At 47.9% G+C, this 44,925-nt stretch carries 44 protein-coding genes, 2 tRNA genes and 1 pseudogene; 23 read left to right on the top strand and 24 right to left on the bottom strand.

The window, feature by feature from the left end; all coding sequences use genetic code 11:
- Positions 1-88: 88 nt before the first annotated feature.
- Positions 89-164: transfer RNA gene (locus Q0V82_RS09645), tRNA-Gly, on the bottom strand.
- Positions 165-393: 229 nt separating this feature from the next.
- Between Q0V82_RS09645 and nadA the strand changes: the two genes are divergently transcribed.
- Positions 394-1,308: a quinolinate synthase NadA gene (nadA, locus tag Q0V82_RS09640; protein ID WP_297575179.1), complete on the top strand. Its 915-nt coding sequence runs from the start codon at positions 394-396 to the stop codon at positions 1,306-1,308.
- Between the two features lie 529 nt (positions 1,309-1,837).
- Here nadA and Q0V82_RS09635 read toward each other — a convergent pair.
- The 13 genes from Q0V82_RS09635 to Q0V82_RS09575 form a co-directional block, all read right to left on the bottom strand.
- Complete coding sequence (locus Q0V82_RS09635; RefSeq protein ID WP_297575176.1) at positions 1,838-2,359, bottom strand: type II secretion system protein; 522 nt, start codon at positions 2,357-2,359, stop codon at positions 1,838-1,840.
- Entirely contained in the window at positions 2,334-2,708 is a 375-nt protein-coding gene (locus Q0V82_RS09630; protein WP_297575173.1) for a type II secretion system protein, read from the bottom strand. Before Q0V82_RS09630 ends, Q0V82_RS09635 begins: the two co-directional genes overlap by 26 nt.
- Positions 2,698-3,171, bottom strand: a complete 474-nt coding sequence (locus Q0V82_RS09625; RefSeq protein ID WP_297575171.1) for a type II secretion system protein — start codon at positions 3,169-3,171, stop codon at positions 2,698-2,700. Before Q0V82_RS09625 ends, Q0V82_RS09630 begins: the two co-directional genes overlap by 11 nt.
- Positions 3,171-5,168, bottom strand: coding sequence for a secretin N-terminal domain-containing protein (locus Q0V82_RS09620; RefSeq protein ID WP_297575170.1), 1,998 nt, complete (start codon positions 5,166-5,168; stop codon positions 3,171-3,173). Before Q0V82_RS09620 ends, Q0V82_RS09625 begins: the two co-directional genes overlap by 1 nt.
- A gap of 11 nt (positions 5,169-5,179) precedes the next feature.
- Positions 5,180-5,713 carry a hypothetical protein gene (locus Q0V82_RS09615; RefSeq protein WP_297575168.1) on the bottom strand — a complete coding sequence of 178 codons (534 nt, stop codon included), beginning with the start codon at positions 5,711-5,713 and terminating at the stop codon, positions 5,180-5,182.
- Complete coding sequence (locus Q0V82_RS09610) at positions 5,713-6,237, bottom strand: hypothetical protein (protein WP_297575165.1); 525 nt, start codon at positions 6,235-6,237, stop codon at positions 5,713-5,715. The genes Q0V82_RS09615 and Q0V82_RS09610 overlap by 1 nt, the downstream gene beginning before the upstream one ends.
- Positions 6,237-6,836: a hypothetical protein gene (locus Q0V82_RS09605; protein WP_297575164.1), complete on the bottom strand. Its 600-nt coding sequence runs from the start codon at positions 6,834-6,836 to the stop codon at positions 6,237-6,239. Before Q0V82_RS09605 ends, Q0V82_RS09610 begins: the two co-directional genes overlap by 1 nt.
- A complete protein-coding gene (locus Q0V82_RS09600) occupies positions 6,833-7,633 on the bottom strand; it encodes a hypothetical protein (protein ID WP_297575162.1) in 801 nt (266 codons plus the stop codon). Before Q0V82_RS09600 ends, Q0V82_RS09605 begins: the two co-directional genes overlap by 4 nt.
- Complete coding sequence (locus Q0V82_RS09595; RefSeq protein WP_297575159.1) at positions 7,614-9,266, bottom strand: GspE/PulE family protein; 1,653 nt, start codon at positions 9,264-9,266, stop codon at positions 7,614-7,616. Before Q0V82_RS09595 ends, Q0V82_RS09600 begins: the two co-directional genes overlap by 20 nt.
- Complete coding sequence (locus Q0V82_RS09590) at positions 9,263-10,441, bottom strand: type II secretion system F family protein (protein WP_297575158.1); 1,179 nt, start codon at positions 10,439-10,441, stop codon at positions 9,263-9,265. The genes Q0V82_RS09595 and Q0V82_RS09590 overlap by 4 nt, the downstream gene beginning before the upstream one ends.
- A 3-nt stretch (positions 10,442-10,444) precedes the next feature.
- On the bottom strand, positions 10,445-10,873 hold the full coding sequence (gspG, locus tag Q0V82_RS09585; RefSeq protein ID WP_297575157.1) for a type II secretion system major pseudopilin GspG: 429 nt from the start codon (positions 10,871-10,873) through the stop codon (positions 10,445-10,447).
- Between the two features lie 263 nt (positions 10,874-11,136).
- The gene (locus tag Q0V82_RS09580; RefSeq protein ID WP_297575155.1) at positions 11,137-13,080 is read right to left on the bottom strand and encodes a glycosyl hydrolase family 18 protein; all 1,944 of its coding nucleotides are present in this window, start codon (positions 13,078-13,080) and stop codon (positions 11,137-11,139) included.
- Between the two features lie 581 nt (positions 13,081-13,661).
- Positions 13,662-14,255 (bottom strand): superoxide dismutase, encoded by a 594-nt coding sequence (locus Q0V82_RS09575; RefSeq protein ID WP_297575153.1) that lies wholly within the window; start codon positions 14,253-14,255, stop codon positions 13,662-13,664.
- A gap of 169 nt (positions 14,256-14,424) precedes the next feature.
- Between Q0V82_RS09575 and Q0V82_RS09570 the strand changes: the two genes are divergently transcribed.
- Entirely contained in the window at positions 14,425-15,345 is a 921-nt protein-coding gene (locus Q0V82_RS09570; protein ID WP_297575151.1) for a CobD/CbiB family protein, read from the top strand.
- Between the two features lie 3 nt (positions 15,346-15,348).
- Entirely contained in the window at positions 15,349-15,996 is a 648-nt protein-coding gene (locus Q0V82_RS09565; protein WP_297575149.1) for a fumarylacetoacetate hydrolase family protein, read from the top strand.
- 153 nt (positions 15,997-16,149) lie between these two features.
- Here the strand turns inward: Q0V82_RS09565 and tsaD are convergent, their stop codons facing one another.
- A complete protein-coding gene (tsaD, locus tag Q0V82_RS09560) occupies positions 16,150-17,166 on the bottom strand; it encodes a tRNA (adenosine(37)-N6)-threonylcarbamoyltransferase complex transferase subunit TsaD (RefSeq protein WP_297575147.1) in 1,017 nt (338 codons plus the stop codon).
- Positions 17,167-17,342: 176 nt separating this feature from the next.
- Here tsaD and rpsU point away from each other — a divergent pair, with 176 nt between their 5' ends.
- The 12 genes from rpsU to Q0V82_RS09500 all read left to right on the top strand — a co-directional run bounded on the left by rpsU (position 17,343) and on the right by Q0V82_RS09500 (position 31,032).
- Positions 17,343-17,555 (top strand): 30S ribosomal protein S21, encoded by a 213-nt coding sequence (gene rpsU, locus Q0V82_RS09555; RefSeq protein ID WP_157670867.1) that lies wholly within the window; start codon positions 17,343-17,345, stop codon positions 17,553-17,555.
- Between the two features lie 204 nt (positions 17,556-17,759).
- Complete coding sequence (locus tag Q0V82_RS09550; RefSeq protein ID WP_297575140.1) at positions 17,760-18,200, top strand: GatB/YqeY domain-containing protein; 441 nt, start codon at positions 17,760-17,762, stop codon at positions 18,198-18,200.
- Between the two features lie 48 nt (positions 18,201-18,248).
- Positions 18,249-20,159: a DNA primase gene (dnaG, locus tag Q0V82_RS09545; RefSeq protein WP_297575137.1), complete on the top strand. Its 1,911-nt coding sequence runs from the start codon at positions 18,249-18,251 to the stop codon at positions 20,157-20,159.
- A gap of 102 nt (positions 20,160-20,261) precedes the next feature.
- Positions 20,262-22,202 carry an RNA polymerase sigma factor RpoD gene (gene rpoD / locus Q0V82_RS09540; protein WP_297575134.1) on the top strand — a complete coding sequence of 647 codons (1,941 nt, stop codon included), beginning with the start codon at positions 20,262-20,264 and terminating at the stop codon, positions 22,200-22,202.
- 15 nt (positions 22,203-22,217) lie between these two features.
- Positions 22,218-22,294, top strand: a tRNA-Ile gene (locus Q0V82_RS09535).
- A gap of 1,317 nt (positions 22,295-23,611) precedes the next feature.
- The gene (locus tag Q0V82_RS09530; RefSeq protein WP_297575131.1) at positions 23,612-24,505 is read left to right on the top strand and encodes a hypothetical protein; all 894 of its coding nucleotides are present in this window, start codon (positions 23,612-23,614) and stop codon (positions 24,503-24,505) included.
- A 123-nt stretch (positions 24,506-24,628) separates the two neighbouring features.
- Entirely contained in the window at positions 24,629-24,850 is a 222-nt protein-coding gene (locus Q0V82_RS09525; protein ID WP_297575128.1) for a hypothetical protein, read from the top strand.
- 384 nt (positions 24,851-25,234) lie between these two features.
- Positions 25,235-26,359, top strand: a complete 1,125-nt coding sequence (locus Q0V82_RS09520; protein ID WP_297575125.1) for an AAA family ATPase — start codon at positions 25,235-25,237, stop codon at positions 26,357-26,359.
- A gap of 409 nt (positions 26,360-26,768) precedes the next feature.
- Complete coding sequence (locus tag Q0V82_RS09515; protein WP_297575122.1) at positions 26,769-27,002, top strand: hypothetical protein; 234 nt, start codon at positions 26,769-26,771, stop codon at positions 27,000-27,002.
- 626 nt (positions 27,003-27,628) lie between these two features.
- Entirely contained in the window at positions 27,629-29,173 is a 1,545-nt protein-coding gene (locus tag Q0V82_RS09510; protein WP_297575118.1) for a class I SAM-dependent DNA methyltransferase, read from the top strand.
- 4 nt (positions 29,174-29,177) lie between these two features.
- Positions 29,178-30,443 (top strand): restriction endonuclease subunit S, encoded by a 1,266-nt coding sequence (locus Q0V82_RS09505; RefSeq protein WP_297575116.1) that lies wholly within the window; start codon positions 29,178-29,180, stop codon positions 30,441-30,443.
- Between the two features lie 97 nt (positions 30,444-30,540).
- Positions 30,541-31,032, top strand: coding sequence for a hypothetical protein (locus Q0V82_RS09500; RefSeq protein WP_297575113.1), 492 nt, complete (start codon positions 30,541-30,543; stop codon positions 31,030-31,032).
- Positions 31,033-31,062: 30 nt separating this feature from the next.
- Here the strand turns inward: Q0V82_RS09500 and Q0V82_RS09495 are convergent, their stop codons facing one another.
- Positions 31,063-31,203 carry a hypothetical protein gene (locus Q0V82_RS09495; protein WP_297575110.1) on the bottom strand — a complete coding sequence of 47 codons (141 nt, stop codon included), beginning with the start codon at positions 31,201-31,203 and terminating at the stop codon, positions 31,063-31,065.
- 33 nt (positions 31,204-31,236) lie between these two features.
- Between Q0V82_RS09495 and Q0V82_RS09490 the strand changes: the two genes are divergently transcribed.
- From Q0V82_RS09490 to Q0V82_RS09470, 5 genes and pseudogenes are all read left to right on the top strand, one after another.
- Positions 31,237-31,386, top strand: coding sequence for a hypothetical protein (locus Q0V82_RS09490; RefSeq protein ID WP_297575106.1), 150 nt, complete (start codon positions 31,237-31,239; stop codon positions 31,384-31,386).
- A 23-nt stretch (positions 31,387-31,409) separates the two neighbouring features.
- Complete coding sequence (locus Q0V82_RS09485; protein ID WP_297575103.1) at positions 31,410-31,787, top strand: hypothetical protein; 378 nt, start codon at positions 31,410-31,412, stop codon at positions 31,785-31,787.
- A gap of 190 nt (positions 31,788-31,977) precedes the next feature.
- On the top strand, positions 31,978-35,169 hold the full coding sequence (locus Q0V82_RS09480; RefSeq protein WP_297575100.1) for a type I restriction endonuclease subunit R: 3,192 nt from the start codon (positions 31,978-31,980) through the stop codon (positions 35,167-35,169).
- Between the two features lie 69 nt (positions 35,170-35,238).
- Complete coding sequence (locus Q0V82_RS09475; RefSeq protein ID WP_297575097.1) at positions 35,239-36,285, top strand: hypothetical protein; 1,047 nt, start codon at positions 35,239-35,241, stop codon at positions 36,283-36,285.
- 230 nt (positions 36,286-36,515) lie between these two features.
- Positions 36,516-36,764 (top strand): annotated as a pseudogene (locus Q0V82_RS09470) (hypothetical protein); the annotation flags it as partial.
- 109 nt (positions 36,765-36,873) lie between these two features.
- On the opposite strand, the gene Q0V82_RS09465 reads toward Q0V82_RS09470, so the two are convergent.
- Together Q0V82_RS09465 and Q0V82_RS09460 are read right to left on the bottom strand one after the other, a co-directional pair.
- Positions 36,874-37,344, bottom strand: a complete 471-nt coding sequence (locus tag Q0V82_RS09465; RefSeq protein ID WP_297575091.1) for a hypothetical protein — start codon at positions 37,342-37,344, stop codon at positions 36,874-36,876.
- Between the two features lie 20 nt (positions 37,345-37,364).
- Entirely contained in the window at positions 37,365-37,538 is a 174-nt protein-coding gene (locus Q0V82_RS09460; RefSeq protein ID WP_297575089.1) for a hypothetical protein, read from the bottom strand.
- 88 nt (positions 37,539-37,626) lie between these two features.
- Here Q0V82_RS09460 and Q0V82_RS09455 point away from each other — a divergent pair, with 88 nt between their 5' ends.
- Entirely contained in the window at positions 37,627-38,163 is a 537-nt protein-coding gene (locus Q0V82_RS09455) for a nucleotidyltransferase domain-containing protein (protein WP_297575086.1), read from the top strand.
- A 277-nt stretch (positions 38,164-38,440) separates the two neighbouring features.
- Here Q0V82_RS09455 and Q0V82_RS09450 read toward each other — a convergent pair whose 3' ends face one another.
- On the bottom strand, positions 38,441-38,827 hold the full coding sequence (locus Q0V82_RS09450; protein ID WP_297575083.1) for a hypothetical protein: 387 nt from the start codon (positions 38,825-38,827) through the stop codon (positions 38,441-38,443).
- A gap of 888 nt (positions 38,828-39,715) precedes the next feature.
- Here Q0V82_RS09450 and Q0V82_RS09445 point away from each other — a divergent pair.
- Positions 39,716-40,348: a recombinase family protein gene (locus tag Q0V82_RS09445; RefSeq protein WP_297575080.1), complete on the top strand. Its 633-nt coding sequence runs from the start codon at positions 39,716-39,718 to the stop codon at positions 40,346-40,348.
- Between the two features lie 50 nt (positions 40,349-40,398).
- On the opposite strand, the gene Q0V82_RS09440 is transcribed toward Q0V82_RS09445, so the two are convergent.
- The 5 genes from Q0V82_RS09440 to Q0V82_RS09420 all read right to left on the bottom strand — a co-directional run bounded on the left by Q0V82_RS09440 (position 40,399) and on the right by Q0V82_RS09420 (position 43,870).
- Positions 40,399-40,845 (bottom strand): hypothetical protein, encoded by a 447-nt coding sequence (locus tag Q0V82_RS09440; RefSeq protein ID WP_297575077.1) that lies wholly within the window; start codon positions 40,843-40,845, stop codon positions 40,399-40,401.
- Position 40,846: 1 nt separating this feature from the next.
- Positions 40,847-41,263: a hypothetical protein gene (locus Q0V82_RS09435; protein WP_297575074.1), complete on the bottom strand. Its 417-nt coding sequence runs from the start codon at positions 41,261-41,263 to the stop codon at positions 40,847-40,849.
- A gap of 10 nt (positions 41,264-41,273) precedes the next feature.
- The gene (locus Q0V82_RS09430; RefSeq protein WP_297575071.1) at positions 41,274-41,543 is read right to left on the bottom strand and encodes a hypothetical protein; all 270 of its coding nucleotides are present in this window, start codon (positions 41,541-41,543) and stop codon (positions 41,274-41,276) included.
- Between the two features lie 615 nt (positions 41,544-42,158).
- Entirely contained in the window at positions 42,159-43,442 is a 1,284-nt protein-coding gene (locus Q0V82_RS09425) for a Y-family DNA polymerase (protein ID WP_297575069.1), read from the bottom strand.
- Entirely contained in the window at positions 43,421-43,870 is a 450-nt protein-coding gene (locus Q0V82_RS09420; RefSeq protein WP_297575066.1) for a LexA family transcriptional regulator, read from the bottom strand. The genes Q0V82_RS09425 and Q0V82_RS09420 overlap by 22 nt, the downstream gene beginning before the upstream one ends.
- Before the next feature lie 54 nt (positions 43,871-43,924).
- Between Q0V82_RS09420 and Q0V82_RS09415 the strand changes: the two genes are divergently transcribed.
- Positions 43,925-44,593, top strand: coding sequence for an SOS response-associated peptidase (locus Q0V82_RS09415; RefSeq protein ID WP_297575063.1), 669 nt, complete (start codon positions 43,925-43,927; stop codon positions 44,591-44,593).
- The last annotated feature ends 332 nt before the right edge of the window (positions 44,594-44,925 follow it).

The raw sequence follows: 44,925 nt of genomic DNA, 5'->3' as shown, positions 1-44,925 counted from the left end.
TCTCGACCTATACCTTGGCAAGGTATCGCTCTACCAACTGAGCTAATCCCGCATCGATACTGCTGATGCTGTGTACTACGCCATTTTTTGGAGCGGGATAAGAGACTCGAACTCTCGACCTATACCTTGGCAAGGTATCGCTCTACCAACTGAGCTAATCCCGCATCCGTGTCTGCAGATCGATGTGATTTGCAGAGGAGGCGAATTATGGACAAGGGCGATCAAGCTGTCAAGAGGAACTGTAATATTTTTCTACCCAATTGCGAAATAATCGTGCGGGCCCCTGCATTTCTGGCAAAAAAGCGGGCGGCAGGCATGGTAAGATTGGCGTATTGATGACGATGTATTGACTGCATCGCTTTTACTTTTTGTAGCTTGCTTAAGGATAGTCCCATGCCACGCGTTGTGACGCTTGCTCATTATTATACCCAGCCTGAAATCCAGCAAATGGCGGATAAGGTTGGCGATAGTTTGGAATTGTCGTTGTTTGCTCGCGATGCCGACGCCGATATTATTGTGTTTGCCGGTGTGCGTTTTATGGCGGAAACCGCCAAGATTTTGAATCCGAATGCCAAAGTGATTTTGCCCGATGCCGGTTCTACCTGTTCTTTGGTAACGCAAACCGATGTGAGCGCGCTGAAAGCTTGGCGTGAATCGTATCCTGATCATGTGCATGTGTCGTATATCAATAGCTCGGCCGAACACAAAGCGTTGTCGGACTGGATCGTCACCAGCCGCAATGTGGATGACATCATTGCGCATTTGTATGCCGAAGGTAAAAAAGTTATTTTCTCGCCAGATCGGAATATGGGCGCGTATTTGAACTTCCAGCACGGCTACGATATGCCTTTATGGTCGGCGGTGTGTGAAGTGCATGATAAGTTTAACCAAGCGGCGCTCGATGAAGCATTTGCTGCGTGCAGCACCGCCAAATACTTGATTGCCCATCCTGAAAGCCCGTTGCCAGTGCTGCAGCAAGCTGATTACGTCGGTTCGACCTCAGGCATGTTGAACTGGATTAAAGCGTATGACCAAGAGCCCGATGGCGTGATCTTCGTCGCGACTGAAGATGGCATTTTGTACAATATGCGCTTGGCGCGACCGGATCTAACCATCGAGCAAGCGCCGATTTATGCCGGTTGCCAGTGTAATTCTTGCCCGTATATGAAAATGAATACAATTGAGGCGGTGAAACGCGCCCAAGCGGGGCAGGGCACCGAGATTGATTATCTGACTGCCAGCGATATGGAAGCAGCACGCTTACCAATTGAGCGGATGCTGGAATTCTCGCAACGCTATTACGCCTAAGGCAATGTTCAGATTACGTGTTGATGGTTTTAAGTGCCTGCGGCACGGCTGTTTACAGTCGCAGTCCGCGACGGGGACCTTATTTTCTTTGTCTCGCCAAAGAAAATAGGGGAAAAGAAAGGCGACCCGAGCGCGCCCAGCTCCGCTGTGCCCTCGATCGATCGTGAGCCAAACGATAAAACTGTTTGTCTCTCTCCTCACTCGGTGCGCTTGAACGGGTTTTTAAGCCCCAGCTCGACGAGCGCGGCACAGCATCAACACCAAATTTGAACATTGCCACGCCTAATTGGGTATTGGCCGCTAGGTCATTTAAGCTAAAGGCTAGTGGTCAATACCTATTGGTAGAGCTTTGAGATTGAATGAAGCAATACAGCGCCAGCTTGGGCTTGAAACGCCAAGGCCCAAGTCAGCGCTTGATCACGCCATAGCTCAATTCAAGTCGCAACAAGCTTGAGTTAAAGTCTTAGGGGTGTGGACTTAGAGTTAAGCCGTCGCGTTTGCGCGGTTTTTTCCCATCAACGTGACGGGTTTATTTTCGGCCGCCACCTTGATTCGGCCAGTGGGCAAAGCGCCAGTCTTGGTAAGACTTGGCGTCTTTAAAACTGGCATTTTCTTGGATAAAGTGATCGTTTTTGAGCGGTTTTTGCAATGATGGACTTTGCACGCCCATAAAGCCGCCGCCGGGGCCGCCAATCATTAGCCAATCGCCGCCCGTAATGGGGTCTTTATACGCTTTACGCAAATAGCGCCGAGGGAAGGGCACTCGCGGGTCTTGCACTAAATCTTGCAGCGTTTTGGGGTATTGCAGGCCAGCGGCGCTGTTTTGCTCGCTGTATTGCTTGATGGCGAGGCGAATTTCATTGCCGACGCGCATCAGTTCTTCTTCTTTGCTGCGCTGAATGCGGTTTTGCCACGCTTCACCGACTTGCGCCAGGTAAATCCCCATAATTAAGACCAACATCAAGGCCCAAACATAGGCAAATCCTTGCTGTGGGCGATGCGGCAGGCGGCGCGTTGTCACGCGCTTACCAAGTGTTGTACTGGGTGCCATCGTTGGCTGTGCCTTGAGCACCACTTTTTAAATCGTAAACGCCAGTACCGGTTTCGGGCGGCACAATCAGCCATGAATCACGGCGACTGGTGATCGGGTCGAGCGGCGCTTCGCGCAAATATTTGCGGCTGACCAATTCGTCTAGATTATTCGGATAGCGGCCCGTATCGGCATAAAATTTATCAATTCCATCGCGCACCGCGACCAGATTGTGCTTGAGCACGGTTTCTTGCGCGCGGTCGGTTTGCTGAAAATAGCGCGGCACGACCAGCGTCAATAGGCTAGCCATAATCGCTAGCACCACCAAAAGTTCAATCAGCGTAAAGCCTCGGCTTTGCTTACCACTCACGATATGGCACTCCACTTAGACCCGTTTGCGTCGAATTTGAGTAGATATCATACACGTCGCGGCCTTCCGCTGGCGCTTCGGGTGGACTGGCATAACTGCGTAGGCCCCAAGTTTGGGCATTGCTTTTACTTGGGCAATCGCAAAATGGGTCACGCGGTAAGCGGCGTAAAAAATAGATTTTTTTCCCCGCTGGGTCTTTTAAATCTTTAGCGCCGTCCACCAGGGTGTCTAGCGTGGGCGGAAAGCCCGATTCATCGAGTGATTTATTCACGCGGCCGGCATCGACTGCCGCTTTGTATTGATCGATGCCATTGCGAATTTGCCAGAGCGCGCGGCGCAAATCGTCTTCTCGATTGCGCGTTGCCGCCACTTGCGACAATGGCAAAGCCACGGTCGCAAGTACCGCCAGAATGGTCAACGTCACCATCAATTCAATTAGCGTAAATCCAGCAGAAAACCGCATTATCGACGACCCATACCGCCACCCCGTGGGACAGGCGTTGGCGCTGGCGGTGTGGCTTCAGTTGGTGTTGCCGGTGCGGGCTGTTGTTGCGGTTGCGGTTGAGGTTCTGGCGCCGGTGCCGGTGCTGGTGGAATATACGGCGCAGGCGAGCCGCCTTGGCTATTGATTAACACCGTCGATGCATTGCGCAGACGCAACGGGTCGGTGCTGATACTGCCTTCGGTACCGCTTTCAAAATTGGTGATATACGAGGCTGGAATCGGCAAAGATCGCACGACTCTTGGCGTAATTAACAAAATGATTTCGGTTTTGCTCTTCTCGGTTTTATTGGTACCAAAAATTCGATCCAGCACCGGTAAAGAACTCAGGAACGGTAAGCCCGAGCCAGTTTCAGCTTCTTGGCGCGACAACAGCCCCGCTAAGACTTGGGTTTCACCATCACGCGCACTCATATTGGTCTCGGCGCGACGCGTACCAATTTGGTAAACCAACAGCCCCGATTTGGTCGGAATGGTTTTAACAATATTGGAGACTTCGAGCGTGACTTTTACGCTGATTTCATTGTCAATCGTCAGTACCGGCTCAACATTGAGCGTTAAACCCACGTCTTGGTAATTGACGTTTTCGGTGCTGGTGCCATTGGACACCGTGGTGGTGACTACCGGAACGCGATCGCCAATGAGGATTTTGGCTTTTTCACGATTTTTAACCCGAATTTTCGGGTTGGCCAAAATATTGGTTTTGCCCTTGCTTTGCAAGAAATTGGCCGTCACCGTCGGCGAGCCTAGATTAACCAGCACATCGCCTTTATTCAGATTACCAATTTGAGCCAGCGTGACCGAGCCGGCAATTTTGCTGTTGTTGCTGGTCGTCTGCGTGGTGATATTGCCGACGGTATTGGTCGTGACGATAGGTGCAGCACCGATTGCATTGCCATACACCGTGGCACTGATGGAATTCGGGTATTGAATCCCCAGATCGAGCACGTCACTATTACTCACTTCAAGCACTTCAACATCCATCAAGACTTCAGACTGCGGAATATCTTGCGCTGCGATCAAGCGCTCAGCCACCGCAATGGCTTCGGGAGTATCGCGCATCACCAACATCGACAGGCGCTCGTCGATATACACGTCACGCGTTTTGATCATTTGCTTGATCATCGACAGCACTTGCTTGGGGTCGGCATTGGACAAATAGAAGGTGCGCATCACCATGTCTTTGTAATCACGATCTTTATCTGGCCGTTTGGGATAAATCAGAATCGTGTTGTCATTGAGGATTTTTTTATCCAGTTGATTGGTCGCCAAAATCAGATTAATCACGTCTTCGACGGTGGTGTCGCGGGCGTAAATCGTGGTTTTTAAATTGGGGGCGACGTCTTTATCAAAGATAAAATTAACCTTGCCAATGCGCGAAATAATATCAAACACGCTCATCATGCTTTGATCGCGAAACTGCAGCGAAATCGGGCTTTTCAGGGCTTGCGCCAAAGCGGGGCGCAGATTGACTTCCCGCGCTTTACGGCTTTCTACTTCGTTGCGCAGCACTTGCGCAGGCACATTGCGGGGATTGTCCGCCAAGATTTGCAGCACTAAATTCAGTGATTCATCCGGGCGGCTGTCTTTGATTTCCTGAGCGTATTTGAGCATTGAGTGATGACGAATACCGATCTCAATCAAACGAATCCCTTCACGAGCGCGATCGTTATTGCTATCCCAGCTTAAAATTTGCTGGTAACGCCCCATCGCCAATGCGGTATCGCCGCGTGAACGCGCTTGATCGCCTTCTACTTGTAAGCGGGCCAAATACTGCTGCAAATTAGTTTGATACGCCATTCTCAGCTTTAAATCGGCGGGGCTGCTGGCCATTTGGGCTTGCAATACTTTGAGTGCGGCTTCTGGATTACCTTCGTCTTGGATTAGATTTTCCGCTTTATAGCGCGCCATATCGGCGGCACAGCCGGCTAAAAAGGCCACCGAAATAATTGAGGACATCAGTGCTCGTTTCACAGTGCGCCTCCCATTGACAGAGTTTGTTGCTGATTGAGTGGCAAATAGGTAAACGTCAGCATAGTAGGACTCATTTTATCGAGGCGGTAACTGCCAAGTAGGCTTTCGCCCGGTTGTATTCGGCCTAAAGTATCGCATTGGCTACAGAGCACGATGGATTGCCCTTGCGCTTCAACGACGACGTATAAGCTGTTTTTTTCTAACCATGTCGCGGTCACCACAAACGGCATCGCCGGGGCCACTGGAATCGGTGTCGGGGTGGGCGCAGGCGGCTTGGTGGGCGGCGGTGGCGGTGGAACCCAGGATTGCTTAGGAAATAAATCGGCAATGCTGACGCCGGACGCCGTGGCACTGGCTTGACTGGCTGCCGTGCTTGGCATCGAGGCGCTGCGTATTTCAGTCGCCAGTGTGCGCCGCGCTGCCGGTTTGGCCGTGCTATCTAATTGAGGTTCAGTGCGCTCTTGCCAGAAGGTATAGGCAGTGATGGCTAAGGTGGCACCGAGCAGGTATTGCATTGGACGAGAGAGCATTATTGGGCCTGCGTCAAATACGACAGTTGAATTTGCAGTGCGATTTGATCGTCGGAAATTTGCTGGCGTTGCAGGTTGACCGTTTCAATGCGCACGCCGGGTATGGTTTGTAGTTCCAGCATAAAGCGGCGAATTTGCATATAGCGCGCATTGGCAGGAAATTGCAGGCTATAGCGCTGCAATTTGCCATCGGCCTCAAATTGATTTTTGTAATCGACTTGCGTGATCACAATTTGATTTTTGGCCGCCAGCGCATTCAGCGCGCGTAAAAAAAACGTAAAAGTATCGCTGCGATTGAGCTTAGGCAGGGCTTCGCTAGCGCTGCTGGCCACTGCGGATACGCGCAATTGTTGAAAGCGCTGCGTTAAAGTATTTTCTCTATCGATTAAATCGCGCTGATACGGTTTTAATTCTTGGGTATAGAGCAGCAAGGCAAAGCCTAGTAAGGCTAAGCCGGCAATACCCAATATGCCCGAGTAGCGAGGGATGAGGCGTAAATACCAAAATAATTGTGCTTTAGTCATCAATGCACTCCCGATGCGGCACTGGCTGAATGCACGCTAGGACGGCTGGCGGTGCTGCTCGTGTTACTGGGCACAGCGGGATCGGCTAGCCATAACACTTCAATCGCTGCGACGGCAGGTCGATTGGGGTCGCCGATTTTTAAGCTATTGCGCGCGAGGGTGACGTGTTTGGTGGCTGGCGCGGCTTCAAAGCGATCGACCAACAGTAAGACGTCATTGAGTGATTTGGCTTCTAAATCCATTTTGATATCACGCTCAACGGTGGCGATTTCCAACCGACTAAAAGCGATGTTTTGTTCCCAAACGCGCTCTAATAGATCAAATGCTGGGGCATTACTCAGTAATTGATCACGGCGGATTTTTTCGACCTTGGCCGAAATCGGTGAGGCATTGAGTTCGGCTTTGACTTTGCTATCGCGCTGCTTGATCCGCAGTGCGATGTTGTCTTCTTGCAATTCGAGTTGATTTTTTTGCTCTTTGGTAACGTCAATTTGCGTCATCACCCACAGTACGGCGATCACGCCAAGCACGCACAGTAATAGACCCAGCCAAGGCGTTTGGGCGGGGCGTAAATGAAAATCCAGTTGCAGTTTTTTCATTGGCTGGCATCCCCTGTAATAAATAGCGGCTGCACGGCGCCGAGCCATTCAAAGTCAAAATCAGCTGATTTAATACTACGCAGCGTGAATTCAGATGAGGTGAGATAAATATGCTTGGGTAAAAACTGCTCGCTTAACACCGCCGCTTCGCGCACCAAGGCGGCCAGCGATAAGGTGTGATTTTCTGGGCTGTCATGGTCAAGCTGTATCGGCAAAGAGATAATCCCTTGCCAAGCTTGCTGGCGATAAAAGCCAATTAAGGCATGGCCAGTTTCCAGTATGACCAAGGCATGTTCTGAGTCTTTTAATTGCCGCTGATGTTGATTGACTGCCGTCGTGAATAAAGGCTCGATTTTACCGAGTTTCATTTTGCTGGCGCGGCATAGTTCCAGCAGCGTTTGGTATAGCCCTTCATCAAAAGCGGCGGCAATGCGTGGCTCGCCATATCCGCCTGGCGCAATGCGTATCCGCCACGATTCGCTACTGACGCCATAATTTTGGGCCAGCAATAAGCGGGCATAGCTTTCCCAATCGCGCTGGTAATTTAAACCGTCTTGCCAAGGTAAACACACATAGCGCACCCACGGCGAGCCTAAAATCAGGTCGATTTGATCGTATCCCAATCGGCCACGTGGCACTTGATTGAGCAACTCTTGAAAGCGATTGACCAGTAGGTCGGACGAAGGATCGAGGCTGGCACGCTGGCGTGCCAGTACGTTGCCACTCCAATGCCGACTGGCCATTCGAATGCGCTGTTTGCTAAACCATGCACAATGCTTAATCCACAAAGGTGACACGGTTGATTTCCTGTAGTGTGGTTTCGCCGCGGGCAACGGCGTTAAGGGCAATTTGGCGCATCGAAATAAAGCCATTGCTCAGGGCAATTTGTTTGAGCTCGACCGCTGGCGCGTGTTTGGCAATCGCTTGCTTGAGTTCATCATCCAGTCGCAACACTTCGGCAATGGCTTTACGGCCTAAATAACCGGTATTGCGGCAAGCGGGGCAGCCGCTACCTTTGCGAAAAGTCCAAGTATTCACTTGTTGGCGGGTTAAACCCGATGCGGCGAGTAATTCCAGCTCGGGTTGATCATCACCCACACAGTGCGAGCAGACTTTGCGAATTAAACGCTGCGCGACCACGCCAATCAGCGCATCGACAAAGCTATTGGGTTCAACACCCATATGAATAAAACGATCAATCACTGAGAACGCATTGTTGGCATGCACCGAGGTCAGTACCAAATGGCCGGTGAGCGCCGCTTGGACGGCAATATTGGCGGTTTCGCCATCACGAATCTCGCCGACTAAAATCTTGTCGGGGTCATGGCGCAAAATGGAGCGCAAGCCACGGGCAAAAGTAAGCCCTTTTTTATCATTCACTGGAATCTGCAATACGCCGGGTAGTTGATACTCAACCGGATCTTCAATGGTGATGATTTTTTCTTCGCCATGATTGATTTCAGAGAGTGTGGCATACAGCGTGGTCGATTTACCTGAACCGGTTGGCCCAGTCACCAGTAGCAAGCCATACGGCTCATGCGAAAGCGAGCGAATGGCGGCCATGGTTTGCGCTTCATGGCCTAGCGTTTCAAGGCGTAATGCTTTGAATGTATCGCCGCCGCCTTGTTTATCCAAAATACGCAACACGGCATCTTCGCCATGAATTGACGGCATGATCGACACGCGAAAATCCACATCGCGATGATTCACCTTGGCTTTAAAGCGTCCGTCTTGTGGCACGCGATGCTCAGAAATATCCAATTCGGCCAAGACTTTAATCCGCGAAATGATCTGCTCGGCCATTTCAGCACCGGTCACGCCGCCGGCATGCAGCAAAACACCGTCAATGCGGTATTTAATGGTCATGCCTTGTGGCGTGGTTTCCATATGGATATCGGACGCTTTGGCTTTAAGGGCGTCGTACAGTGTGGAGTTAACTAGTTTGACGACGGGTTTGGCGTCTTGCGATAGCGTCGTTAAGGTGATCTCGGTAATGTCTTCTTTATTACTTTCTTGGTTTTCACCGACCGCCATTTGATCCATCGCGCGGTGCGAGGTTTCATAGGTATTAAAGTACTGCTGCAAATCATCAAACAGCGCAAACGCCACGCGAAAAGCCACGCTGATTTTTTGCTGGGCCCAGTTGCGAACGACCGGGCTAAATGGGTCCGATAAAATGAGCACGTAGCCATGCTGCGGGATTTCAGCCAACAGGCACTGATGGGCAACGGCATCGCCAAAGGCGAGTAGATCATAGCGTGGCTTGAGTGCTTTAAGTTCTAGTGAGGTAATGGCTGGCAGGCCAAGGTAGCCGCTGACTGCAAGCAGATACGCCTCATTATTTAGGCCAAGTGATTGTTGCAATAGCAGCGGCAAGGGCTGATCGCCGCGAGTGGCTCGCAAATGCTGAATCAAATCGAGCGTAATCATTGCATATTCCCGGCCAACTCAAAAATCGGCATATAAAGCAAAAAGACAATGCCCCCAATCAGTATCCCAATCAGTAACATCAAAATCGGCTCGAACAAACGCGTAAACATTTCAATCGCCCGATCGAGTTCTTCATCACAAAATTGCGCCGCGCGCTCGATCATCGTGGCCAGCTCACCGCTTTGTTCACCAACGCGTAATAGACGTTCCGATACCGGCGTCGTCAGCTGGTATTTGGCGAGCGTATTGGACAGTTGCTGGCCTGATTTGATGTCGATAATCGCTTGTGACAGCGCAAAGCGCATGCTGTTTGGCAATAATTGTGCCGCCAATTCCAATGCCGCCACCAAATTCAATCCCCCCGAAAGCAAGAGCCCCACGGTGCGATAAAAGCGGGTTAACGCAAATAAGCGCCGATATTCTTCCAGTCGCGGTAGTTTCCAAAATAGGGTCAGCAACATCGTTTGCATGGCTTGCGTGCGAAATGCCATCACCATGGCGATCACGCCGGTGATGATGAGTAAAAACATCGCTTGGCCGTGCTGATGCACCAAGTCGCCCCACCACAGCATCATTTGCGCGGCGAAGGGCAGGTTTTTCATTGAGGCGTAAATTTGGCTAAATTTGGGAATCACATAAAACAGCAAAAACAGCATAATGCTGCCGCCTATGCCAATCACCACCATCGGGTAAATCAAGGAGGCGACGACCTTTTTTTTGACGGCGCTTAAGCGCGTTTCGTAGTGATGATAGCGTTTTAAGGCATCGGCTAAATGGCCGGTTTTTTCTGCCGATGCCACGCTGGCAATGTACAGCGGTGGGAATGAATTCGGCATTTGCGCCAGTACTTTGGATAACGGTAAGCCTTGGTATAAGCCTTCGATCATGCTGGTGAGTACAGTGCGGTTTTGGTCGTGGCTGCTTTTTTCTTTCAGCGTTTCCATCGCTTCAACCAGCGTTAAACCCGCTTCGAGCAGTGCAATCAGCTCTTGGGTGAAGAGTGAAACTTGAAATTCACTCTTGCCCAAAGACAGGCTGAAGGTGCGTTCAGCCTTAAAACTCACCAGTTGCAAACCTTGCTCTAACAGCCGTGCACGCAGGTCGTCTACGTTGGCGGCATCCAGCGTCATCTGGCGCAGTTGGCCTGCGCTGAGGGCTTTAACTTGATAACGCATGGTTTACCAGTAGCTGATATCAGCGTCTTCGCCGCTACCACCCGGTTTACCATCTAAGCCATAACTTTTTAATTCGTAGTCATGACCATTTTCACCCGGAATGGTGTAAATGTAAGGCTTGTCCCAAGGATCGTTGGGGGCATCCTTCATCAGGTAAGGGCCGCTCCATTTGCTTTCGTCAGCCGGTTTTTTAGTTAAGCTATTGAGGCCCAATTCAGTGCTTGGGTAGCGGCCGGTGTCGAGGCGATATTGATCCAATGCTCCGGCGATGGATTTCATTTGGCTGGCTGCGGTTTTGGTTTTGGCTTTGCCAACTTCACCAAACAGTTTGGGGCCGACATAGCCAGCCAGCAGCGCAATAATCAGAAGTACTACGAGTAATTCTAGTAGCGTGAAGCCATTTGTTTTATGTAAGAAATATTGCGTTTTCATCTTCAATCTCGGTTTAAGTTTTATCGTACGAGATGCGGTGGATTGATTCCCTGTAGAGCAACATGCTAAAGCTTAAAGGCCACTGGAGCAAGGGTTTTTATGGCGGGTGTGCGGGCGGCGAAGGCTTGTATTTGCTTGGTTTTCCGGATTTTTTGCATCATTTCATCACTCGTTCAATTTTTGTTTGTTTGGTGTAATTATTGTGGATTTGGCGATAAAAAAACCCCACTTAAACAGTGGGGCTCAATCTTTACAACTGTATTTTATTTGTTGATATGCGTCATCGCTTCAACCAGTTCACCGTTGGCGGTATCGCCATCGGCTTCCCAGCTAAAGATACCGCCTAGGCCCATTTTATTGGCATAGTCAGCTTTAAGTTTGATATCACGAGGCGTGTCGTAAGACCAGAAAGTTGAGCCATCAAAGCGATAGGTTTGTTGCGTTACTGGATGAATGTACTCAGTACCTGGTGCGTTTTTCAGTACTTTGTAGTCTTCAATACCAGCTTCATACGTGCCTTTGGCTGCGCCAGTTGCGGTTTGATATAGACCATTGTTGACGTTTTTCACGCCAGTCCAACCACGGCCATAAAATGGCACGCCAATGTGTAGTTTCGCCGCTGGTGTACCACGGGCAATCAGATCTTTCACTGCTGCGTCAGTGTAGTACTTGCTGACTTTGCCAGTTGCAGGATCAACCGTGTGAGGGCTGGCTGGATCTTGGTACAGGTTTGATTGGAAGTCGGTTGGACCTTGTGCATCCCAGGCGCCGTGATAGTCGTACGACATGATGTTGATCCAATCGAGGTATTTGCTGTATTCGGCTGGTTCTGTTGCGGCGATTTTCTCATCACCGGCCCCAATGGCGACGGTTAACAAGTATTTCTTGCCGGTGGTTTTGCTCAACGCATCCAATTGCTTGCGGAATTCTTGCATCAACAAGGTGTTGTTGTGCTTATCGGCTGGTGAAACAATGTTGGTGCCGAACCCTTGTACACCTGGGTATTCCCAGTCGATATCAATCCCGTCAAACACGCCTTCAGCAGAATTGACGGTTTTGCCTGTGGCTGGATCAACGTAAGAACCACCGGCATTTGAGCCTGAATCGAATGGAATATTACCTTTAATCCACACATCAATACACGAGCTGACTAGAGCTTGGCGTAGTTCTGGTGTTGCCGCAGCTGCAGAGAACCATTTCGACCAACTCCAGCCACCCAATGAAATTAAAGTTTTCAAGTTCGGGTTTTTAGCTTTAAGTTTTTTCAGCTGATTTAAATTGCCTTTAAGCGGACCGGCTTTGCCTTGGCGAGGATCATCCCATTGATCCCAACCGTATTTATCGGCAACGCCATCGACTGATTCACCGGCACCAAAGCCTTTTTGGTAAACCGCCCATGCATCACCACCATCTTGGTCGCCGGCTTCAGCTTTATTAACCGTGGCATCGCAAACGTATTTGCCGCCACGGTTGTAGACATTGCCGAATGAATAGTTCAAGAACGTCAACTTGGCCGCTTGACCACTGTCTTGCATGTTTTTGAGGTAGAACTGACGGCCGTAAATTGACCATTCTGCAAAATAAGTACCGACTTGTTTTGCACCCGTTGGTGGCACAGGTGTTGCAGACGCGGTTGGTGTAGCCGTTGGCGTTGCAGTTGGTGTAGCCGTTGGCGTTGCAGTTGGTGTCGCAGTTGGTGTTGCGGTTGGTGTTGCAGTTGGTGTTGCAGTTGCAGTTGGTGTTGCGGTTGCTGTCGCAGTTGGTGTTGGTGTTGGCGTGGTCGTGCCACATGCGCCCATGTCTTGCCAAACATCATTGCTGCCTGGTGCGTTGCCTTGAGTCCACCATTTGGCTTTGTAACTACGGTTGTTGTAGCTGACTAAGTTGCCACCGGTGTAAACAGCGCTTGAATTCCACTCTGCGCTAGTGCATGCGCCTGGTGCAGTGCTTGGCGTTGCTGTTGGGGCGGTTGTTGGTGCTGTGCTCGGTGATGTGGTGGGTGCAGTACCGGTTGCTTCCCAAGGACCCCATTGTTCTGTCCCCGGTACATTGCCTTGAGTCCACCATTTTGCTTTGTACGTGTTGCCGGAGTAAGTGACAACGGCGCCACCTGAATAGGCGGTTGCGCTATTCCATGCATCAGCAGCAAAGGCGCTGATTGAGACAAAGGCAATGGCTGCTGGGATTGCGGCTAAACGGAAGTTCATTTGATATTTCCTCTCATCCATCATTTGTTTGGTAAGAATTTCAATTGCACTGTGAGGTGCATGGTCTTCAAAACAGGGTTTGCGCCGAGCACACTACGAGTAGCCCCTGTTTGTTATTGGTTTTTTGGCTCGTACACTCGGTGCATTGTGGACGCTGGATTTTGTTTTGCTTAATACCAGTCATCGCACGTAATCTTTGCTGCGAATTGCATTTGCTTTCGCGGCTGTTACGTTTCGTAGCGCTAATTTCTCAAACTACATTTGTCTTGTCAACTCAGTGAATGGATTTAAAAACAGTTTAAATTCATAGTCTTAAATGTTGAGTAAGAAAAACAAAGGTGTTTGAAATGATTGGTGCTGCATATCATGACATGCTAATTATTGCGCTGCAATGTGGTGCGGAATGGGTTAGGCGAATGCCTTTGAAATATAAGGATAAATACCAATTGAATCGATTTTGCAGTGTTTTTTTTGCTTTTTTTTTGTGCGTCGGCCTCCGGCGAAAAAAAAGACGATCGCGTGATCGTCTTTTTTTAAATCTGTATACAAAAGCTGACATATTGCTCAGCTGTTGCTGATCTTTATGCGGCTAAACGCTCTGCAACCACATTCCAGTCAACCAGTTTCCAGAAACCTTCTAGGTAGTTTGGACGGCTGTTACGGTAATCGATGTAGTAAGCGTGTTCCCAAACGTCACAGGTCAACAGTGCTGTTTCGCCAGTAGTGAGTGGGGTGCCTGCTGCGCCAGTATTCAAAATATCGAGTGAACCGTCGGCTTTTTTAACTAACCAAGTCCAGCCTGAACCAAAGTTGCCGGCTGCTGATGCATTGAAGGCTTTTTTGAATTCATCCAATGAGCCCCATTTAGCGGCAATGGCATCGGCCAATGCGCCTGCAGGTGCACGATCTTCGCCAGTTGGGTTAGGTGCAAAGCCAAACCAAAAGAAAGTGTGGTTCCAAGTTTGTGCGGCGTTATTATATAAGCCACCTGCGGGTGCCGTTTTTACAATCTCTTCAAGCGACTTGTTTTCGTTGTCGGTGCCTTTGATGAGGTTGTTGAGATTGGTAATATAAGTTTGGTGATGTTTGCCATAGTGATAAGACAAAGTTTCAGCTGACATATATGGTGCTAAAGCATCTTGTGCGTAAGGCAGTGCAGGAAGTTGATGTTCCATGTGTTTCTCCAGTTGAGGGTGGTATTGACGATATGGCACTGTGGTGTGCTTTTTCAAGAGCTGTCTTTATTGTTTCTGCTCGCAAGGGCTCTATGTTATCTTTGAAACATAAAGTATGTACGGCTATGAGCTGATTTTTTTAGCTTGGGCGCAATTTAGGATTAAGTTTATGAGTATTTTGTCTTTGATTTTAGCGTTGCTGTTAGAGCAACTTCGGCCGATTAGCAGTCGTAATCCACTGTATTTGGGTTTTATTCGCACCGCCAATGGCATGGGGCGTAATCTCAATGCGGGTGAGTATCGCAATGGGGTATATGCCTGGCTGCTCGCTGTGGTGCCGCTGGTGGCGATTACTGCGGGTGGGTATTGGTTTTTGTTGCGTTATAACGTGTTCTTGGCGATTGCTTGGGATGTATTGATTTTATATTTTACGATGGGCTTTCGCCAGTTTAGCCATGCTTTCACCAAAATCTCCAAAGCATTGCAGGCCGATGATCTGAATACTGCGCGCAGTATGCTGGGAGATTGGACAGGACAATCGACCTCAGAGCTCAATGAAGATGAAGTGGCACGTTTGACGATTGAGCAAGGAGTGATTGATTCTTATCGCTATGTGTTTGGGACGATTTTTTGGTTTGTTGCTTTGGCGTGGATTGCCGGTCCTGCTGGTGCTGTGGCTTACCGCGCGGCGTGTTTATTGCAGCAAAAATGGGGTGGACACGGAGATGTGTTTGGCCGCTTTGCCGATGGTGTGATGGATATTTTGGATTTTATTCCGATTCGTTTGGCAGCGATTTCATTTGCCGTGGTGGGCAATTTTGAAGACGCGGTTTACTGCTGGCGCTCACAGGCGCAGCAATGGATGGATCAAGATTACGGTATTTTATTGGCCTCTGCCGCTGGCGCTTTGGGGGTTCGTTTGGGCGAAGCCTTGCATCAAGATCATACGGTGAAATATCGCCCCGAATTGGGTGTTGGCGAGTCGGCTAACCCTGATTATTTAAGCAGCGCGGTGGCGCTGGTGTGGCGTGCGGCGATTTTATGGTTGGCGGTGATTTTGTTATTTAGTATTTCTCAATGGGTGGCGTAAGCAATGGCTGAGATTCAACTGGGTGCAACGGCATGGCGAGTGAATAATATTTATTGTGTGGCGCGTAATTTTGTTGCTCATGCTAAAGAAATGGGCTCGGCGATCACTGAAGAGCCGATGGTATTTATTAAACCCAATTCAGCGGTGGTGCAGCCGGGGGCGGCGCTGGTGTTGCCGTCGTGGTCCAATGATGTGCATCACGAATTAGAGTTGGTGGTGTTAATTGGCCAAGGCGGCGCGCAGATTGCGAAGGCCGATGCGCTGGCGCATATTGCGGGCTATGGTTTGGGTTTGGATTTGACCGCACGCGATGTGCAGGCGCTGGCGAAAAAAAATGGCCAGCCATGGACTTTGGCCAAAGGCTTTGATGGCGCAGCGGTGTTGACGGACTTTGTCGCTGCGGACGGGATTGATCCGACGCAGCAGCAATTTACGCTGACGATTGACGGTGAGCTACGCCAGTCGGCCGATACGCGCTTAATGGCATTTGACGTCGCTACCTTGATTGCGTGGATTTCCAGTAAGTTTACTTTGCAGCCCGGCGATTTGATTTATACCGGCACCCCAGAAGGGGTGGGGCCGATTCGTTCAGGGCAAACGCTCAATCTGGCGTGGCTCAATCAGCTTGAGCAGTCTTTTACCGTCGCGTAATTTTCTAATTGAGCTTTCAAAAATAAAAAACCCGCGAAAGCGGGTTTTTTTATGGGTATATTAATCCAATCTTTTTTAGATATGGCTTGGATGGTAATACCCCATGGTTTGCTGGGGGTTGACTTGCTTCTCGCGTTGGTGTCGATGTTGATCCTAGTCGGCACTCGCAAGGCTGGCTAAGTCCCAGCGGGGCTTGACGGCAAAAGAGCCGGCAACTTGTCGCTCCTTAAGTCGTTGTGCGCCAGCATAAGCGATCATTGCGCCATTGTCGGTACACAATTCAAGCGGCGGATAAAAAACTGTAAAGCCGCGTTTGTGGGCGGCATCATCGAATGCGGCACGCAATTGTCGATTGGCACCCACGCCGCCGGCGATCACCAGACGCTTCATGCCGGTTTGTTTGAGCGCTTTGAGTGACTTTTTAACCAGCACTTCAACAATCGCTTCTTGGAAGGCCGCGCAAATATCGGCCCGAGTTACGTCATCCAGCGGCGATTGTTGGGTGACCAAATGAAGTACTGCAGTTTTTAAGCCAGAAAAACTCATATCTAAGTTCGGCGTATGCAGCATGGGCCGTGGCAAAGTAAAGCGAGTAGCGTCGCCGGTATCAGCCAGTTTAGATAGCGCTGGGCCGCCGGGATAACCTAAACCAATCAGCTTTGCTGATTTATCAAACGCTTCACCCGCCGCATCATCAACGGTTTCGCCGAGTAATTCATAGCGACCAACACCATGAACCGCCATCAACTGCGTGTGGCCACCGGATACTAATAAAGCAATAAAAGGAAACTCAGGCGCAGGGTCGGCCAAGCAAGGCGATAATAAGTGTCCTTCTAAGTGATGGACTGCAATCGTTGGCTTACCTAGCGCAAACGCCAGTGCATTGGCCACTGATGCGCCAACCAGTAAAGCGCCAGCAAGGCCGGGCCCTGCGGTGTAGGCAATGGCATCAATGTCAGCTAGCTGTTTGCCCGCTTGCGCCAAACAGCTTTCAGTTAAAGGCAGTACGCGGCGAATATGGTCGCGTGACGCTAATTCAGGCACCACGCCACCATACTCACTATGCATGGCGATTTGGGTGTGCAGTTGGTGGGCCAACAGGCCTGCTTCGGTGTCGTACAGCGCAACGCCAGTTTCGTCGCAAGAAGATTCAATGCCTAATACCAGCATGGCGCACTCATTATTTGATGATCAATCTGCTTATATTAACGGGCAAAGATGCAACACGAAAGGGGCTGATCTCTATTCCTTTTGACAATTCAGAATTTATACCGGATAATCGCACCCTTTCCCGATCTTTGGTCTTTAACGAGGCTAGAGTTTAAAAGTTTACTAGGATTCGACTAATGCCTTCCGTACGCGTTAAAGAAAACGAACCGTTCGAAGTAGCGATGCGCCGCTTCAAGCGTTCTGTTGAAAAGACTGGCCTCCTCACCGAACTTCGTGCACGCGAATTCTACGAGAAGCCAACTGCTGAACGTAAACGCAAGCTTGCTGCCGCTGTAAAGCGTCAACACAAGCGTCTGCGTAGCCAACAATTGCCAGCAAAACTCTACTAAGAGTCTAGTTAGTTGTTGTTTGTACTTAAGGTCGCCTAGGCGGCCTTTTGTTTTTTCTGCACTTAGCGTTGTCATTGCTAAGCGGTGTGAGTTGATTTTGACGATTTCAGTCACAATTTAGCTAAAGAATCACATAGCGTGTTGGTCGCGCGGCGTGAAGACATACAACGTTTTGTTATGACTGCATCAAATTAAGGACGTGTGATGACTTTAAAAGCCAGAATTACTGCTGATATGAAAACAGCAATGAAAGAAAAGCAAACAGATCGTCTGGGTGCTATTCGTTTATTGCTTGCTGCAATTAAGCAGCGTGAAGTGGATGAACGGATTGAGCTTGATGATGCCGCGATTACCGCCATCATCGACAAAATGCTCAAGCAGCGCAAAGACAGCATCACGCAATTTGAAGCTGCTGCGCGTCAAGATTTGGCAGATAAAGAAAAATTTGAAGTGGCGGTCTTGATTGAATATATGCCGCAACAACTCAGCGCTGAAGAAATTAGCGCCATTGTTGATGCCGCGATTGCTGCGCATGGTGCAACCGCTGCTGCGATGGGTAAAATCATGGCCGAAATTAAGCCTCAACTCGCCGGCCGTGCTGATATGGCTGAAGTGAGTAAACTCGTTAAAGCGCGGATGGCGTAATTGCTAGGAGCGTGCAAGTTTATTTTTTTGAAGGTGTGCTGAGTTTAAATGGCGCTTATTCCCGATGATTTTATTCAGGATTTATTGAACCGCGTTGATATTGTCGACGTGGTCGAGCGCTATGTGCCGCTAAAAAAGGCTGGCCAAAATTACATGGCCTGCTGTCCGTTTCATAAAGAAAAATCACCTTCTTTTACGGTTAGCCAAACTAAGCAGTTTTATCACTGCTTTGGTTGCGGAGTGCATGGATCGGCATTGACTTTCATTATGGAATTGCAGGCTTTAAGTTTTCCTGAGGCGGTTCGGCAATTGGCCGAATCAGTCGGTATGCAAGTGCCGGTTGAAGATCGGCCGCAATCGGCAGAACAAAAAAAAGTACCCGGTATTTATGATGTTTTGAAAGTTGCGTTTGATTTTTATCGAGCGCAACTCAAAACCGCCCCTGCGGCGATTGAGTATTTTAAGCGGCGTGGTGTTGAGGGTAAAACGGCGGCTAAGTTTGGCTTGGGGTATGCGCCTGGCGGTGATGATTGGCAGCCACTTAAGGCGGTATACCCTGATTATGATTGGAATGTCACTTTGGCTGAGGCAGGCTTGGTGATTGATAAAGAAGAATCAAAGCGTCGCTACGATCGTTTTCGCGAGCGCGTGATGTTTCCAATTATGAATCAACGCAGTCAGATCATCGGTTTTGGTGGCCGGGTGATGGGGCAGGGCGAGCCTAAGTATTTGAATTCACCTGAGACGCCGGTATTTAGTAAGGGCCGAGAGTTGTATGGCTTGCCGCAGGCGCGCACCGCCATTCGTGATCGCAACCGAGCCTTGGTTGCCGAAGGCTATATGGATGTGGTGATGCTGCATCAGCATGGTATTGAGTACGCTGTTGCATCGCTAGGGACCGCCTGTACGCCTGAGCACATTCGTAAATTGCTTAAATTGGCCGATGAGGTGGTGTTTGGCTTTGATGGCGACAAGGCGGGCATCAAGGCTGCATGGCGAGCGCTAGAAAATAGCCTGCCCGAAGTTAAAGACGGCAAAGAGCTAAAATTTTTGTTTTTGCCCGCCGAGCATGATCCGGATTCCTACGTGCAGGAATTTGGCTCTGCTGCGTTTGAGTCGTTGATTGATGAGGCTGCATTGCCTTTGTCGCAATACTTATTAAAAGAATTGTCGGCACAGGTTGATCTGACGATGGAAGAAGGGCGGGCGCGTTTAGTACATATTGCACGTCCCCATCTTGATCAATTGATACAAGCCCCCATATTAAAGTTAATGCTCGGTAAACGGTTGGCAGAAATGTGCCAATTATCCAGTGCCGAATTTGCATCGTTGACTGTCGCTCCGTCGGTGGATGTACCGGTTTTTCCGGAAGTATCGGCAGACGCCGCGTTTGATTCTGCGCCAGTCTATGCTGCGTGGCAGAGTCAAGGTCAAGTAAAGCGGCCTTGGCAGCCTCGTTCCAATAGCGGTTTTAAGCGTGGAGCACGTGGTAAGTCTTGGCGAGCAGAAGAAGATCGACCGCGTTTAAAGCCAGCAGGCAAGCATGATCCATTGTTACGTGTTTTGCAGTTGGTTTTATTCCGTCCATCGATTTTACAAGGGCAGGATGAGTGTGAATTGGCTTGGCCTAATGAGGGATTGAGTGGTTTAGTGCGCTGTGTATTGATGCGCGCTCGATTAGATGTCGAACTTTTAGGCACTGAATTGGTCGAACGTTGTCAAGATCTACCGGGGTATGAGCGATTAATTCCGATAGTGAATGAATCACATCATTTATTTGATAAGTTTGACCAAGACGAATTGCTCATCGAAATTTCTAACTCATTGCTGGCCGCGACGCAAAAGTTTTCGCTAGGGTCTACACTGAGTCGGAAAGAAGAGCTCGATGCACTCTCGGCCAGTCGCGGTTTGACTGATGAAGAATCGCAAGAATACTTGACGCTTTTGTTGCGTCGCTAGCTAAGTGAAGGGGTCAAATGGGCTCTTCACTTCCGATGTCGGGGACAAAACCCTTCGATGTCTGGTATAATTCTCGGTTTTGCTAGACACCCAAGCAGAGTCATGGCAGCAGATCAAAAACTAAATAAAGATAATCTTGAATTAAACGGCGGCAAACAGGCTGAGGAAAAACTCGACCCTGAAGAACGCAAAGCCAAATTTAAGACGCTAATCGTCCTCGGTAAAGAGCGTGGTTATCTCACGTACGCCGAGATTAACGATCACCTCCCAGAAGACATGTTGGATGCCGAGCAAATCGAAGGCATTATCAGCATGATCTCCAATATGGGGATCCAAGTCTACGACGAAGCTCCCGATGCTGAAGATCTGTTGATGTCCGATGCGCCTGCCCGTGTGGCAGACGAAGACGCTGCAGAAGAAGCTGAAGCTGCGCTGTCATCGGTCGATGCTGATTTTGGCCGCACAACTGATCCTGTTCGTATGTATATGCGCGAAATGGGTACCGTTGAGCTCTTGACGCGTGAAGGCGAAATTGAAATCGCCAAACGCATCGAAGACGGCTTAAAGCACATGATCACCGCCATTTCGGCATGTCCAACGACGATTGCTCAAATCATTGATTTGGTCGAGCGTGGTTTGAATGATGAAATTCGGATTGATGATGTCATCGACGGCTTTATCGATCCAAACGCGGTTGAAGAAGAAGAGGCGACGCTCGATTTACCTGATCCTGATGCGGTGCTCGAAGAGAGTGAAGCTGATGACGAGGAAGAGGCGGAAGATGATGGCGGTGCCGCTGCCGCCAGTGCCAATCTAGAGCTACTCAAAACACAGGCACGTGAACATTTTGAAGTGATTAACGATCTTTATGGTCGAATGCTTGAGGCATTAATTGATCATGGCACATCATCAGCAACTTATATCTTGCTGCAGCAATCGATTGCGATTGAGTTTCAGAAGATTCGTTTTTCTGCTCGTCAGGTCGAATCGCTATGTGATGTATTGCGTGGAATGGTCGATGATATTCGCACGCATGAACGCCAAATCATGGATTTATGTACGCGCCGCGTGGGCATGCCGCGTGATTACTTCATTAAGAATTTCCCAGGTCGCGAAACTGACTTGACATGGGTGCCAGAAGAAATCGCGGCAGAAAAAAATTACTCCGGCATCATGTTCCGTTATAAACACGCGATCATGGAGCAACAGCAAAAACTCAACGAGCTGCAAGAATCGGCACGTTTGAGTATTCGTGAGTTGAAAGAAATCAGTCGTCACATGTCGACCGGTGAAGCCAAGGCCAAACGCGCTAAGCGCGAAATGATCGAAGCCAACTTGCGTTTGGTGATTTCGATCGCCAAAAAATACACCAACCGTGGTTTGCAATTCCTTGATTTAATTCAGGAAGGTAATATCGGCTTGATGAAAGCCGTGGATAAATTCGAATATCGTCGCGGTTACAAATTCTCGACGTATGCTACGTGGTGGATTCGTCAGGCGATTACTCGCTCGATTGCTGATCAAGCGCGTACGATTCGTATTCCGGTACATATGATCGAAACGATCAATAAAATGAACCGTATTCAGCGTCAAATTTTGCAAGAAACAGGTAACGAAGCAACACCTGAAGAATTAGCTGAACGCATGGAAATGCCGGAAGACAAAATTCGAAAAATCCTTAAAATCGCCAAAGAGCCGATTTCAATGGAAACACCAATCGGTGACGATGATGATTCGCACCTTGGTGATTTTATTGAAGACGCTAATAATATGGCGCCTGCTGATGCTGCTGTTTATGCCGGTCTACGTGAAGCAACCAAAGAAGTGCTTGATACGTTAACGCCACGTGAAGCCAAGGTGCTACGCATGCGTTTTGGTATTGATATGAGCACCGACCATACGCTTGAAGAAGTGGGTAAACAGTTTGATGTAACGCGTGAGCGGATTCGTCAAATTGAAGCCAAGGCTCTACGTAAGCTGCGCCATCCAACTCGTTCAGAAAGATTGAAGAGTTTTATTGAAAATAACGCCAGCGAACAGTAGAATAGCAATCCTTTCGGGCCTTTAGCTCAGTTGGTTAGAGCAGAGGACTCATAATCCTTTGGTCCACGGTTCAAGTCCGTGAAGGCCCACCAGTAAAATCAAGGACTTAGCAGAAATGCTAGGTCCTTTTTTTTGTCTAAAACTTCTTATGTAACCCATATGTAACCAGAATTTGAAAGTGTAGAGGATAAATGTTCGCAGTTTTCTAGCTACTATTGGGCTTTAGTGTGGCCTGTGGCTGTTAAATATCTAGATTACCTCAACATAGCTATGAAATTTTTGGTAGCTTGAATAAAAGTAAGCTATGGCTTGTCTGGTTCTGGGGGGATGGGGCGGTTATTTGAAATGGCTCGCTGTGTGACGCACTTATTGAGTCTGCTGAGTCGTGTTATTGCTTCTGGTTTTGTGTCGATGTTGACTGGCTACTAGAGTGGCGGGAATGTACGTGGAGTACGGCCTAAGCGCCATCATAAGGATACATCATTGTTGTGCACGTTCTGCATGGCCTTGGCGATATGCTTAGTGTGAATTATTGGGAGGGGCGCAAATGGGGGCGTTTCAAGCAGACTACATGGTTCAACATTGCGTTGAGCCGTTTTGGTTGCATCGTAGGTATTAAATGTTGACTCTATTACTGCCCGCCGACGCTATGAGTATTTTTTAACGGGTAGCTTGAATGAAATACTGTAATTTAATTTGATTGTTGTATTTATGCATAAGTAGGTCTGTCAAGCTTAGCTTAAATGTTATTGAGCTAAGTATTTGATTTGTATAGATGTAGAGTCAATAACATGCAAATTATCTGTAGCGTGCGTAGCTATTTATGTGAATGTATATAGATTGATGTTTATATTTTGTTGTGGTTGGCGATACACTGGTTTTACATTTTAGATTATCAAAATTTTATTGATAGTTTTTTTATGTGGTTTAGTTGTTAAGTACGATTAAAAGAATTGTTTAACCAAGTCAAAGCGAATTTTATGACGCAGCTTTTTCAACAGAGCAATATCCAACTCAAGAGCGTATTTAACGTTCAAGGATGTTCTGTGGCTGCCGTTTTCAAATTGCTCATTATTGCTCGGCTAGCTATTTTCTTTTTTTCTTGCGGTTCTAAAAGTGTTGTCTATTTTCTTTTCTCATTGATGAGATTAAGAAAGAGATGGGCCTCGACTAGGAAGTGAATCTCCTAGGAATGAAGCTTTCTAATGCATGAATCTTGGGAATCCTCCTGTATTTAGATTTGATGCATTAAAGGCAAAAGAGGTTGTACATGGAACTGACTTGGAAAGAAGAGGGAAAGTGGCGAATATTACATAGCATTAATGGCGTCTCAAAGAACTTCAAGGGTACTCCCTCTAACTTCATTCTTCTTTCCTGTCGGTTAAATTTTACGATAGGAGTTAGTTGTTATGGCACGTTTAAATTTACATAGTTCTGAGACTGCACAGTTAGCTAATGTTTTAAATTCTAATAACCATGTTAATGTTTCTTTGATGTTAAATATGGGTGTTGAAAATGAAATTACTCCATCGACCTTTTTAATTAACGGCCGTAGAGTTGTTCCTGTTCGAGGTATTTTCTTTTTTACAGGAAATGAGATTTATTTGGATTTTATTCCATATTTGTTTGCTGGTTGTCCTAAGGCCGGTTTAAATCCGGTCATAAAGGCATTTTCAATTCAGAAAGATACAATTATCCCTGTATCCAAGAGCGTGTGGTCTGATATTTTTTATCGCCATAAAACGCTTACTGAAAAATTTAAAAAAGAGGCACGTACATATTCCGAATGGCAAGCTGATGCGTTAATTGAATTGCCACCTGTTTATGTATGGGCTGATGAACTTGAATTAGCGTTGAGTAAAATATATGAAAGCTCAGAGTGGCAGCAATTACGAGCAGAAAAATGCCCTGAGTATGCTGGAGAGCATGCTGATGAGTCTTGTATGGAAATTAATTATGAACAATACCTTCATCCAAAGATTGCAAAAATTGTATTGGAAGGTGTTGCTCATGCAATCTCATGCTTCTCAAATGTAGTTGATGAATTTACGCCAGTGGAAAATTGCGATTTGAATGCAAGACCGTTAGGGCGTCAGATTGCACAAGAAAATGAAATAAAAAATACGTTAAATAAGCTTGCCATTGACTTGCTAGCTCTACCTCCAAATCAAGCAGGTAAAGCTGGTGTAAAAAGTGAAGTGCGAAAGGCCGTGGGGAATGCAGAAATTTGGACTGGAGAAACAGTCTTTGATAAGGCTTGGGAGCGACTCTTGCAGTCTAAAGAGATTCAATACCGTTGTTGAGATAGTTACAGTTAGAACTAGGGGGTCCCCCATGCTGGGGGTGAGGGGACCCTAGCGGGGGAGGATAGTTGGGCTAATTAAATACGTTCCGTACCGTGTAAACGGGTTGATTCGGAGTATGAAATGGCTCAAATTGTTATCCCTACGGCTCTCGCCGAAATTGCGCAAAACCGCGACCACATTAACACCGCTGAATTTGGCCATGCTGTTGACCGCGCCAATCAGACTATCCGCAAAAACTACTGCTTAACGGGGCATTGCTTCGGCATTCGTCCGGTGAAGGTCGGTGGCCGTTTGCTGTGGCCTGTGGCGGATATTGCCAAATTATTGAACGGAGGGCTCTAAAGTGTTGAGCCACCCTATTCAATATCAAACTGACAATACAGGTGCGGTAACCGATGTTGTTACACAAGCCCAGGGATGTTTCCAGGCTGATTTCTTTGAGTCTGATGCCCCTGTGGGGCGTTTTTTGGGGACGACTAATCAACGCGAACTTCGCGTAATAGACGCGCTGTTGGTCGGACCTTTGATGCGTGAAGATTTGGACTCTATTGCACGCGCGTCGAATGGGCCTGCACTAATTCAAGCCCTACGTGAGAAGGGATTGGAGTTACCTTGCATTCGCATAAGCAGGCGTGACTTTGATGGCCGCGTTTGCCGACCTGGGCAGTACCGATTGAGTGGCAATGACCGAAAGTTGCTGTTGGCATTTAAATCGAAGGTGCAATCATGATTACCGCTATTGAACGGGTCTTTACGCCTGAATCCGTGCAGCGGGATGGTATGCCGTTATATCCATTGCTGACTGCAGCAGACCTAGCCAAGCAGCCACCGCTAAGTTGGTTGGTGCATGATATTTTTCCGCGCACGGGTCTCGCATGCGTGTTTGGTGTGTCGGGTTGCGGTAAAACGTTTGTGGTTCTGGATTTGATTGCAACGATTGCCAGTGGTCGTGATTGGTTTGGCCATAAAACGGTGAAATGCCCCATCGTTTATGTGGGTCTGGAGGGCCAGCATGGTATTAAGCAGCGCGTTCAGGCGATGCAAACCGTGAATGAGGAATCGCTGGATGGCGTACATTTTATGACAGAGCCGTTTTCGCTACTGGAGGAGCGTGATATGGAGGCACTCATCTTTTCGCTTCAGTCGGCTGGGGTCATGAATGGTTTGCTGGTGATTGATACATTGAATCGTGCGTCACCCAATTCCGATGAAAATAGCAGCCGTGATATGGGGCGAATTTTGGAGTCGGTACAGCGCTTGCAAGCAGCCATTGGTGGTTTAGTGCTGCTCGTGCACCACACGGGAAAAGATGGCTCAAAAGGCATGCGTGGTCATTCATCCTTGCATGCTGCTTTAGATTCAGCGCTTGAAGTGAAGTGCGAAAGCAAAGGCGCGCGAAGCTTGAAAGTCGCTAAATCGAAAGATGGTCGTGATGGCGATGTGCATTCGTTCTCACTTAAAGTTGTTGAGCTGGGGTTTGACGACGATGACGATAGCGTTCGTACCAGTTGTGTCGTCGTTCCGCAAACCTTGGTACGCCCAGAAAAGGTAACTGTGCCTACTTCTAAGGCACCGTTGCCAATAGGGGCGAATCAGGAGGTGGCATACAGGGTGATTAAAGCCATGCTAAGCGATTTATCAAATGGTTCGGGTGATAGCGCTGTCGCTCGAATTCCTTGGCAAGCTGCAATTTCAGCGGTGGCGGAAAAGTTAGTTGTTTTGCCCAAAGTGAAGTTGCAGCGCGCCAACGAAGCCATTACAGCCATGATTAAACGCGGTGTTTTATTGCGCGATGCTGAATTTATTGCCTTGCCAGAGGGTTACGAATCGCACGAACTTCACGAAAAATAGGCGAAATTCGTGTAATTCGTGAGTGTTTAGCTTTCACGGACTTCACGAACCAACTGCTCCCCCTTAATAGGGAGCAAGTAGTTCGTGAGTGCGTGGCTCTGCGTAAATGTAAACACACTGCTGGTATTGAAAAACAAAAAAACCAACACGTAGGATTGCGGGGCTTTTTCCGCAATTCTGCCCTAGCGGCGAGCGCGGAGTTTGAGGCGGAGCCTCAAGGTCTTGCTGTTGGTTTTTTGTTCTCTTGCCTTTTGATGGCCGAAAACTAGCATCGATGAATTACTATCATGACGTCAAGTTATTGATTCGAAGTCGGATTGAGGGTGGCCAATGGACCATCCTTGCGCCTTAAAATCTCATTTGCGCAAACGAACTATTAATTGAACAACAATTGAACAGGGAGTTGAACATGGCACGCATTTGGACTGATGAACAAAAGCAGCACCAGCGTGAGTTGATTCAACGTATTCAACCTTGGCTCAAGTCGACGGGCCCTATTACGGCAGAAGGTAAGGCCGTTGCTAGCCAGAATGCGACGGTGCATGGGTTTTGCAGTGAGCGAGTGCGGGGGCGCTTGCGGAATGCCATGCGGACGATGAAACAGGTAAAGCGTGAAATCAAGTTGAACGGTCTTGAGTTTTAATCGCCGTCTTTGTGGATGAGGCTTTATCTGGCTTAGTGCCGCTAACTACCGGATTAGCTGACTGAGCATGAGTCTGATGTAAAACCGTATTGCACTGAGGTGAGTGCGGTGCGGGTAGAGCTGTTTACGCCTGCAATACCCTTGCCATAACAGTGATGGCCAATTGTCGGTTTGGGGTCGCCAACTATTGAGCGCGTGCGACAAATTTGGTGCTGAGCTATTCGGTGTATTGGGGCTGTTTAGCGCGAAGTAATGTAATTCGGCTAATTCCATTTGCTCGGAATAGCTGCATCGTTCCCAAATTTTCTGCCACGTTTCTAGGCGACTGGATTTTTCATTGGGCATTTTCAAATCCCAGTGGGTGCGTGCTGTAAAAATAGCCAGACTTTAGGCGACTCGCAATGCCATCCATTGATGATAAAGCCATTCGGTGTGTTTGGCAGTAAGGGGCAATTTCATCCCCATGTTAATGCGTATTGTTTTAGCGTGAACTTTGTTTGCCGATGCTATTTGCATCATTGCGCAAGTATGTTTGTTATATCCCCACCATTTCAATCCTAGCTATTGTCTCACCTGCGTTGCGCTGTCAAACTCGCGGGCTATATTTGCAACTTAGGCTGTGCCCCGTGAATACCACATTACAAGACCTTGAAAACCGTCTCTGGTCCGCTGCTGACCAACTTTGGGCGATGACCGACCTGAAGCCTTCCGAATTTTCAACGCCTGTCTTGGGCCTGCTATTTTTGCGTTATGCCGAAACCAAATTTGCCGCCGCCGAAGCGCGCTTTGCGGCTGACGGTCTGAGCGCTGCCGAACTCGATAAAACAGATTTTCAAGCCGATGGTGTGCTGTACCTCACGGGCATTGCGCGCTTTAGTTATTTGGTGAATTTGCCCGAAGCCGAAAACCTTGGCCTCGCCGTTAATATGGCGATGGCAGCGGTCGAGCTAGAGAACGAAGAATTACGTGGCGTGCTGCCGCGTAGCTACACGCGCCTAGACAATGGCGTGATTCAAGAGCTATTGCGCTTGCTTGCGCCGATTAAGATTGAAGGCGATGCGTTTGGTCGCGTTTACGAGTATTTCCTCGGCAATTTTGCGATGAAAGAAGGCCAAAAGGGCGGCGTGTTTTACACCCCGACCAGTATTGTTAAATTGATTGTTGAAATCCTTCAGCCCTACCACGGGCGCATTTACGACCCGGCTTGCGGTTCGGGCGGTATGTTTGTGCAAAGCGCGGAATTTGTGAATCAACACAATAAACGCGCGGCTGATGAACTCACGGTATTTGGCACCGAGAAATCCGCCGATACCGTCAAACTCGGCAAAATGAATCTAGCCGTGCATGGTTTGTCGGGCGACATTCGCGTGGCCAATAGCTTTTTTGAAGACCCGCACGAATCACTGGGCAAGTTTGACTTTGTCATGGCCAATCCGCCGTTTAACGTCAGCGGCGTGGATAAAGACCGCATCAAGGGTGACCCGCGCTTGCCGTTTGGCTTGCCGAGTACCGACAACGCCAATTACCTGTGGATTCAATACTTCTACAGCACGCTGAACGATACGGGCCGTGCAGGTTTCGTCATGGCCAATTCAGCCGGGGACGCACGCGGTAGCGAGCTGGAAATCCGCAAGCAAATGCTGCAAAGCGGTGCGGTTGATGCCGTGGTCAGTGTTGGCTCGAACTTCTTCTACACCGTCACATTGCCGTGTACCTTGTGGTTCTTTGATAAGGCCAAGCGCAGCACCGACCGTAAAGATAAAGTGCTGTTCATCGACGCGCGCCACCTCTACCGCCAAGTCAGCCGCTCTGTGCGCGACTTCACGCCAATGCAAACCGAATTCCTCGCCAATATTGCCCGCCTGTATCGCGGCGAAGCGGTCGAGAACCATCATGACAGCGCTGAACTTATCGCGCAGCATTTCCCCGCTGGCGTGTACGCCGACGCGGCAGGGCTATGCAAAGTGGCAACGCTGGCCGACATCGAAGCGCAAGGCTGGAGCTTGAATCCTGGGCGCTATGTTGGCGTGGCCGATGCGGCGGCGGATGATTTTGTTTTTGCGGAGCGGTTGGAAGAGCTGTATGAAGAATTGGAGCTTTTGAATTCAGAAGCCGATGAATTGCAGGCATTGGTAGCAAGAAACTGCATTGCATTGCTTGAGCAGGGCTAATTTAATGATTGCATTTCCATTGTCAAAACTGAAGGATTTACCAATTTCTATCATTGATGGTGATAGGTCTGCGAAATACCCAAAAAGAGAGGAGTTTCTCGATTCAGGCGTACCATTTCTTAGCTCTACAAATATATTGCCGTCGGGCCGTTTTGATTTTCAGAACATGAATTACATTTCGGAGCAGAAGTTTGCTTCAATAAAAAAGGGGCGTGTTCAAGGTCTTGATGTCGTCATGACTACTAGAGGGTCTTCTGTCGGCAAGGTCGCTTGTATTCCGAGTAATTTTCGTGGACTTATCAATGCGCAAATGTTGATTCTTCGCGCAGATAATCATCAGTTTTCGAGTAAATACTTGTTTTATTGGTTGCTTGGTAGTGATGGGCAAAAAATACTCAAGAATTTTTCCTCCGGTTCTGCTCAGCCACAAATTCCTATTAGGGACTTGCAGGAAATTGAGCTGCCAGTACCATCTTTTGATATTCAATGTCGTATCGCAACCATCCTCTCCGCCTACGACGACCTGATTGAGAACAACACGCGGCGGATTGCGGTGTTGGAGGAAATGGCTCGGCGGATTTATGAAGAATGGTTCGTCCACTTCCGCTATCCCGGTCATGAGCAAGCCCAAAAAGTAGAAACCGAACTAGGCTTGGTGCCGAAAGGGTGGAGTATTAGCACTATTGGAGAGTGTTGTACTCGCATACAATCTGGTGGTACGCCTTCACGTAAAAATTTAGACTATTGGTCTGATGGCACAGTTGATTGGTATAAAACACAGGAGTTGAAAAACTGCTTCTTGTTCGATGCTGATGAGCGTATTTGTGAATCGGCCGTACACGCAAAGAAAGCTAAGATTTTCCCTGCCGGTACGATATTGCTCGCAATTTATGGAGCAACAATTGGGCGACTTGGTGTGACCACTCGACGCGCAAGTTGTAATCAAGCTGCTTTGGGTTTTGAGCCCGATGAACAACGTATAAAAAAATGGTTTTTATACTCTCTGTTGTCTTCCCGTTATCAAGAGTTTAACGATAAGGCTCAAGGTGCGGCGCAACAAAATATGAGTAAAGAGCGTGTCGCGGCGACAAAATTTGTGTTGTCACCGAATGATATTCAATCGAAGTTTGATGTCGCTGTTGCACCAATGTTTGAGCTAATTAGGACCTTGCAGCAAAAAAATGCCAACCTCCGCCAAACCCGCGACCTACTCTTGCCGCGCCTGATTTCAGGCGAGTTGGATGTTTCGACGCTGGTGCTGCCAGAGTAATCTGCATGGGTATTGTGGTATATCGCATATTTATAAATGGCTATAGCAACATACCTTGAATCTATAAGAAAAGACGCATTGATGCGCTAAGGGTTTGATGGCGAGTGTATTACTAGAGTGTGGTCAGTGCGGTAAGGCCAATAAGGTAGAAACCCAGTTTCAGATTAGCTGCGGTTGCTGCAAAGCGCCGCTGGATACCCAGGCGTTTCGCCCCTACACCGCGTTGCTGGAGTCGCAACAGCGAACTCATCAAAGTGATGAGCGACAGTCGACGACAGTAGAGATTAAAAGCGGCGTGAGCAAAGCGACGACGCTGGTGGTGGCAACGCTGACAGCAGTGGGTGGCTTTTTCTTGGCAGAGTATGTGTCGCAGCGTGCGGCCATTTCTCCGATGGAGTACCGCAATTTAGAGGCGTGTATTTTGGGTTTGGAGCCTGCAAGTCACGAACTATATCAACGGAAAGTGTCTGCTTGTACCTGCGCTTTTAATCAAGCGCGTGAGGTCCTGGCCGCGAGTCCAGGGCAAAACTTTGTGGTGACGTTTAATCAATATCTACCAGCTTGTGCAGCGGCGACGAAACAATATTGAAGACCAGGGTGATGAGCCCTGGTATTTTTTTTATTCAGCTTGGGTGTCGCCAGATTCTAGGCGTTCTTCATAATCATCTGGACGGCCATCAAAATCCCGAGACTCCCAATAGGCGTCGTTATTTGGATTGAGCTGATTGCTGTGGTTGTCATCATTGGCTTTATTGCTCATGGTCTAGCTCCTTATTTTTTTTGGGGGGATGCGTTGTCACGCATGCCTCCTGAAATTGCGCCTGGCACTTTACTTGGCCAATTTGCTGGGCGAGGGGCTGCGGGCTTAGGGGCTGAATTGCCTGTTTTTTTTGATGTGCTCATGGTGGTATCCATTGAAATGCTGGATGACGTTATCCAGTGATGGCGATAATACGGAGTGGTACTGTGACAGTGCGTGACAGCGAGCAGGTGATTTCCCAGTGGCCGCAATTAAGCGTCATCATTGATGAATGCGGCGGTGCGGCGGCTTTTTTGCGTGGCATCGAAGGCGATGCGCTGGATGAGTTGCTGGAAGACATCTACGGCGAGGCGGAAGAGGCAGATGAAGCCCGCAATAAACTCAATCAGCGGATAAGACAATGTTTAAGCCGTTATCAGCGTGGCCAGAATTTGCAGGGTAATTCGCTGGATTTAGGGCGGCAATTATTGGAAATCTGGCTGAAGAAATATCCTAGCGCAATACGTTATACCGAATATGAAGAGCTTAGGCAGATGCGAGCTATTTCACATGAGCTTGAGCGGCTGCTTGCTGGCGAAGCCTAGCGCGTTGAATGCTAGCTTGTAAGATTGATGCGAATTGGGTAGTCTTTCGACAATGTTCAGATTAAAAATAAGATAATTCAGCAAAATTTGGTTTTATTTAGCTTACTTTTTTATCCTATTTTCTGGGCATATTGAATGGTAGGTCTTTGATAAGGCTACTGTTTGTCGTTGGATAAATAGGATAAATCCTTTGCCCTACAACATCGAAAAACCAATCCCACATTCCGCGCGTGAAGTGTCTGCTGGCTATGGCGAGCTGAATTTAGTTGAAGCGCCTGCGATTGAATTACTCAAAACTTTGGGCTGGCAGCATGCGGATTTGTTCAAAGAAAAAATAGGGCGTTTGGGCACGGAAGGGCGCGAGAGCGAAAGCCAAGTCATTTTGCCGAATCGCTTGCGGGCGGCGTTGCAGCGGCTTAACCCTGGCTTGTCGCCATTGGCGTATGAGCTGGCGTTTGATGTATTAAATACCGACCGTTCCCGTGAGTCGGCGGTGGTGGCGAATCAAGCGATTTATGCCTTATTGCGCGACGGCGTTAAAGTCACCGTTCCTGATGCGGATGGTATGCCCAGCTTTGAAACGCTGGTGCTGGTGGATTGGAAAACCCCCGAGAATAATGAGTATTTTCTGGCGACCCAGCTTTGGGTGGCGGGAGATATGTATCGCCGTCGCTGCGATGGCGTAGGCTTTATCAATGGCTTGCCGTTGGTGTTTTTGGAATTTAAAGCACCGCGCGTTCACCTTAAAGCGGCCTTTGACGAAAACCTGCGTGATTACCGTGGGCAAAGCATTCCGCAACTGTTTCACTTCAATGCGTTTATCTTGTTATCCAATGGCCGCGAAACCAAGGTCGGCACACTTACGTCGATGTGGGAGCACTTTGCCGAATGGAAGCGGATTTCGACCGAAGAAGAGCCCGCCAAGGTATCGCTAGAAACTGCACTGCGCGGCATGCTGCTGCCCGAGCGATTACTCGACCTGATTGAAAACTACACTCTGTTTGAACTGGTTCGCGGTGGGCTGGTGAAGAAGGTCGCCAAAAATCACCAATTCCTTGGTGTGAACAAAGCCATTGAGGAAGTGGGCAAGCTGAACGAAAACCAAGGCAAGTTGGGCGTGTTCTGGCATACCCAAGGCAGTGGTAAAAGTTTGTCGATGGTGTTCTTTACGCAGAAAATCTTGCGTAAGCGTCCTGGCGCGTGGACTTTTGTGATTGTGACGGACCGCGAAGAGCTCGATACGCAAATCTATAAAACCTTTGCCAATACAGGTAGCGTAGGGGCTGAGGTGCAAGCCACTAGCGCGGCACACCTCAAAGAATTGTTGGCAGGTAATCAGCGCTATGTGTTCACGCTGATTCAAAAATTTCGCAGTGAAGACGGCGCAGAATATCCGCTACTGTCGAACCGCTCTGACATTATTGTGATTACCGATGAAGCGCACCGTAGTGAGTACGGCACGTTTGCAATGAATATGCGTAAAGCGCTGCCGAATGCGGCGTTTATTGGTTTTACCGGAACGCCATTGATTGCGGGCGAAGATGAAAAAACCCGCGCTGTGTTTGGTGATTATGTTTCGGTCTATAACTTCGCCCAAGCGATTCAAGACGGCGCAACGGTGCCGCTGTATTACGAGAACCGCATCCCCGCTTTGCAACTGACTAACGAAGATTTGAATGCCGATTTGGCGAGTATTTTGGAAAACGCCGAGCTGGACGACGAGCAAGAGCAAAAACTAGAGCGCGAATTTGGCCGCCAATATCACCTGATTACCCGCAACGACCGACTTGAAACCATCGCCGCCGACATCGTTGAGCATTTCACGGGGCGTGGGTATCGCGGCAAAGCGATGATGGTGTGTATCGACAAGGCAACCGCCATTCGCATGTACGATAAGGTGCAAGCGCATTGGCAAGCGACGCTGACGCGCTTACAGGCCGAGCTGAAGTTAAGTACGGGTGAGCATGCACTTGCCTTGCAAGAGCGCATCGCGCTGATGCTTGATACCGATATGGCCGTGGTGGTGTCGCAAGGCCAAAACGAAGTGGCCGACCTGAAAGAGAAAGGCTTGGATATTGAGCCACATCGCCGCCGCATGATGCAGGGTGACTTGGAAGAAGAATTCAAAAGCCCGACGACCAAGTTAAAACTGGTATTCGTTTGCGCGATGTGGATTACAGGCTTTGACGTACCGACTTGCTCGACGCTGTATCTGGATAAGCCGATGAAGGCGCACACCTTGATGCAGGCCATCGCCCGCGCTAATCGGGTGTCTGAAGGCAAAACCAGCGGCATGATTGTCGATTACGTCGGGATTTTCCGTCACCTAAAAGATGCGCTTTCTATTTATGCTAATCCAGGCGTGGGCGGCGCGGGTGGTGGTAAAGATGATTCGGGTGAGGTGCCGCTAGAGGCGAAACAGCATCTTATTCAGATGTTAGAGCAGTCCATTACTGATGCGGAAATGTGGTGCCATTCCCAGCAAATCAGTATCACCGACATTATTGCTGCCGAAGGATTTCATCGCCTTGGCCTGATGATGGATGCACTCGATGCCATTGTTGCGAGTGATGATAGTAAAGCGCAATTTATGGCGCTGACGGGCTTTGTGGCTAAGCACTACAAAGCCATCTTGCCCGATACTCGCGCTGCGGATTACGCGCCTAAAACAGTTGCGTTGGCGTTCTTGGCGCGGCAAGTCAAAGCGCTGATGCCACCCGTCGATATTAGCGAGGTGATGAATGATATTGAGGCCTTGCTCGATGATTCTATTGCCACCGATGGATATCACATTTCAGCCAGCGGTATGGCTAAGGCTTTGGTTGATTTGTCTGAAATTGATTTTGAAGCCTTGGATGCTGAGTTTAAAAAGAGCAAGCGTAAACACGTTACTGCCGAGCAGTTAAAGGGCGCGGTCGAGCAAAAAGTAAACGAGCTGGCGGCGAAAAATCCAAGTCGTGAAGGTTTGGTTGAAAAGCTGAAAAAACTGATTGATGCGTACAACGCTGGCGATATCAACATCGAAGCGTATGTCGAGGAACTGAAGCAATTTACTAAAGAACTGACAGCGGAAGGGTTGCGTGGTGAGTCGCTAGGGCTGAGTGAAGAAGAACTGGCCGTATTCGACATATTGACCCAGCCGGACCCGCCATTAACGCCAGAGCAAGAGCAGGATGTACGGCGCTTGGCCAAAGAGCTATTGGCGAAATTAAAAACCGAAAAACTGATTTTGGATTGGCGCTTAAAACAACAAGCCCGTGCCGCCGTGCAAAAAACAATTCGCGATATTTTTAGAACATTACCACAACCCTATAACCCCGACCTGCGCCAGGAAAAAGCCGCTAGGGCGTATAGCTTTGTTTATGACAATTTGGCGGGATGATACAGGTAAGTATATCTGTAGAACTTAATGTAAACGTTTTTATGTGTTTTATTGTTTATGAGGTTGGCAATGTCAAGAAGATTACATTTGATTAAGTCAAGCAGAGGGGAGGGGAATAAATTAACTCTTTGTAGTGACACAGTGCTTAGAAAGCTTGCAGATGGAATTGAGACGTCAGTTATTTTTGATTTAAATGTTTTAAATTATATGAGGGATGTGCTTCTATTTGATTTTCATGGTTTGTGTGGCGCACATTCCCGTCCGTTTTACGATTTATGTGATTTGTTAAAGACTAATGGTATTTTTATTGTTCCTGGTTTTGCATTAGGTGAAGCTGATGAAAAATTTCGTGAAGAATTAATGTCTTCATATGAGAATTTTGTCGCAGAATATGCCCCTTCGTTCGTAAATTCTTATAATCACACTGAACTTAATAGTTCGAAAGGACCTAGTCGGATTTTTAGCAAGCTTGCAGAGGGTGAACAACTGCTGATTTCTGTGAGCTATTTATCAATGTTGAAAATTTATCAAATCCAATCTGAATGTAAGTCGTCCACTGGCTATGAGAAATTCGATATTTATATGGAGTTTATGGATAACCTTGTTAGCATGGTTGGTGCTTTTGAAGTAGAGGTTGCTAAACATAGCTTTTCCGATGCTAAAACTGGTTATGATGATTTTGATAATGCTTCGAAAATAATTTCAGATAATTTTAAAAAAAGCGGTTCAGGTGAAAAAAAATTGATGTCGTTGTTAAATCAATCTAGAGACTTAATGTATTTACGTATTCCAGGTTTAATGAGTGATTATGATTATGACGAACGACTTCAAGAATGCTGGTTAGTAACTCTTGATGAAGGATTGTTTTATTTGTCTCAAAATATTTATTTTCATCCCAAGGATGGATTTAATGCTATGTACGTACATATAGAGTCTCATCCGGCAAGAAGTAAAAGTTCATATTGGAAATATGTGGATAACCAAATGGATAGTGTTATTGAGGATAGATTTTCAAAAGGTATTAGTACAAGTGAATATCACGCTAGTGAACCACATTTGAAAGAAATTTTGAAGTTAACTAAAGAGTTAGAGTCGTGGGTGTTAAGTTTTTCCTGACTTTATGGGCTATAAGTTTATAATTTCATAGTTGGTCTAGCGAAGATGAGTAAATGATTACATGTTATTGAATTGTGCATGGTGCAACAATACCGAGTGGGAGATATGATTGATTTTTTTTACAGGTAATGCCGCGCATTTTCTGAGTATTTAGGTTTGCTGCGAAAAAAGGAGGTTTTTTCCGTGTTAGTAGAGCGTAATTGATGTGGACATGACAATTTGGTTCAGTAGCGCGCGGTGAAGAGCGTTTGGGTAGCAACGTCGACGTGCTGGTGCTAGGTGATGTGAACTTTGCCAAAGTGTTGGCGCTATACCCACTGCAAGCGCAGCTTGGTCGAAAAATTAATCCCGCCGTGTATAGCGTGGCTGAATTTGCCGACAAAGCCGCTCAGCAACAGGCTTGGGCGCTAGACGTATTAAGACAGCCGAAGTTATTTTTGATAGGGAATGCGCAAGGGCTTTTAAAGTTTGCCGTGTAGTCGCTTGCTTTAGTGTTTTAGTGTGCCAATCAAAAAGGCCCCAACTCACGTTGAGGCCTTTGTTGTATCAAGTTAGCGCATGGCGGCCATCGCGACCTGTTGACCTACATTAGTCGTATCGGCTCAAATTTTGGGCTGGCGTTGTCGGTGTGCTTAAATCAGTGCCTACTTCTGATTGCTGGTCTGCGCTTTCAATTGTTCCGCTGCTTGCTGCCTCGCCAAGCTCTTTGTCTCCAATTGCTGAATCCGTTTCTCGAACTCCGCCTGTTTCACCTCGCTCGGTTGCCCCAGCAGGTGCTTCATTCCCAGCCGTTTGTATAGTGCCTCGTCCGACATTTTTATCTCCTTGTTCGTGCTTGCCCTTGCTGCGACCCATGATAAGGTCGGCCTTGTCTAGTAATTCAACAGGGGAATCGGTCGGCCTGATGCTTGCCACGCCAGTATGTAGCCCTACGCCACGTACATTTTTACCTTTTGCATGATGAATATCATCAAACCCACGCTGTTTAGCATACGCCAAAATAGCGGCTTTACCATCAACAAGCGCACTTTCTATCTGCTCAGTAGTTGCTCCATACACTAGCGCAGTCAATAAATTCTTTATGCAACTAAGCGTAAAGGCGCTGGTGCTGATTTTTCTTTAAACTTAATTTTTGCTTGTTTCAAAAACCATTTTTCGATTTTCTTATGCCATTTTCTCAGCAAGTCTAAGGGGCGGCGTTTATAGTGTTTTTCTGCCGTAGCACTGGATTTGTGCCCCGTAATTTGCGCCACAATGCCAAGAGGGCAATCAACCCACTCGGATTGAGTTTCAAACGTTCTGCGTAACCCGTGCAGTGTTGTGTGGGGTATTTCTGCTGCTTTGCAGAGTTCGCTTAGCGCATGGCATGTGCGCGAAATTGCGCGGCTTACGCAAACACAGGCGGGCACGCTCAGTCGTGAATTGGCTAAATTAGCCGATGCTGGTGTGCTACTGGTGAGCAAGGTCGGTAATCAAAAGCATTATCGCGCCAATACGGTCTGTCCCGTACTTTCTGAGCTGGCGGGTTTGCTGCGCAAAACGGCGGGGGTGGCCGATGTGCTGACTGCGGCTTTGGCCGAGTTGGCTGAGCGAATTGATGTCGCCTTGGTGTTTGGCTCGGTTGCGCGCGGTGAAGAGCGGGCGGGTAGTGACATCGACGTGCTGGTGCTGGGTGAAGTTAACTTTGCCGAAGTGGTGGCGGCGTTATATCCACTGCAAGAGCAGCTTGGTCGAGAAATTAATCCCGCCATATATAGCGTGGCTGAATTTGCCGACAAAGCCGCTCAGCAACAGGCTTGGGCGCTAGACGTACTCAAACCGCAGAAGCTATTTTTGATAGGGAACGCCCAAGGGCTTGTACAGTTTGCAGGGCAGTAGTTTGCTTGAATTTTTAGCGTGGCAATGAAAGGTGCGGAATCTTATTTAATTTATCCACCCACACTCATCGAACGTCGCCACCCAGCTTACCAATTTAGACACAGCCAAACTTGGATTGCAGCTCACTTTAATTGACGAGTTTAAACTATGCGACAGGCCGCAGTCGACCCATTGCCGACACACAGTCTTCGCTACCATGAGTGACTTGTAAGGGATGTGAAGCTGCGCGTTTCGGCATGTCCGGTTGAATGCCTTGTTAAGTGCTTTTGCAGACCAGTCATGGAACATAGACCATTTCAATATCAACTAAGTAGCCATTTGTGCTTTCTGAAATTCGGGCACCAAGCACTAAATCACTACGCCCTTCACCAGCTGTCCATAAATCAATAAGTACGTCCCAGTGACCGCCCATACAAATGCATATTGAAGATTCCCATGTTTCATTAGGGAGCTGAATTAACTCTTCCCCGTAATCTTCGATGTACTCTTTAATGTGGTTGGCCGTTTCTTTAGAAACTGAAGCAACACCGTCGATTTCACATGAAAGGGAGTAGTCTTTGTTCACAAAGGCATCGACTATGCTGACAAAAATTGGACGCCAAACGGTAGGGATTGGAAGTTGATTTTCCTCATCTTTCTCTACAAAAATCTCAATTTCAGTCATGGTATTTTTCTAACCTGTAATGTCGCCTAACTATTAAGTAGGCCTCACTCATTGAGGTCTAATGCTACAAGTGAAATTTTATTATGGGGTCTGTCATCAGAAGGGTAGCTGACACTCATTCGGGCACGAACAAGCTAAGTGTTACTTCCGCTTATGGCCGACTGCGGCCTGTCGCTCAGTCTAACCTAGTCGATTCAACCAAGCATTAACCCTAGTTTGGTGGTGGTGAAATTGGTCAGCACACAGGAGAATGTCGATAAGTTTTGGCGGATAAATCGAGTTAAATTTACAACCTAGGTCGACGTCTAATTCGTCACATACTCAACATCAAGCACAGCAAGCCAGACACTCCAAATTTACAGTGACTCACGCAGCATTTATAAGTCTTGCGTAAACGAAAAAATCAAAACTTGCCCTATCCTTTTTTGACACAACGCGGGGGCAATGCTGACAAACTATTGAACGACACGCATGGTGCGATTCTGTACGTGGCCGCACTGCAACCTAATGATTGATTGAGTTGCAATACCAATTGTGAGCGATACCCTATCAAGCCACACATTGAAAAATAGACATTTTGTCACGACTAGCGAGATTAAATTAACACCACCAACACACCCAAAGGGGGTGTTAAATCAACACCACCCACAAAAAACAAAGACAATTTACCCCACAACATGTCCTGCCCTACTTATCAGCGGTAAAGTTAAACCCGACATGCACAAATTTTGTAGTCGGTACTACATCAAATCACAAGTTTCAATAAGGTATACCTCACCGAAACCACACAAAACCGCTTATCCATCAGTTCCAAAATAGGCATTTACCACTTAAACGGCACTACCTATATTGAAACCACATAAACGGAACTTTTAATGGGGTTTCACCATGTTTGTTCGAGCCTACCTTCGGGCCAGTACCAAAGAGCAAGATGCCAGTCGTGCGCGCCAGCAACTTGATGCGTTTGCCGCTGAGCATAATTTACGCATAGCCAGTTATTACATAGAGAATGAAAGTGGCACCAAACTCGACCGCCCTGAGTTAATGCGACTCTTGAATGATGCAAGTCACGGCGATGTATTACTTGTTGAGCAGGTTGACCGACTAAGCCGTATGAAAAACGCTGACTGGCTCACGCTGCGGCGCATGATTAGCGACAAAGGCATGCGAATTGTCGCGCTCGATTTGCCGACCAGTCACAACATGCTGAAAGATGGTGATAGCTTCACTGCGCTAATGCTGGCGGCGATTAACAACATGCTACTCGACATGCTCGCCGCGATAGCACGCAAAGATTACGACGACCGTCGTCGCCGTCAAGCTGATGGCATCGCTAAAGCCAAGGCGCAAGGCCTATATGCTGGCCGCCCGAAAGACGCTGAGCTGCACCGCAAAATTGCTGGCCTGCTGGCAGAAGGGAAATCGTGGAGTGCGATACAAGATTTGCTGGGATGTGGGCGGGGGACAATTAAGCGTGTCAAAGATACATATGTAACACTACCGAAAGGCATTTATCCATAAACCATTAATCAAAATAACCTAAAAAAAATAATACTCAGCCACAAAAAGTATCAATCTGAATTAATGTTTATATCTAGAACGTTAAGGGGGGGATGAGCTTTCAAATCAACAAAGTCGACTTTGTTATCGTCTCTTTTTTTGTAGTGAACCAACCACTGAGACACTAAGTCTTGGCCCGAAGTTGAAACTTTAAAGCCGTTCGAGATGGGATATGAGTTGAACCTATCATTATAAAAGCCTGCATGCACATGCCACAAACCATGCTGCTGCACTAAACGCACCTTCTCAAGGAAATTAAAGTCGTCTGTGTTTACATTGTCAGAGCATTTATTTCTAATTGGTAACTTTGAATCACTCACAAACAAATTTGACAATTCTGATGCGCCGCCACTCTTAGCTTTCTCAATAATAGTATAAATTTTTTTCTTATCTTGGGAAGACAAGTTTTTTATTTTCATAATAATATGAGTACTAAGCTGACAAAGCGATTCACTCATTTCAAAACGTAGCCAACCACTTATCGAACTCATCAAAACTAGCCACTTCATTTGGTAGCGCAACAAGTTTTGTGCTCAGAGCTTCCGACATTTCATCTAAATCAAATGTAAATAGTTCCTCCCTATGACTCTCACCGGAAAAACCACTATGGAGGGTGAAGGTGGTCGCGCCAATTCCAGACGTAATATTACTCATCTGATTAGCCATAGCACTATCAGAGTAAGCTAGATAGAAATCATTAACCGTTGTACTAACAGTTGATGTTTTTACTAAAGCAGAGTTGAAAGTCTCTTCCTGTACTGAAGCAGTAGAAGCTACGCTTATTACAAATGTAGCAACAGTTGCCACTACGGCAACAATAATCGAACTGCTCTGACGTTGAGAAGCAACGGTAAGGAAATTAAATGGCATTCTCATATTGCGGCCTTCACTTAGTTTGTTTTTTTAAGTCTTCTTCGGGAGTGATATTAATCATAGGGGCTAGATTAAATACATATATAGGAGCACCACTCTCATCATACTTATCTTTTAAGCGAACTGCGGACACAATTCCTATCTTTGCCCTGATTTTAGTCCCATCTTGCAAATGAAACTCGCTCCACTTCTCGGTCGATTCTTCAACATCAACCGATATCCCATTTCTAATATCGTCTTCAGTAGGAGCGTACTGAAGCTGAGGATTGGTATTTTCAGACATCTTGGTCTCATTATGTACGGGGCGTAGAAGCACGGTTAGCTCAGTAACAATTGGCATGTCCCCAATGCCAGCGCACGATTCTATCACATAACAAATTGCAATAACGCTACATTATGGCTTTAGTACTAATAAGATTAGAGCCAAAATACATGCAAACACAACCGATTGTCAGTGGCCATACAATTTTAATACAATGTTTTGCTGAACTTGTTGCGGATGTAATACGCAAGGTACTTTTTCAACTCTAGCATCACCAGTGGCAAGTAGTGACGAATCACCATGAAATGTGAGCATCGCGGAAATAGTTGCCTTCGTTTGCAGTATCCTTGGCACAGAAGTTGCGGCCAATCTTCCGTCAGTAGCCGCCAACTATTAAGCGCTTGCGACAAACATGGCACTGTTTTGTCCGTACTTTTTCGTGAGGATACTGTGAAGTAATGTAGTTCAGCCAATTCTATTTTCGTTGAGTAGCTGGCTACCTCCCAAAACTTCTGCAACCTAACCAAACGTTTTGATTTCTCCGTATTCAATTAAGCCACAATACTAGGTGCTTGATACCTGAGAACGACTGATAACTCTCTAAAAAATAAGTACCCGTAGAACAGGCATTAACGCTTATTTAGCAATTGGTATATCCGGCCACCGAGTCGTCCAGAACGGCGACACCCGATTCTGGCGCATTTTCCAGCCGTGATTAAACCCCGCACTGGCAACGCGGATTGAGCCTCGGCCCCATTGGCGATTGATGTCATCCATTACTTTATTGAGTGCCGCACGTTTGATGGGGTCTGCAGTTTGCAGAAATAGATGGCCTTGGACTGCTGTACGGGGCTGCAAATCACACAGCATTACGCCAGCTTTGGCGTAGGCAAATCCCGTTCGATAAATACGTTTGAGCACCCATAACGCGGCGCGAGTCAGCAATAGCGTATCGTCACTGGCTTGCGTAAGCGGCACGAGGATGTGCTGACTGTATTGTGGCTCTTTAGGGCGAAACGGATTGGTGCGTATAAACACTGCCAAACTGCCTGCGAGTGAGCCTTGTTGACGTAGTTTTTCAGCGGCACGAGCGATGTAGGTGCTGATGGCTTCACCCAATTCTTGCTCAGTATAAATCGCTTGGCCAAAGCTACGTGAACACAGGATTTGCTGTTTGTCGGGCGTCGACTCTTCCAGCTCAATACTGGGTATGCCGCGTAGCTCGTGTACGGTGCGTTGCACGACAATGCTGTAGCGTTGGCGTATCTGGTCAGCATTACTGGTCCTTAAATCTGCGATGGTATGTATCCCTTCCTGTGCCATGCGCTCTGATATTCGGCGACCAATACCCCATACGTCACCCACTGGCAAAGCCTGCATTTGCGCGTATTGTTGGTTGGGGTTGAGTTGCTGCCATGCACACACACCATTGAATGGCGCTTGTTTCTTGGCGATGTGATTGGCGAATTTGGCGAGCGTTTTGGTTGGCGCAATGCCAACGCACACGGGTAAGCCCGTCCATTGCAATACGGTACGGCGAATGTCTTGCGCCAATTCGGTATGGTCTTGCAGTAGGCCGTCAAAACTCAAAAAGCATTCGTCGATACTGTAAATTTCTTGGTTCGGGCTAAAGCGGCTGAGTATGGTCATCACCCGATGGCTCATATCGGCATACAGCGCGTAATTGCTGCTACGGGCGATGATGCCTTCTTGCTGCGCAAAATCACGCAGTTGATGCCACGGTGCAGCCATTTTGATGCCCAGTGCTTTCGCTTCGCTACTACGCGCCACCACACAGCCATCATTATTCGATAGCACCACCACAGGTTTACCCATCAGCCTGGGCTCAAACACCCGCTGGCACGACACATAAAAATTGTTCACATCGACCAAGGCAATCATCGCGGCCTCGCTATCCACGCGGTCACCACGCCCCAAATTGATAACTCTTGCTCGTCGCCCAATACAATCGGCGGATAGGCTGGATTTTCTGCAATCAGCGCCAAGCGTGCGCCACGGCAATACAAACGCTTTACGGTAAAATCGCCATCAATCACCGCCACAACAATATCGTCGTGCTTGGCGCTCAATGCGCGGTCAACAATCAACGTTGCACCATCAGGGATGGAGTGTTCGGCAAGACTACTGACCATGCTGTCACCTGCAACCGTAAAGTAAAAGGTTGCCTCAGGATGCTGCACATAGCGCTGATTCAAATCGACACGCTCTTCGGCCCAATCTTCGGCTGGTGACGGAAATCCCGCCGAAATCGAAACACCCATGACAGGTAAATAGAGTGCCTTTGCTTCAAGTGCAGCGGGGATTGGCGGGTGCAAATGCAATGACATGAGTTATCCTGAAACCATCTGAATCAGAATATTATAGAACGAACGTTCTTTTCTATGTGCGTAAATTACATTCCAATTCCTAAACGGTTAGTGCTTAGCCAATTTGCCGCGATTGAGCCCAAGGCCGACTGGCCCGATGAAGTGTGGCAAGACTACGCTGCGCCGATGATTGTGCATGGCCGCCAAGGTCGACAAGCTGTAGTCGCGAACTATGGATTTTTACCCAAGGCCAAACTACCGCAAGGTGCGCGCTATAGCACCATGAACGCCCGCGCCGAAACCATAGGGCAACTCAAAAGCTATCAAGGCGCATGGCAACGCCGCCAGCTGTGTTTAGTGCCAATGATGGGATTTTTTGAGCCGTGTTATGAATCAGGCAAAGCGGTAAGGCATCAAATCAGCTTGCTCAATGATGCGCCGTTTGCGGTGGCCGGATTGTGGCGCGCATGGGAAGAAGAAAATGGCCGACGCAGCTATTCGTTCACGCAAATCACCATCAACGCGGATGAGCATCCGCTCATGAAACGCATGCACAAACCAAACGATGAAAAGCGAAACTTAGTCATCATTCCAGAAGCCGACTATGACGCGTGGTTGAGCTGCAAAAACCCTGAGCTAGCGCGAACGTTTTTGAAGAATTACCCAGCTGAATTGATGCGCGCGGATGCCTTACCGCAAATCCGGTCACACCTCATACCCTCACCGCAGCAATCTTTGTTTTGATACTTCAACGACATTGATATTAATACGCCATCATGGCAACACAAATTCACAACAATCAAAATGACTTCAGAGCATCCAAAACCACAACCTACTCAAATGAATAAGAATCTGCCGCAGTAACGTGTTTGTACTTTAGGCGGCTTGTATATCCCGCTTTAAAGAGTTCGTCAATTTGGCACATCCTTTGCGCGTGATAGAGGTGGTAAGTTGCCACCAGTAGTATGAGGGCTTTTTGGCGCTTCTTGAGGGGTTAACTTGACCCCCCCTTTGGGCGTGTTTGAGGGGTTAACTTGACCCCCCCTTTGGGCGTGTTTGAGGGGTTAACTTGACCC

Source organism: uncultured Deefgea sp., assembly GCF_947072475.1.
In the GTDB taxonomy this organism is placed as follows: domain Bacteria; phylum Pseudomonadota; class Gammaproteobacteria; order Burkholderiales; family Chitinibacteraceae; genus Deefgea.
Note: the sequence above shows the minus strand (reverse complement) of the source record. Positions and strands in the feature narration are given on the sequence as shown.

Bases quoted from the DNA above. Each gene is read 5' to 3' on its own strand.
- Q0V82_RS09475 (WP_297575097.1), top strand. From the start codon at position 35,239: ATGTCAAGAAGATTACATTTGATTAAGTCAAGCAGAGGGGAGGGGAAT.
- Q0V82_RS09610 (WP_297575165.1), bottom strand. From the start codon at position 6,237: ATGACTAAAGCACAATTATTTTGGTATTTACGCCTCATCCCTCGCTAC.
- Q0V82_RS09520 (WP_297575125.1), top strand. From the start codon at position 25,235: ATGATTACCGCTATTGAACGGGTCTTTACGCCTGAATCCGTGCAGCGG.
- Q0V82_RS09595 (WP_297575159.1), bottom strand. From the start codon at position 9,266: ATGATTACGCTCGATTTGATTCAGCATTTGCGAGCCACTCGCGGCGAT.
- Q0V82_RS09440 (WP_297575077.1), bottom strand. From the start codon at position 40,845: ATGAGTGAATCGCTTTGTCAGCTTAGTACTCATATTATTATGAAAATA.
- Q0V82_RS09635 (WP_297575176.1), bottom strand. From the start codon at position 2,359: ATGGCACCCAGTACAACACTTGGTAAGCGCGTGACAACGCGCCGCCTG.
- Q0V82_RS09435 (WP_297575074.1), bottom strand. From the start codon at position 41,263: ATGAGAATGCCATTTAATTTCCTTACCGTTGCTTCTCAACGTCAGAGC.
- Q0V82_RS09505 (WP_297575116.1), top strand. From the start codon at position 29,178: ATGATTGCATTTCCATTGTCAAAACTGAAGGATTTACCAATTTCTATC.
- Q0V82_RS09620 (WP_297575170.1), bottom strand. From the start codon at position 5,168: ATGTCCTCAATTATTTCGGTGGCCTTTTTAGCCGGCTGTGCCGCCGAT.
- Q0V82_RS09445 (WP_297575080.1), top strand. From the start codon at position 39,716: ATGTTTGTTCGAGCCTACCTTCGGGCCAGTACCAAAGAGCAAGATGCC.
- Q0V82_RS09495 (WP_297575110.1), bottom strand. From the start codon at position 31,203: ATGAGCAATAAAGCCAATGATGACAACCACAGCAATCAGCTCAATCCA.
- Q0V82_RS09615 (WP_297575168.1), bottom strand. From the start codon at position 5,713: ATGCTCTCTCGTCCAATGCAATACCTGCTCGGTGCCACCTTAGCCATC.
- Q0V82_RS09420 (WP_297575066.1), bottom strand. From the start codon at position 43,870: ATGTCATTGCATTTGCACCCGCCAATCCCCGCTGCACTTGAAGCAAAG.
- tsaD (WP_297575147.1), bottom strand. From the start codon at position 17,166: ATGCTGGTATTAGGCATTGAATCTTCTTGCGACGAAACTGGCGTTGCG.
- nadA (WP_297575179.1), top strand. From the start codon at position 394: ATGCCACGCGTTGTGACGCTTGCTCATTATTATACCCAGCCTGAAATC.
- Q0V82_RS09430 (WP_297575071.1), bottom strand. From the start codon at position 41,543: ATGTCTGAAAATACCAATCCTCAGCTTCAGTACGCTCCTACTGAAGAC.
- Q0V82_RS09450 (WP_297575083.1), bottom strand. From the start codon at position 38,827: ATGACTGAAATTGAGATTTTTGTAGAGAAAGATGAGGAAAATCAACTT.
- rpsU (WP_157670867.1), top strand. From the start codon at position 17,343: ATGCCTTCCGTACGCGTTAAAGAAAACGAACCGTTCGAAGTAGCGATG.
- Q0V82_RS09515 (WP_297575122.1), top strand. From the start codon at position 26,769: ATGGCACGCATTTGGACTGATGAACAAAAGCAGCACCAGCGTGAGTTG.
- Q0V82_RS09530 (WP_297575131.1), top strand. From the start codon at position 23,612: ATGGCACGTTTAAATTTACATAGTTCTGAGACTGCACAGTTAGCTAAT.
- Q0V82_RS09605 (WP_297575164.1), bottom strand. From the start codon at position 6,836: ATGAAAAAACTGCAACTGGATTTTCATTTACGCCCCGCCCAAACGCCT.
- Q0V82_RS09415 (WP_297575063.1), top strand. From the start codon at position 43,925: ATGTGCGTAAATTACATTCCAATTCCTAAACGGTTAGTGCTTAGCCAA.
- gspG (WP_297575157.1), bottom strand. From the start codon at position 10,873: ATGAAAACGCAATATTTCTTACATAAAACAAATGGCTTCACGCTACTA.
- rpoD (WP_297575134.1), top strand. From the start codon at position 20,262: ATGGCAGCAGATCAAAAACTAAATAAAGATAATCTTGAATTAAACGGC.
- Q0V82_RS09580 (WP_297575155.1), bottom strand. From the start codon at position 13,080: ATGAACTTCCGTTTAGCCGCAATCCCAGCAGCCATTGCCTTTGTCTCA.
- Q0V82_RS09590 (WP_297575158.1), bottom strand. From the start codon at position 10,441: ATGCGTTATCAAGTTAAAGCCCTCAGCGCAGGCCAACTGCGCCAGATG.
- Q0V82_RS09565 (WP_297575149.1), top strand. From the start codon at position 15,349: ATGGCTGAGATTCAACTGGGTGCAACGGCATGGCGAGTGAATAATATT.
- Q0V82_RS09500 (WP_297575113.1), top strand. From the start codon at position 30,541: ATGGCGAGTGTATTACTAGAGTGTGGTCAGTGCGGTAAGGCCAATAAG.
- dnaG (WP_297575137.1), top strand. From the start codon at position 18,249: ATGGCGCTTATTCCCGATGATTTTATTCAGGATTTATTGAACCGCGTT.
- Q0V82_RS09625 (WP_297575171.1), bottom strand. From the start codon at position 3,171: ATGCGGTTTTCTGCTGGATTTACGCTAATTGAATTGATGGTGACGTTG.
- Q0V82_RS09575 (WP_297575153.1), bottom strand. From the start codon at position 14,255: ATGGAACATCAACTTCCTGCACTGCCTTACGCACAAGATGCTTTAGCA.
- Q0V82_RS09550 (WP_297575140.1), top strand. From the start codon at position 17,760: ATGACTTTAAAAGCCAGAATTACTGCTGATATGAAAACAGCAATGAAA.
- Q0V82_RS09525 (WP_297575128.1), top strand. From the start codon at position 24,629: ATGGCTCAAATTGTTATCCCTACGGCTCTCGCCGAAATTGCGCAAAAC.
- Q0V82_RS09570 (WP_297575151.1), top strand. From the start codon at position 14,425: ATGAGTATTTTGTCTTTGATTTTAGCGTTGCTGTTAGAGCAACTTCGG.